At 69.3% G+C, this 55582-nt stretch carries 57 protein-coding genes and 3 tRNA genes (1 of these 60 cut by a window edge); 27 read left to right on the top strand and 33 right to left on the bottom strand.

The window, feature by feature from the left end; genetic code table 11:
* Both G406_RS0120005 and G406_RS0120000 read left to right on the top strand, forming a co-directional pair.
* Positions 1–110, top strand: partial view of a VOC family protein gene (locus G406_RS0120005; RefSeq protein ID WP_028935191.1) — the end only. The gene continues 310 nt to the left of window position 1, outside the view; only the last 110 of its 420 coding nucleotides appear in the window; its start codon lies beyond the left edge, outside the window; the stop codon is at positions 108–110.
* The gene (locus G406_RS0120000) at positions 107–2149 is read left to right on the top strand and encodes an NAD(+) synthase (RefSeq protein WP_028935190.1); all 2043 of its coding nucleotides are present in this window, start codon (positions 107–109) and stop codon (positions 2147–2149) included. The genes G406_RS0120005 and G406_RS0120000 overlap by 4 nt, the downstream gene beginning before the upstream one ends.
* Before the next feature lie 28 nt (positions 2150–2177).
* Here G406_RS0120000 and G406_RS0119995 read toward each other — a convergent pair whose 3' ends face one another.
* Positions 2178–2360, bottom strand: a complete 183-nt coding sequence (locus tag G406_RS0119995; protein ID WP_028935189.1) for a DUF1737 domain-containing protein — start codon at positions 2358–2360, stop codon at positions 2178–2180.
* Between the two features lie 68 nt (positions 2361–2428).
* A complete protein-coding gene (locus tag G406_RS0119990; RefSeq protein ID WP_028935188.1) occupies positions 2429–3217 on the bottom strand; it encodes a GNAT family N-acetyltransferase in 789 nt (262 codons plus the stop codon).
* Between the two features lie 203 nt (positions 3218–3420).
* Between G406_RS0119990 and G406_RS0119985 the strand changes: the two genes are divergently transcribed.
* The gene (locus G406_RS0119985) at positions 3421–3615 is read left to right on the top strand and encodes a CsbD family protein (protein ID WP_028935187.1); all 195 of its coding nucleotides are present in this window, start codon (positions 3421–3423) and stop codon (positions 3613–3615) included.
* Here the strand turns inward: G406_RS0119985 and G406_RS48250 are convergent.
* The 7 genes from G406_RS48250 to G406_RS0119950 all read right to left on the bottom strand — a co-directional run bounded on the left by G406_RS48250 (position 3605) and on the right by G406_RS0119950 (position 11426).
* Positions 3605–4591: a dihydrodipicolinate synthase family protein gene (locus G406_RS48250; RefSeq protein WP_037077493.1), complete on the bottom strand. Its 987-nt coding sequence runs from the start codon at positions 4589–4591 to the stop codon at positions 3605–3607. The genes G406_RS0119985 and G406_RS48250 overlap by 11 nt on opposite strands.
* A gap of 3 nt (positions 4592–4594) precedes the next feature.
* The gene (locus tag G406_RS0119975) at positions 4595–5716 is read right to left on the bottom strand and encodes an NAD-dependent epimerase/dehydratase family protein (protein ID WP_245607169.1); all 1122 of its coding nucleotides are present in this window, start codon (positions 5714–5716) and stop codon (positions 4595–4597) included.
* Positions 5717–5780: 64 nt separating this feature from the next.
* The gene (locus G406_RS0119970; protein ID WP_084216220.1) at positions 5781–6770 is read right to left on the bottom strand and encodes a cobalamin-independent methionine synthase II family protein; all 990 of its coding nucleotides are present in this window, start codon (positions 6768–6770) and stop codon (positions 5781–5783) included.
* Between the two features lie 11 nt (positions 6771–6781).
* Entirely contained in the window at positions 6782–8182 is a 1401-nt protein-coding gene (locus tag G406_RS0119965) for an MFS transporter (protein ID WP_028935184.1), read from the bottom strand.
* Between the two features lie 22 nt (positions 8183–8204).
* A complete protein-coding gene (locus G406_RS0119960) occupies positions 8205–9011 on the bottom strand; it encodes a sugar phosphate isomerase/epimerase family protein (RefSeq protein ID WP_037077491.1) in 807 nt (268 codons plus the stop codon).
* Between the two features lie 112 nt (positions 9012–9123).
* Positions 9124–10281 (bottom strand): dihydrodipicolinate synthase family protein, encoded by a 1158-nt coding sequence (locus G406_RS0119955; protein WP_028935182.1) that lies wholly within the window; start codon positions 10279–10281, stop codon positions 9124–9126.
* The gene (locus tag G406_RS0119950) at positions 10278–11426 is read right to left on the bottom strand and encodes a Gfo/Idh/MocA family protein (RefSeq protein ID WP_028935181.1); all 1149 of its coding nucleotides are present in this window, start codon (positions 11424–11426) and stop codon (positions 10278–10280) included. The genes G406_RS0119955 and G406_RS0119950 overlap by 4 nt, the downstream gene beginning before the upstream one ends.
* A 116-nt stretch (positions 11427–11542) precedes the next feature.
* Between G406_RS0119950 and G406_RS0119945 the strand changes: the two genes are divergently transcribed.
* The gene (locus G406_RS0119945) at positions 11543–12580 is read left to right on the top strand and encodes a LacI family DNA-binding transcriptional regulator (RefSeq protein ID WP_028935180.1); all 1038 of its coding nucleotides are present in this window, start codon (positions 11543–11545) and stop codon (positions 12578–12580) included.
* 44 nt (positions 12581–12624) lie between these two features.
* Here G406_RS0119945 and G406_RS0119940 read toward each other — a convergent pair whose 3' ends face one another.
* The 4 genes from G406_RS0119940 to G406_RS48245 form a co-directional block, all read right to left on the bottom strand.
* The gene (locus G406_RS0119940) at positions 12625–13473 is read right to left on the bottom strand and encodes an SMP-30/gluconolactonase/LRE family protein (RefSeq protein WP_084216219.1); all 849 of its coding nucleotides are present in this window, start codon (positions 13471–13473) and stop codon (positions 12625–12627) included.
* Between the two features lie 11 nt (positions 13474–13484).
* Positions 13485–14243, bottom strand: coding sequence for an SDR family NAD(P)-dependent oxidoreductase (locus G406_RS0119935; protein WP_028935178.1), 759 nt, complete (start codon positions 14241–14243; stop codon positions 13485–13487).
* 74 nt (positions 14244–14317) lie between these two features.
* Complete coding sequence (locus G406_RS0119930; RefSeq protein ID WP_028935177.1) at positions 14318–14833, bottom strand: mycothiol transferase; 516 nt, start codon at positions 14831–14833, stop codon at positions 14318–14320.
* A 31-nt stretch (positions 14834–14864) separates the two neighbouring features.
* On the bottom strand, positions 14865–15104 hold the full coding sequence (locus G406_RS48245) for an RGCVC family protein (RefSeq protein ID WP_156935004.1): 240 nt from the start codon (positions 15102–15104) through the stop codon (positions 14865–14867).
* A gap of 238 nt (positions 15105–15342) precedes the next feature.
* Between G406_RS48245 and G406_RS48240 the strand changes: the two genes are divergently transcribed.
* A complete protein-coding gene (locus G406_RS48240; protein ID WP_064742977.1) occupies positions 15343–15780 on the top strand; it encodes a DUF5994 family protein in 438 nt (145 codons plus the stop codon).
* A 32-nt stretch (positions 15781–15812) separates the two neighbouring features.
* Here the strand turns inward: G406_RS48240 and G406_RS0119915 are convergent, their stop codons facing one another.
* The 3 genes from G406_RS0119915 to G406_RS0119905 are packed head-to-tail and all read right to left on the bottom strand — an operon-like array spanning position 15813 to position 18244.
* The gene (locus G406_RS0119915) at positions 15813–16193 is read right to left on the bottom strand and encodes an acyl-CoA thioesterase (RefSeq protein ID WP_028935176.1); all 381 of its coding nucleotides are present in this window, start codon (positions 16191–16193) and stop codon (positions 15813–15815) included.
* Positions 16190–17059 carry a fumarylacetoacetate hydrolase family protein gene (locus G406_RS0119910; RefSeq protein ID WP_028935175.1) on the bottom strand — a complete coding sequence of 290 codons (870 nt, stop codon included), beginning with the start codon at positions 17057–17059 and terminating at the stop codon, positions 16190–16192. Before G406_RS0119910 ends, G406_RS0119915 begins: the two co-directional genes overlap by 4 nt.
* Before the next feature lie 60 nt (positions 17060–17119).
* On the bottom strand, positions 17120–18244 hold the full coding sequence (locus G406_RS0119905) for a cupin domain-containing protein (RefSeq protein ID WP_028935174.1): 1125 nt from the start codon (positions 18242–18244) through the stop codon (positions 17120–17122).
* 91 nt (positions 18245–18335) lie between these two features.
* Between G406_RS0119905 and G406_RS0119900 the strand changes: the two genes are divergently transcribed.
* The 3 genes from G406_RS0119900 to G406_RS48235 all read left to right on the top strand — a co-directional run bounded on the left by G406_RS0119900 (position 18336) and on the right by G406_RS48235 (position 23337).
* On the top strand, positions 18336–20552 hold the full coding sequence (locus tag G406_RS0119900; protein WP_028935173.1) for an oxidoreductase: 2217 nt from the start codon (positions 18336–18338) through the stop codon (positions 20550–20552).
* 77 nt (positions 20553–20629) lie between these two features.
* Positions 20630–21643, top strand: a complete 1014-nt coding sequence (locus tag G406_RS0119895; RefSeq protein WP_245607168.1) for a carbon-nitrogen hydrolase family protein — start codon at positions 20630–20632, stop codon at positions 21641–21643.
* 2 nt (positions 21644–21645) lie between these two features.
* Positions 21646–23337, top strand: coding sequence for an AMP-binding protein (locus tag G406_RS48235; protein ID WP_051342387.1), 1692 nt, complete (start codon positions 21646–21648; stop codon positions 23335–23337).
* Here G406_RS48235 and G406_RS0119885 read toward each other — a convergent pair.
* On the bottom strand, positions 23284–24111 hold the full coding sequence (locus G406_RS0119885) for a PaaX family transcriptional regulator (RefSeq protein WP_028935171.1): 828 nt from the start codon (positions 24109–24111) through the stop codon (positions 23284–23286). The two genes, G406_RS48235 and G406_RS0119885, sit on opposite strands and share 54 nt — an antisense overlap.
* 130 nt (positions 24112–24241) lie before the next feature.
* Between G406_RS0119885 and dinB the strand changes: the two genes are divergently transcribed.
* Positions 24242–25447, top strand: a complete 1206-nt coding sequence (dinB, locus tag G406_RS0119880; protein ID WP_028935170.1) for a DNA polymerase IV — start codon at positions 24242–24244, stop codon at positions 25445–25447.
* A gap of 165 nt (positions 25448–25612) precedes the next feature.
* Here dinB and G406_RS0119875 read toward each other — a convergent pair whose 3' ends face one another.
* Together G406_RS0119875 and G406_RS0119870 are read right to left on the bottom strand one after the other, a co-directional pair.
* Positions 25613–26593, bottom strand: coding sequence for a hypothetical protein (locus G406_RS0119875; RefSeq protein WP_028935169.1), 981 nt, complete (start codon positions 26591–26593; stop codon positions 25613–25615).
* A 63-nt stretch (positions 26594–26656) separates the two neighbouring features.
* A complete protein-coding gene (locus tag G406_RS0119870) occupies positions 26657–27244 on the bottom strand; it encodes a TetR/AcrR family transcriptional regulator (protein ID WP_028935168.1) in 588 nt (195 codons plus the stop codon).
* A gap of 116 nt (positions 27245–27360) precedes the next feature.
* Here G406_RS0119870 and asnB point away from each other — a divergent pair, with 116 nt between their 5' ends.
* The 3 genes from asnB to G406_RS57040 all read left to right on the top strand — a co-directional run bounded on the left by asnB (position 27361) and on the right by G406_RS57040 (position 31557).
* Entirely contained in the window at positions 27361–29178 is a 1818-nt protein-coding gene (gene asnB / locus G406_RS0119865; protein WP_028935167.1) for an asparagine synthase (glutamine-hydrolyzing), read from the top strand.
* A 141-nt stretch (positions 29179–29319) separates the two neighbouring features.
* Entirely contained in the window at positions 29320–30564 is a 1245-nt protein-coding gene (locus tag G406_RS54210; protein ID WP_051342386.1) for an HNH endonuclease signature motif containing protein, read from the top strand.
* Positions 30565–30828: 264 nt separating this feature from the next.
* Positions 30829–31557, top strand: a complete 729-nt coding sequence (locus tag G406_RS57040; RefSeq protein ID WP_156935003.1) for a hypothetical protein — start codon at positions 30829–30831, stop codon at positions 31555–31557.
* On the opposite strand, the gene G406_RS0119855 is transcribed toward G406_RS57040, so the two are convergent.
* Entirely contained in the window at positions 31552–32160 is a 609-nt protein-coding gene (locus G406_RS0119855) for a TetR/AcrR family transcriptional regulator (protein ID WP_028935166.1), read from the bottom strand. The two genes, G406_RS57040 and G406_RS0119855, sit on opposite strands and share 6 nt — an antisense overlap.
* A 55-nt stretch (positions 32161–32215) precedes the next feature.
* Here G406_RS0119855 and G406_RS0119850 point away from each other — a divergent pair, with 55 nt between their 5' ends.
* On the top strand, positions 32216–32878 hold the full coding sequence (locus G406_RS0119850) for a lysophospholipid acyltransferase family protein (RefSeq protein ID WP_028935165.1): 663 nt from the start codon (positions 32216–32218) through the stop codon (positions 32876–32878).
* 1 nt (position 32879) lies between these two features.
* Here the strand turns inward: G406_RS0119850 and ehuB are convergent, their stop codons facing one another.
* Entirely contained in the window at positions 32880–33761 is an 882-nt protein-coding gene (gene ehuB, locus G406_RS0119845; RefSeq protein ID WP_028935164.1) for an ectoine/hydroxyectoine ABC transporter substrate-binding protein EhuB, read from the bottom strand.
* Positions 33758–35038, bottom strand: coding sequence for a hypothetical protein (locus G406_RS0119840; protein WP_156935002.1), 1281 nt, complete (start codon positions 35036–35038; stop codon positions 33758–33760). Before G406_RS0119840 ends, ehuB begins: the two co-directional genes overlap by 4 nt.
* Positions 35039–35178: 140 nt before the next feature.
* Between G406_RS0119840 and G406_RS48225 the strand changes: the two genes are divergently transcribed.
* From G406_RS48225 to G406_RS0119820, 4 genes are all read left to right on the top strand, one after another.
* Positions 35179–37524, top strand: coding sequence for a serine/threonine-protein kinase (locus G406_RS48225; protein ID WP_051342385.1), 2346 nt, complete (start codon positions 35179–35181; stop codon positions 37522–37524).
* 3 nt (positions 37525–37527) lie between these two features.
* Positions 37528–38379, top strand: a complete 852-nt coding sequence (locus tag G406_RS48220; RefSeq protein WP_051342384.1) for a PP2C family protein-serine/threonine phosphatase — start codon at positions 37528–37530, stop codon at positions 38377–38379.
* A 44-nt stretch (positions 38380–38423) separates the two neighbouring features.
* Positions 38424–39698, top strand: coding sequence for an acyltransferase family protein (locus G406_RS0119825; protein WP_051342383.1), 1275 nt, complete (start codon positions 38424–38426; stop codon positions 39696–39698).
* Between the two features lie 115 nt (positions 39699–39813).
* On the top strand, positions 39814–40425 hold the full coding sequence (locus G406_RS0119820; RefSeq protein WP_028935161.1) for a TetR/AcrR family transcriptional regulator: 612 nt from the start codon (positions 39814–39816) through the stop codon (positions 40423–40425).
* Between the two features lie 390 nt (positions 40426–40815).
* Here G406_RS0119820 and G406_RS0119815 read toward each other — a convergent pair whose 3' ends face one another.
* The gene (locus G406_RS0119815) at positions 40816–41277 is read right to left on the bottom strand and encodes a DIP1984 family protein (protein ID WP_028935160.1); all 462 of its coding nucleotides are present in this window, start codon (positions 41275–41277) and stop codon (positions 40816–40818) included.
* 69 nt (positions 41278–41346) lie between these two features.
* Entirely contained in the window at positions 41347–41556 is a 210-nt protein-coding gene (locus G406_RS0119810) for a hypothetical protein (protein WP_028935159.1), read from the bottom strand.
* 104 nt (positions 41557–41660) lie between these two features.
* Here G406_RS0119810 and G406_RS57035 point away from each other — a divergent pair, with 104 nt between their 5' ends.
* The 4 genes from G406_RS57035 to G406_RS0119790 all read left to right on the top strand — a co-directional run bounded on the left by G406_RS57035 (position 41661) and on the right by G406_RS0119790 (position 44450).
* Positions 41661–41942: a hypothetical protein gene (locus G406_RS57035; protein ID WP_156935001.1), complete on the top strand. Its 282-nt coding sequence runs from the start codon at positions 41661–41663 to the stop codon at positions 41940–41942.
* A gap of 257 nt (positions 41943–42199) precedes the next feature.
* Positions 42200–43351: a glycosyltransferase gene (locus G406_RS0119800; RefSeq protein ID WP_028935157.1), complete on the top strand. Its 1152-nt coding sequence runs from the start codon at positions 42200–42202 to the stop codon at positions 43349–43351.
* Between the two features lie 97 nt (positions 43352–43448).
* Positions 43449–43748, top strand: coding sequence for a hypothetical protein (locus G406_RS0119795; RefSeq protein ID WP_028935156.1), 300 nt, complete (start codon positions 43449–43451; stop codon positions 43746–43748).
* A gap of 138 nt (positions 43749–43886) precedes the next feature.
* Positions 43887–44450, top strand: coding sequence for a ClpP family protease (locus tag G406_RS0119790; protein ID WP_028935155.1), 564 nt, complete (start codon positions 43887–43889; stop codon positions 44448–44450).
* Positions 44451–44539: 89 nt separating this feature from the next.
* Here the strand turns inward: G406_RS0119790 and G406_RS48215 are convergent, their stop codons facing one another.
* The gene (locus G406_RS48215) at positions 44540–45397 is read right to left on the bottom strand and encodes an SDR family NAD(P)-dependent oxidoreductase (protein WP_037077487.1); all 858 of its coding nucleotides are present in this window, start codon (positions 45395–45397) and stop codon (positions 44540–44542) included.
* A gap of 87 nt (positions 45398–45484) precedes the next feature.
* Between G406_RS48215 and G406_RS0119780 the strand changes: the two genes are divergently transcribed.
* The gene (locus G406_RS0119780) at positions 45485–46087 is read left to right on the top strand and encodes a TetR/AcrR family transcriptional regulator (RefSeq protein WP_028935154.1); all 603 of its coding nucleotides are present in this window, start codon (positions 45485–45487) and stop codon (positions 46085–46087) included.
* 9 nt (positions 46088–46096) lie between these two features.
* Here G406_RS0119780 and G406_RS0119775 read toward each other — a convergent pair.
* Both G406_RS0119775 and G406_RS0119770 read right to left on the bottom strand, forming a co-directional pair.
* A tRNA-Arg gene (locus G406_RS0119775) sits at positions 46097–46172 on the bottom strand.
* A 37-nt stretch (positions 46173–46209) separates the two neighbouring features.
* Positions 46210–46299, bottom strand: a tRNA-Ser gene (locus G406_RS0119770).
* Positions 46300–46478: 179 nt separating this feature from the next.
* Here G406_RS0119770 and G406_RS0119765 point away from each other — a divergent pair.
* From G406_RS0119765 to G406_RS54205, 3 genes are all read left to right on the top strand, one after another.
* Positions 46479–46682, top strand: coding sequence for a hypothetical protein (locus G406_RS0119765; protein ID WP_028935153.1), 204 nt, complete (start codon positions 46479–46481; stop codon positions 46680–46682).
* Positions 46683–46808: 126 nt separating this feature from the next.
* On the top strand, positions 46809–48047 hold the full coding sequence (locus tag G406_RS0119760; protein WP_028935152.1) for a DUF445 domain-containing protein: 1239 nt from the start codon (positions 46809–46811) through the stop codon (positions 48045–48047).
* Between the two features lie 37 nt (positions 48048–48084).
* Positions 48085–49284, top strand: coding sequence for an aminotransferase (locus G406_RS54205; RefSeq protein ID WP_051342390.1), 1200 nt, complete (start codon positions 48085–48087; stop codon positions 49282–49284).
* Here G406_RS54205 and G406_RS0119745 read toward each other — a convergent pair.
* The 3 genes from G406_RS0119745 to G406_RS0119735 all read right to left on the bottom strand — a co-directional run bounded on the left by G406_RS0119745 (position 49250) and on the right by G406_RS0119735 (position 52742).
* A tRNA-Arg gene (locus G406_RS0119745) sits at positions 49250–49322 on the bottom strand. The two genes, G406_RS54205 and G406_RS0119745, sit on opposite strands and share 35 nt — an antisense overlap.
* A 26-nt stretch (positions 49323–49348) precedes the next feature.
* Positions 49349–51316: an acetoacetate--CoA ligase gene (locus G406_RS0119740; protein ID WP_084216213.1), complete on the bottom strand. Its 1968-nt coding sequence runs from the start codon at positions 51314–51316 to the stop codon at positions 49349–49351.
* A gap of 712 nt (positions 51317–52028) precedes the next feature.
* Entirely contained in the window at positions 52029–52742 is a 714-nt protein-coding gene (locus tag G406_RS0119735) for a dienelactone hydrolase family protein (protein ID WP_028935148.1), read from the bottom strand.
* Between the two features lie 82 nt (positions 52743–52824).
* Here G406_RS0119735 and hisC point away from each other — a divergent pair, with 82 nt between their 5' ends.
* Positions 52825–53892 carry a histidinol-phosphate transaminase gene (gene hisC, locus G406_RS0119730; RefSeq protein WP_425414603.1) on the top strand — a complete coding sequence of 356 codons (1068 nt, stop codon included), beginning with the start codon at positions 52825–52827 and terminating at the stop codon, positions 53890–53892.
* A gap of 8 nt (positions 53893–53900) precedes the next feature.
* Here hisC and G406_RS0119725 read toward each other — a convergent pair whose 3' ends face one another.
* Together G406_RS0119725 and G406_RS0119720 are read right to left on the bottom strand one after the other, a co-directional pair.
* The gene (locus G406_RS0119725) at positions 53901–54167 is read right to left on the bottom strand and encodes a GlsB/YeaQ/YmgE family stress response membrane protein (RefSeq protein WP_028935146.1); all 267 of its coding nucleotides are present in this window, start codon (positions 54165–54167) and stop codon (positions 53901–53903) included.
* A 226-nt stretch (positions 54168–54393) separates the two neighbouring features.
* Positions 54394–54660 (bottom strand): GlsB/YeaQ/YmgE family stress response membrane protein, encoded by a 267-nt coding sequence (locus G406_RS0119720; protein WP_028935146.1) that lies wholly within the window; start codon positions 54658–54660, stop codon positions 54394–54396.
* Between the two features lie 112 nt (positions 54661–54772).
* Here G406_RS0119720 and G406_RS0119715 point away from each other — a divergent pair, with 112 nt between their 5' ends.
* Positions 54773–55210 (top strand): YdeI/OmpD-associated family protein, encoded by a 438-nt coding sequence (locus G406_RS0119715; RefSeq protein WP_028935145.1) that lies wholly within the window; start codon positions 54773–54775, stop codon positions 55208–55210.
* A gap of 18 nt (positions 55211–55228) precedes the next feature.
* Here the strand turns inward: G406_RS0119715 and G406_RS0119710 are convergent.
* Positions 55229–55582, bottom strand: a 354-nt coding sequence (locus G406_RS0119710) for an ABC transporter permease (RefSeq protein ID WP_028935144.1), incomplete at its 5' end; no start/stop codon positions are given.

Here is a 55582-nt window from a genome sequence, read left to right as displayed (position 1 = left end):
AGGAGCCGAGGGACGAACCGTACGGGACGGTCGTCGTGTTCACCGACGTCTCCGGCAACAAATGGGATCTGCTGGGGCGCCGACCTGGGACTGGGACACTGGGGACATGAGCTTTCGGTCCCTGTACGGGCACGGGTTCCTGCGGGTGGCGGCCGTCACCACCCGCACCGCGATCGGGAACCCCGCCGCCAACGCCGAGACAGTGATCAACTCGGCACGGGCCTGCCACGACGAGGGCATCGGGCTGGTCGTGTTCCCGGAGCTGACCCTGTGCGGCTACTCGATCGAGGACATCCTCCTGCAGGACACGCTGCTGGACGAGGTCGAGCATGCGTTGGCGGACGTCGTGGCGGCGTCGGCGCGGCTGTTGCCGGTGCTGGTCGTCGGGGCTCCGCTGCGCCACCGGCACCGGGTGTACAACACCGCCGTCGTCATCCATCGGGGCAGAATCCTGGGTGTCGCGCCGAAGTCGTACCTGCCGCTGTACCGGGAGTTCTACGAGCGCCGCCAGCTCGCGGCAGGCGACGATGTGCGGGGTTCGCTGCGGCTGGGCGACGCCGAAGTTCCGTTCGGGCCGGACCTGCTGTTCAGCGCCACCGACCTGCCCGGCTTCGTGCTGCACGTCGAGATCTGCGAGGACATGTGGGTGCCGATCCCGCCGAGCGCCGAGGCCGCGCTCGCCGGGGCGACCGTGCTGGCGAACCTGTCCGGCAGCCCGATCACCGTCGGCCGGGCCGAGGACCGCAAGCTGATGTGCCGTTCGGCGTCGTCGCGGTGCCTCGCCGCGTACGTGTACGCGGCGGCCGGCGAGGGCGAGTCGAGCACCGACCTGGCCTGGGACGGCCAGACGATGATCTACGAGAACGGCACGCTGCTCGCCGAGACCGAGCGGTTCCCCGCCGGTGAGCGGCACTCGGTCGCCGACGTCGACCTCGACCTGCTGCGTGCCGAACGGGCCCGCATGGGCACGTTCGACGACAACCGCCGCACACACGCGGCGCGCACCGACGGGTTCCGCCGGATCGACTTCGCCCTCGATCCACCGGAGGACGATCTCGGTCTGCTGCGCACGCTGGAACGGTTCCCGTTCGTGCCCGCCGACCCCGACCGGCTCGAACAGGACTGCTACGAGGCGTACAGCATCCAGGTCGCCGGCCTCGAACAGCGGCTACGGGCGATCGGCCAGCCCAAGATCGTCATCGGCATCTCCGGCGGCCTCGACTCGACGCACGCGCTGATCGTCGCGGCCCGCGCGATGGACCGCCAGGGCAGGCCGCGCAGCGACATCCTCGGGTTCACCCTGCCCGGTTTCGCCACCGGCGAGCACACCAAGGGCAACGCACACCGGCTCGCCGAAGCACTCGGCATCACGTTCGAAGAGATCGACATCAGCCCGACGGCGCGGCTCATGCTCACCGAGCTGGGCCATCCGTTCGCCGGCGGCGAGCCGGTCTACGACATCACCTTCGAGAACGTCCAGGCCGGTCTGCGCACCGACTACCTGTTCAGGGCCGCGAACCAGCGCGGCGGCATCGTGGCAGGCACCGGTGACCTGTCCGAGCTGGCCCTGGGCTGGTCGACCTACGGGGTCGGCGACCAGATGTCGCACTACAACGTCAACGGCGGCGTGCCGAAGACGCTCATCCAGCACCTGATCCGCTGGGTGATCTCGTCGAAGCAGTTCCCCGGCGAGGTGGGTGAGGTGCTGCAGTCGGTGCTGGACACCGAGATCACCCCGGAGCTCGTGCCGATCGGTGCGGACGGGGTCGCGCAGAGCAGTGAAGCGAAGGTCGGGCCGTACGCGCTGCAGGACTTCTCGCTGTTCCACGTGCTGCGCCACGGCTTCCGTCCGTCGAAGGTCGCGTTCCTCGCCTACCACGCCTGGCACGACGCCACGCTCGGCAACTGGCCGCCGGGCTTCCCGGTCGACGAGCGCCCCGAGTACTCACTCGCCGAGATCCGGCACTGGCTGGAGGTGTTCGTCCAGCGCTTCTACAGCTTCAGCCAGTTCAAGCGCTCGGCGCTGCCCAACGGGCCGAAGGTCTCCGCGGGCGGCTCGCTGTCTCCGCGCGGTGACTGGCGGGCGCCCTCGGACATGTCAGCGGCGGCCTGGCTCGCCGAGGTCCGCACCAACGTCCCGGAGAAGTAGCCGCCGGCCGAACACTGAACTGGACGGTCTAGTCCGCCGGCCAGAGGATGGCCTGCGCGACGATCACCGCGTCACCGTCGAAGGTCAGCGCCGGGCTGCCGTGCAGCTGGTAGCCCAGGTCAAGCGCGTCGCTGACCCGACGGCAGAACCGTTCGTCGTCGGGGCCGGTCAGCACCCGATAGCGCGGCAGTCCCTGTGGCGGCTCGCTCATTACCCCGTCCCTTCCGCTGTGACCCGGTTCGCCGGACCTCTGTACCCAGGGTTTGTACACCGCCAGGCTCAGGGAGCGACGGCGAACTCGGAGTACTCGCCGACCGACCGGAAACCGAGGCGCCGGTAGACCGGCTCGCCGTCGGCGGAGGCCTGCAGCACGACCGTGGTCGAGCCGTCGGCCCGAGCCGCGTGCATGAGCGCCAGCATGATCGCGGTGCTGTAGCCGCGGCGGCGGTGCGCGCGCAGCGTCGAGACGTTGTAGATGCCGACGACGCCAGCGTGATCGACCGCTTCGGCCGCGCACACCGGCGCGCCCAGGTGATAGCCGACCAGGAAACGACCCGGCGAGTCCGGCTTCAGCGCCAGGTCGGCGGTCAGCTCGAAGAAGCGCAGTACGCCGGGGGCGGGCGGGTCCCAGTTCGCGGCCTGGATGGCGGCGAACTCGGCGAACTGCTCCCGCGTCGCGACCTGCCGGATCTCGAAGTCGGGGACCGGCAACGGCACCGGCAGGGTGTCCAGCGGCGCCCACATCGCGACCTCGTGCTCCGACTCGGCCAGGCCCGCCGCGACCAGCCGGGTACGCAGGTAGCTCGGCCGCGACGCCGGACCGACCCACCAGGAGAACGTGCGTCCGGTCGCCCGCAGCTCTTCCAGGATCTGCTCGATCCGCGTGTCGACCGTCGCCTCGGTGAACCTTGCGGCCGCGACGATGTTGAACGTGTCGTCGTCGATCCCGCTGTCGTTGACCACCAGGTCCTCGCCGTCGGTGACCGTCGCGCCGGGTAACGCGGCGTGCAGGTAGCCCCCGTGCCTGGCGAGGTTGCGCTCCATCCGTTCCAGCAGGTCGCCGTCCATCCAGACAGTCGATCACATCAATCGACACAGGGGCACCGCGGTATTCACCCGACGAGGTTCTCCGCCTCGGTCCGTGAGCTCGACGCGGAAGACTGTGCCGACCATCACATCCCGTGCGGCGAAACTAATTCGTCGTAGCGGGCATCCAAGAGGCAGAGCCCGGAAGCGCCGGGCCTGCATCGCCAGTGGAGGAGTGCTCCGAGATGGGCATCGTCGACAAGGCAAAGAACAAGGCCGAAGAGCTCAAGGGCAAGGCCAAGGAGACCACCGGCCGGATCATCGGTGACGAGGAACTGCAGGCCGAAGGTCTCGTCGACCAGGGCAAGGCCGGAGTGAAGCAGGCAGGCGAGAGCGTGAAGGACGCCGCCAAGGACGTGACGCGGGCCTTCAAGAAGTAGTACGCAGGTTCGGGTAGGCGTGCCAGACCCGGTCGATATCGGCCAGCTGACCCGGGGACAGTTCCTCGGCCGGGTCCAGGCACCACCTGCCCGCGAGCACACCGTCGCGGCGCAACACCTCGTGGATGCCGGGGATGCAGCCGGCGAAACCGTTCGCGGCGTCGAACACCGCCGCGTTGGCGTCGGTGAGCTGCGCACCGACCCTCAGCAGCTCAGCCGGGACCGCCTCACCGGAGGTCACGACCTCGCGGATCCGCGCGTGCAGCCGCACGGCGGCCGCCGTCCACACCGCGAACTGCCCGAGTAGACCACCCACCATGCGCACGCCACCGTCGAACGGCGTCAGCAGGTCGGCGACGATGTTGTCGTCGTTGCCGGTGTAGAGCGCCACGTCCCCGGCGCGGCCGGAGTCAGCCACCGCGCGGACGACGTCGAGTGTGCGGTACCGGTCGAACGGCGCGATCTTGATGGCGCGCACCGAGTCCAGCTCCAGGAAGCGACGCCAGAACCGGTAGCCGAAGTGTCGGCCGCCGACCGCAGGCTGCAGATAGAAGCCGAAGATCGGCATGATCGCGCCGACCTCCGCGACACCGGTGAGGATCTCGTCCTCGGTCGCGTCGGCCCACGAGCTCGCCGCGACCAGCGCCAGGTCATAGCCCAGGTCAGCGGCTATCGTCGCTTCGCCGATCGACCGCTCGGTCGGACCAAGAACGCCGGCGACCCGCAGACCCGGGGAGTCCCCGAGCTCCTCGGCGGCCAGCTCCAGCACCGGACGGTAGAGACCGACAGCCGGATCGTGGATCGCGAACTGGGTGGTGTGTACCCCGACCGCGACACCGCCCGCGCCCGCGTCGAGGTAGTACCTGGTCAGAGCCCGTTGCCGCGCCTCGTCGAGACGGCGCTCGGCGGTGAGCGCGAGCGGGTGGGCGGGGATCACGACGCCGTCCCGCAGCGCGTTCGCCTTGCTGGTCAGCATCGTTCAGAACACCCCGCCGCGTTGCTCGAACTTCGTGGGTTTGCCGTGGCTCGGGCCGCCCGCCTCGATCCACCGGCAGGTCTTCTCGATCATCTCCCGCACCGACACCGTCGGGTAACCGAAACGGGCCATCGCCCGGGATGCGTTGGACAGCAGCGCGGTCGAGGCCTCCTGACCAGCGATGATCGGCTCCCGGCCCAGTCGTGCCGCGAACTCGGTCGCCAGCCAGCGCACCGACACGGTCTCCGGACCGGTCAGGTTCAGGACGTCCGGCGGTGATGTGCAGTGCCGCAGCGAGCGCAGCGTCATCGCGTTGACGTCGCCCTGCCACAGCACGTTGACGCTGCCCATCGTCACGTCGACCGGCTCCGAGGCCCAGACCGCGCGGGCGATGTCGTGCAGGACGCCGTAGCGCAGGTCGATCGCGTAGTTGAGCCGCAGGATCGACATCGGGGTCCCGGTGCTGATCGACACGTGCTGCAGCAGCCGTTCACGCCCGAGGCAGGACTGTGCGTACTCGCCGACCGGGCTCGGGGCAGTGTTCTCGTCCGCTCCGCCGGAGCCGACCGGGGTCAGCGGGTAGACGTTGCCGGTGGAGAAGGCGACGATGCGCGACCCGACGAAGCGCTGCGCGACCTGTGCGGCGAGGTAGGTGTTGACCGCCCAGGTCGCCCACGGGTCACCGTGGGTACCGAACTTGCGGCCGACCAGGTAGATGACGTTCTCCGCGTCCGGCAGGCCACGCAGCGCCCCGGGATCGGACAGGTCCGCCGCGATGGTCTCGACACCGGCGTCGTGGAAGGGCTCCGTCGCGCCGGGGTCGGCGAAGCGGGACACCGCGACGACCCTGCGCCGAGCGACCGCTCGGTCGATTCCGTCGGCTCGCTCGGCCCGCTCGGCACGGTCCAGAGCGAGACGTGCCATCGTGGCCAGGCTCAGGCCGAGTTTGCCACCGGCGCCGAGCAGCAGCACGTCGCCGGTGACCGCGGCCAGGTCCGCGACGACCGCGTCGGATGGCCACCACAGCCCCCGGTCGAGCGTGGCCAGCTCGTCGGCCACGGTCAGTTCGTCGGTCACGGTCAGTTCGTCGGCCACGGTCGCCGTGCACTCGCTGGCCGCGGCCACCTCACGTCCTCGTGAGTGTTCCGTATGGCCCTGGCCATACTCGTCACTCACGAGGCCGGAACGGTCAGCGGCCAAGGTAGCGGTCCCGTCCGGCTACGAGCGCCGCGATCTTGCCGTCCGCGATCGAGCGGGCCAGGATCCAGAAACCGCAGTCCGGGTGCACGTACTCGATGCGGCCGGGGTCACCGAGCCAGGCGGCCGCGCGCTCGATGCGGCCGGCCACGACGTCGGCGCTCTCGATCTGGGTGTCCTTCACGTCGATTACGCCGATGCCGAACCGCAGCGTGTCCAGCTCGGCCAGGATCTTCAGGTCGTCGGTGTCGTGCCTGGCCGCTTCGAGCACGACGTGGTCGGCACGCAGGGCGGCGAAGAACTCGAACAGCTCGTGCATCCGGCCGGTCTGCACCCGCTGGCCGTTGTAGTTGCCGAAGCACAGGTGCACGGCCGGGGTACCGGGCGCGGCATCGAGCACGATGTTGATCGCCTCGGCGGCCAGCGCGGCGTCCTCCGGGCGACCCGGCACGTTCGCCTCGTCGACCTGCAGTACGTCCGCGTCGATCTCCCGGACCTGGTCGGCGAACACCCGCGCGATCGCCAGCGCGAGCGACCGCAGGTCGCCGTAGTGCTCGTCGAGCAGCGTGCGGGCCAGCATGTACGGGCTCGTCACGGTGAACTTGACCGGGCCGGTGGCCACCGCGCGCGCCGCGCGGTAGGCGCCGACGAGGTCCAGCGTGCCCTCGTCCAGCTCGCCGGTGACCACCCCGGCGGGGCGTGCGCGGAACCCCAGGTGGGGCTGGGCGGCGAACCGCGCGACGTCCGAGCGGGTCACCGAGGCGCGCACCCCGCCGAGCGGACGCACGAAGTACTCGATCATGCCGTTGGTCTCGGGATGGTTGACGTCGAACCGGGACAGCTCGCCGTCGGTCAGCAGCTCGATGCCGGCCCGCTGCTGCAGCGCGAACACGACCGAGGTCGCGTCGGTCAACGCCTCCCTGGACGGCGCCGCACGCAGCCAGGACGGGATCGGATAGCTGCCGACCAGGGTGGTCTTCATGCTTTTCGACGTCACTGCGCCAGCTCCTCGAGTACTCGTTGTTTGGTCTCGATGCCCAGCCAGGCCATCACCACCAGGCCGACCAGCGCAACCACCCCGAACGCGGCGAACACGCTGCCCAGCCCGAGCCCGGCGCCCAGCAGCGCGCCGACCAGCATCGGGCCGATCGCGCTGGCCACCCGGTTCATGCTGCTGCCGGTCGCGGTCGCCCAGGCCCGCATGCGCGTCGGGTACAGCTCCGGGGTGTACAGGTACAGGCCCGCGGTGACCGGGCTGATACCAAGGCCCATCAGCAGACCGGCGACGAACAGCACCGGCCACGCGGTCGCGCCGAGCAGGATCGCCACGCAGCCGAACGCCCCGCCGAGCACCGCGAGCGCGAACCCGCCGACGAACCACGGCTTGCGCCCGATCCGGTCCACGGTCAGCGCGAACACGTAGATCTCGATCAGGTACAGCGCGCTGACGATCGCGGTCAGACCGAGCGCGTTGTTCGTGGCGAGGCCGCCGAGCCGCACGTACAGCGTGGGCAGCCAGGTGGAGAAGCCGTACAGGATGAAGTAGCCGCAGAACCAGGTCACCCAGGACAGCGCCGTGCGCCGCCGGTAGGTATCGCTGAACAGCTCGCCGAACCTGGTCGGTTTGACGTCGGCGGGCGCGCGGACCTCGGGTTCGGCGAGCACCACACCGCGCGTGGCCGCGTCCTGCTCCATCTCGTCCAGCAGCCGGCCGGCCTCGGCGAACCGGCCGCGCTCGGCCAGCCACCGGGGTGACTCGGGCAGCGTGCGGTAGGCGATCAGCGCCACGACCACCGGGATCGCGCCGAACACGAACAGCAGCCGCCAGCCCAGCTCGGGGCCGAACACACTGAAGAACAGCAGACCGATGAGCGGCGCCAGCAGGATGCCCCAGCTGAAGATGCTCTCGTAGATCATCACCGCCCGGCCCCGGCTGCGGCCTCGGACGAACTCGTTGAACAGAGCGCCCGCGATCGGCACCTCCGCGCCGAGCCCGATGCCCTGCAGCAGGCGCAGCACGAGCAGCGACTCGACGTTCCACGCGCACGCCGCGGCGAGGCTGAGCAGGCCGAACGTGCCGAGCGAGATGATGAACGCCAGCCGCCTGCCGAACCGCTCCGCCATCGCGCCCAGCACCAACGCGCCGACGAACTGGCCGATGTAGGCGACGCTGATCAGCAGGCCCGCGTAGCCGAAGTCGACCTGGAACGCGTTGATCACCACGGTCAGCACGGTGGCGATGACGAGTGAGTCGAATGCGTCGAAGAACGTGCCGACGCCGAGCAGCGAGGCCACCCGGAAATGCACCCTGCCGAACGGGATGCGTTCCAGGCGGGCGACGGTGTTGTCGGCCGCTGTCGTCGTGTCCTGCCTGGGCTCGTCTGCTGTGCTCATGACTGCCTATCCCGTCGTTGGGCTAGATCACGTGAGTTCGGTACCGCTCGATGATCGAATCCAGGGCCTCGTCGCCCGGCCGGTTCCACAGTTCGTCGTTGAAGATCTCGACCTCGGTCGGGCCGGTGTAGCCGGCCTTCTCGACGGCTTCCCGCAGCGCCCGCAGCGGAATGCAGCCATCGCCCATGAGGCCCCGGCCGGTGAGGACGCCCTCGGGCAGCGGCGTGACCCAGTCCGATACCTGGAAGGACACGATCCGCTCGCCCGCGCGGTCGATCGCGGCGTCGAGGGTGGGTTCCCACCACTGGTGGTAGGCGTCGACGACCACCCCGACCTGTGCGACCGGGTGCTCCTCCGCGATGTCCAGCGCCTGGTCGAGCGTGTTGATGACACACCGGTCCGAGCAGAACATCGGGTGCAGCGCCTCGATCGCGAGCCGCACACCGTGCTGTCCCGCGTAGGGCGCCAGGTCGGCGATCGCCTCGGCGACCTGCTCGCGGGCGCCGGTCAAATCCTTGCTGCCGGGCTGGATACCGCCGGAGACCAGGATCAAGACGTCCGTGCCCAGCGCGGCGGCCTCGTCGACCGCGCGGCGGTTGTCCTCGCGCCGGGCGGCCACGTCGGGGTCGGTGAAGAAGCCGCCCCGGCACAGCGAGGTGACCGTCATGCCTGCGTCGTGCACGATCGCGGCGGCACGCTCGAGCCCGTAGGTCTCGACGTCATCGCGCCACAGCCCGACGCCCTCGACCCCGCGCGCGACACAGGCCACGACCAGCTCCTCCAGCTCCCACTGCCGCACCGAAGCCCGGTTGACGCTCAGCCCGTTCATGCCCCGCCCCCCGACGACACGAATGTGGCTTTAGGGACGTTGAACGTCCCTAAAGCCACATTCGTGACAGTGGATGGGAGGTGAGGGCGCAGGGCGGGAGGGGTGAGTGGGGTCATTGGGGGATGCCTGCTGTGGTCAGGAGGAGGCGCATGCGTCTGGTTGCCTGGTCGGGGTCCGGGAGCAGGCCTGCCTCGTCGGCCAGGCGGAACAGGGTGCACAGGTGGGGTAGCGACCTGGCGGACTGCATTCCGGCGACCATCGTGAAGTGCGGCTGGTGGCCGGCCAGCCAGGCCAGGAACACGATCCCGGTCTTGTAGTGGAACGTCGGCGCCTCGAAGATCTTCCTGGCCAGCGGGACCGTCGGACGGAGTATGCGCTGGTAGGCGTCCTGGTCGCCGGTGTCCAGCGCGGCCAGAGCCGCCGAAGCGGATGGCGCGATCGGGTCGAAGACGCCCAGCAGCGCGTCGCTGTGACCGTGGTCGTCGCCGAGGATCAGCTCGGGGTAGTGGAAGTCGTCTCCGGTGTAACAGCGCACGCCCTCGGGCAGCCGGCGGCGCAGCGCGACCTCCCGCTCGGCGTCCAGCAGCGACACCTTCACCCCGTTGATCACCTCGGCGTGCTCGGTGACGATCGCCAGGAACGACTCGGTGGCGCGGTCGAGGTCGTCGCTGCCCCAGTAACCGGCCAGCGCCGGGTCGAACATCGGGCCCAGCCAGTGCAGCAGCACCGGCCCTCGGACCTGTTTCAACAGTGAGCCGTACACCGACGCGTAGTCGTCCGGGCCGATCGCGGTGGCCGCCAGCGCCCTGCTCGCCATGATCACCGGCGTCGCGCCGGCGTCCTCGATGACCGCGAGCTGTTCGGTGTACGCGCGCCCGATGACGTCGAGGCTGTGCTCACCGGGCAGCTGGTCGGTTCCCGCGCCACACACCAGCGCACCACCGACCGACGCCGCTTCCGCGCCGGAACGCCGGATCAGCTCGGCGGTCGCGGCCCAGTCCAGCCCCATGCCGCGCTGTGCGGTGTCCATCGCGTCGGCGACACCGAGCCCGTGGCGCCACAGGTGATGACGGAAGGCCAGCGTAGCGTCCCAGTCCAGCACCGCGGGCCGGCCCGGGGTGTTGTCCGCGCGCACGTCCGCCACGACGTGCGCCGCCGCGTACCCGACGCGCGACCGAGCCGCGTCCCGGTGCACCGTGACGTCCAGGGGCGTGCCGACCAGGCGGTACGGCGTCGACCGGCCCTCGGCGTCGAGCAGGGTCAGGGTCACAGCGACAGCTCCGGGACGTCGAGCCGGCGCGCCTCGGCGTCGGACCGCAGTCCCAGCTCGGCCAGCTGCACACCGCGCGCCGCGGCAAGGAAGTCGAACTGCCAGTCGGCACCGTCGACGACGTGGCGCAGGAACTGCTCCCACTGCACCTTGAAGCCGTTGTCGAACTCCTCGTTGTCCGGCACCTCGGCCCACTGCGCGCGGAAGTCCAGCGGGTTCGCCACATCGGGGTTCCACACCGGCTTCGGTGTCATCGACCGGTGCTGCACCCGGCAGCGCCGCAGGCCCGCGACGGCGCTGCCCTCGGTGCCGTCGACCTGGAACTCGACCAGCTCGTCGCGGAACACCCGGACCGCCCAGGACGAGTTGATCTGCGCGATCACCCCGCCGTCCAGCTCGAAGATGCCGTACGCCGCGTCGTCCGCGGTCGCCGCGTAGCGGGTGCCGGACTCGTCGACCCGCTCCGGAATGTGCGTCGCGGACAGTGCCTGGACGCTGCGCACCCGCCCGAACAGGTTGTGCAGGACGTACTCCCAGTGGCAGAACATGTCGAGCGTGACGCCGCCGCCGTCCTCGGTGCGGTAGTTCCAGGACGGGCGCTGCGCGGTCTGCCAGTCACCCTCGAACACCCAGTAGCCGAACTCGCCACGCACCGAGAGCACCCGGCCGAAGAAGCCACCGTCGAGCAGCCTGCGCAGCTTGCGCAGCCCGGGGAGGAAGAGCTTGTCCTGGACGACGCCGGTGCGCACGCCCGCGTCGCGGGCCGCGCGGGCCAGGTGCAGTGCCACGTCGAGCTGCTCCGCCAGGGGCTTCTCCGCGTAGACGTGCTTACCGGCCTCGATCGCCTGCGTGATGCACTTGTCGTGCAGCTGTGTGGTCTGCGCGTCGAAGTAGATCTCGACGTCCGGCTCGGCGAGCGCCTCGGTCAGGCTCGTGGTCCAGCGGGTGAGGCCGTGCCTGTCGGCGATCGTGCGCAGCTTGTCCTCGTTGCGTCCGACCAGGATCGGCTCGGGCCAGACGAGACCGTGTTCGGTGACCAGGCCGCCCTGCTCGCGGATCGCCAGTATCGAGCGGACCAGGTGCTGGTTGTAGCCCATCCGCCCGGTCACACCGTTCATCGCGATGCCGATGCTGCGTCGTTCCATCGATGGGGCCGTCCTCTGTGTCTCTGGTGCCGGGTAGGGGCTGTGCGGAAAGCCCTTTCCGGAAAGCGCTTTCCAGCACGCTAGACTGCGGCACCATCGGGGGTCAAGGGGGGAACATGGATACCGGAACCGGGCGGTACGTGACGCTCGCGCAGGTGGCGAGCGCCGCGAAGGTCTCGCTCGCCACCGCGTCCAGGGTGCTCAGCGGCGGGGAACGAGTGGTCCGGCCCGAACTTCGGGACCGGGTTCTCGACGCCGCGACCCGCCTGCAGTACGTCCCGAACGCGCACGCCCAGGCGCTCGCCGCCGGCGCCAGCAACACCGTCGGGCTGGTCATGCACGACGTCGGTGACCCGTACTTCTCCTCGATCACCCGGGGCGCGATGCAGGTCGCCGGTGAGCAGGGCACGCTCGTCGTACTCGGCAGCACGTTCCGCTCCCCGGAACGGGAGATCGAGTACGTCTCCACCCTGCGCGCCCAGCGCGCGCGGGCGATCCTGCTGGTCGGCAGCGGTTTCGACGACGCCGACTACCTGCGTGACATGGGCCGCGAGCTGGAGAACTACCAGGGCTCCGGCGGGCGCTACGCGTTCGTCAGCCACCACGACCTGCCCGGCGACGCCGTACTGCCGGACAACTCCGGTGGCGCGGCCGCGATCGCCAGAGCACTGGTCGAGCTCGGGCACCGGCGGATCGCGGTCGCCAGCGGGCCTCGGAACCTGAGCACGGTCGCGCACCGGGTCGGCGGTTTCCTCGATGCGCTCGCCGAGGCGGGCATCCCCCGGTCCGACGTCCAGGTCATCGAACGGGAGTTCAGCGAGGACGGCGGCTACGCGGCAGCGAACGACCTGGTCAAGGCAGGTATTCCGGCGACAGCGCTGTTCTGCGTCAGCGACATCATGGCGATCGGCGCGCTGCTCGCGTTGCGTGAGCACGACGTGGCGATCCCGGACCACCTGTCACTCATCGGCTTCGACGACATCCCGATCGTGCGTCATCTGACACCCGCGCTGTCCACCGTCGCGCTGGACCTCGAACGGATGGGCCGCGAGGCGATGAGCCTGGTCCTACATCCCGAAGCGCCCGCGACCCCCCGCAGGATTCACCTCCCCGCCCGCCTCGTCCTGCGCGCAAGCACCGCCGCTCCCCGCTGACCCCTGCCCCAGACCCCCTGGAAGAGCGAGCCGGGGGTGAGTTGTCAGCGGAATGTGGATGCTGGTGGGGCCGTTGCCGGAGCGGGCATGTGCAGGACCGCGCCGTCCAGATCCGTCGGGTCGGACAGGCCGGTTCGGGCCGTGGTCACGATCAGGCGGTCGCCGGCCAGACAGACGCTGGTCGGCTGGGCGGCCGGCACCGGGACGACCCGCTCCAGGTCGCCGTCGGGGGTGTACCGGTGCAGCTCACCGGCACCCCAGATCGCCGACCACAGGCACCCTTCGTCGTCGACCGTCATCCCGTCCGGGCTGCCGACCGGCACCGTCGCGAACGTGGAGCGCGGACCGAGCGCGGCGCTGTCCGGGTCCACCGGATACCGGTAGATCACGCCGTGCGCGCTGTCCGCGAGGTACATCGTGGCGCCGTCGGCGGTGAACGCCGGCCCGTTCGGGACGGTCAGACCGGTCAGGACCTGGGCCACCGAGCGGTTCCGATCGACCCGGTACAGCGCGCCCGCACCGGGCACCGCCCCGTAGGCCATCGACCCGGCCCAGAACCGGCCGTGCGGATCCGCGACGCCGTCGTTCATCCGCATCGCCGGATGCTCACCCTGCTCCGGGCGGGCCAGCCAGGTCACCTCGGTTCCGTCGAGCAGCGCGATGCCGGGGCCGGCCGCGGCGATCCAGCCGTCACCGCGAGGTGCCACCGCGCCCAGCGGGCCGTTGAGCTCCAGCAGCACCGAGGGCTGCTCGTCGAGCGATTCGGGCAACAGCAACAGCCTGCCGCTCAGGATGTCGACCATGATCGTCCGGCCGTCGTCGAGCCTGCGCAGGCCTTCGCCGAGCTCGAACCGCTCGCCGGGCAGCGCGGTCCACATCGTCTGGTCCCGCATGTTCTCCTTCTTCAGTACGACGTCTTGTACGTGCTCCAGCCACCATCCACGATGAGCGCGGTCCCGGTCACGAAGGACGCGTCGTCGCTGGCCAGGAACGCGATCGCGGCCGCGATCTCCTCCGGCTGACCGAGCCGCCCGAGCACCGTCTGTGCCGCGCTCGACGCCTGCTCCTCGCTGCTCACGCCATCCCACGCGGCGGTCAGGACCGGCCCGGGCAGCACCGAGTTGACCCGCAGGCCGGCGGAACCGTACTCGGTGGCGAGCTGGCGGGCCAGCCCGGTCAGCCCCGCCTTCGCCGACGCGTACGCCGAACGCCCCGGCAGCCCGACCAGCGCGTGCACCGAGGAGGTCAGCACGACGGCTCCGCCCGGCCGGCGCAGATCGGCGAGGCACGCCCGCACCCCGAGCCAGGAACCGGTGAGGTTGACCGTGAGCTGGCGCTGCCAGGATTCGAGCGTCATCTCGTCCGCGGGTAGCACCTCGGTCATGAATGCATTGCTGACCAGCACGTTCACCGGCCCGAGCTCGGCCCGGCAGCGCGCCACCGCGTCGGTCCACGCCGTCTCGGAGCCGACGTCGCAATGCACCGCCAGCGCACGTCCGCCGGTGGCGGTGATCTCCTCGGCGACCGCTCGCGCCGCGTCGAGCGCGACGTCCAGCAGCGCGACCGCCGCGCCCTCGGCCGCCAACCGGCGGGCCGTGGCCGCACCGATTCCGCGCGCCGCGCCGGTCACGATGGCGACGCGACCGTCGAACCTGCCGCCCACCGACGGTCCTCCCTCGCTGTCCGGCCCTGCGAAATCTAGCGACTCGCCCGCGGAATCTAGCGACTCGCGGTTCGTCAGGTGGGGCGGCGCAGGAGGATTCCCTTGATGAACGAGGCCTGGCCCGCGTGCTGGGCGTCGTCGTCGATGACGCTGATCAGCCGGACGCCCAGGGTGACCGGCGGGTCCCAGTTGGTGTCGACCACCCGGTCCAGGTCGGTGTCGGTCAGGCCGCCGACGAACCCGAGGGTCTGCTCGTGCACGGCGTCGTAGTAGTCGAGCAGCAGCTGAGCCGAGTCGACCCGCACCTTGGCGACGTCGGCACTGCTGTGCCCGTACCCGATCGCCGAGACCGGGAACGGCAACCCGAACCGCTCCGCCCAGCCCTTCGCCGTCCACACCTGGTCGAAACCGGCGACCCCGGCCACGTGATCGTCCTGCACCCTGGTCAGGTGCCATACCAGCCAGGCGATCGAGTTCGCCTCGTCCTCCAGCCGGACGGACAGCTGCTCCGGCGTCAGGCCGTCCACCGCGTCGTGGACCACTTCCTGGACGCGGCTGAGCCCGTCGGCGAGTACCTCCGCAGTGTTCATACCCCGACGGTACCCAGAGGGGCCGACAGTTCTACTTGCCGCTGAACCTGCCCCGCCCGTACATCGGCGCCCCGGTGCGCCCCGGTGCCGCCGCCGCCTTCGGCGCAGCCTCCTGACCTCGGCAGACACAACCCCGCTCGGTCCCGCGCGCGACGGTCGCCGCGCAGTACCGGGTCGCGGTCACATCGTGGGCGGCCTCGTCGTGGCCACAGGCTTCGCAGGCATCGGACTGGTCTGAACCAGACGATCGTTCGTGGAACTCGGTCGTCATGCTTATCGACCCTGACTCCGCCGACGAGCCGTCGGCGAGAAAATCGAACTCCTGGCGCGGCACGTCGGAGACATGCTGATCGACCAGGACAGACCCCAGTCTACCCGGCCACCACCGGTGCCGCGGCGGCGTAAGGTCGGTGATACTGAGGGTATTTCGCGTGCTGGTGGTCAAACCGGCGCCGTCCTCAGGTTTCCCACAAGTCGGCCGCTCGGCGGCCGGGGACGGGGGCACCGGCATGACGTCGGCCCCGAACACCAGCACCCAGTCCACCAGTTCGCTGCTCGAGCTCAAACCCGATGTGGTGGCCGGAGCACGCTCGACCGGATACGTGGACGGCGCCTGGCGCCCCGCGTCCCGCGATCTCGCCGCCGAGGTCCCCGCGCTGCTCGCGGAGCTGCCCGGTGAGCTCGGGACGGTCGAACGGATCAGTTACCACCTGGCCACCTGGGGCCTCACCGTGCGCGCGCTTCGGACACCGGGCGGTCTCGTTCACCTCGCCGGGTACCGCACTCAACATCCGGACACGGTGGACGTGGTCGGGAACAGTCATCGGGTCACCCTGCTGGTCGTGCCGCCCGAGACCGACGACACCACCGCGCGCCGAGTCATGGCGGCCGCGTCCGACCCGGACAACATCGCCCGGCCCGCCGACCTACTGGCAACCGAGCACTGACGCAGCACAGCCACAACCCGCGACGGGATTTGTCAGGGGGCGAGGGCGGCTCGGACCTCTGGAGACCAGGGCACCGCGCGTGGCGAGTCGGGCGCAGCCATGGCGATCACCATGTTCCCGGCAGCGGCCACCGCCGCGCCGCCGCGCACCTCGAACTCGTAGCGGATCGACTTCTCCCCGACCTTCGCTACCGCCAGCTCGATCTCGATGTCCTGGCCGAACCACAGCCGGTCGCGGTAGTCGACCTCGTAGTGCACCCGGGGGATCCGGCCGAACAGGTCGGACACACCGCGGCTGCGCAGCAGCTCCGCCTCGGCCGCTTCCACCCAGCGCAGCACCGCGCCGTGATGATGGTGCCCGGCCGCGTCGGTGTCGTGCCATTCGACCTTGCGGTGCACGATGATGCTGGTCACCGGGCATCCACTCGGCTGTCGACGACAGGGTTGCGCAGGGTGCCGATGCCCTCGATGGTCGCCTCGACGACGTCACCCGGCTTCAGGAACCGGGGCGGGTTCTGTGCCGCGCCGACCCCCTGCGGCGAACCGGTCGCGATGACGTCGCCCGGCTCGAGGGTCATGCCGGAGGTGATGTCCGCGATCAGCTGGGCGACCGGGAACAGCATGTGCTTGCTGTTGCCCTTCTGCATCACCTCACCGTTGACCTTGAGCCCCAGGTCCAGGGTCTGCGGATCGGGCAGCTCGTCCGCGGTACGGATCGCCGGGCCGAACGGCGCGTAGCTGTCCTGGCCCTTCGAGAAGAACCACTGCCCGGATCGCCGCTGGTCACGGGCGCTGATGTCGTTGACGATGCTGTAGCCGAACACGTGGTCCAGCGCGTCGTCGACACTCACCCGCCGCGCGGTACGACCGATCACGACCGCCAGCTCGCACTCCCAGTCGAGCTGGGAGGTCAGGTCACCGTCGTGCTGGATCGGCTCGTCCGGCCCGACCACGGCGGTGGCCGGCTTGGAGAACAGGACCGGACGCGTCGGCAGGTCCTTCGCGGTGTCCAGGGTGCGGCTGGATTCCTCGACATGCTCCACATAGTTCAGGCCGACACCGACAATTTTGCCGGGCCGCAACGGGGCGTGCAGCCGAACTGTGTCCAGCGGCAGGACCGGAGCATCGGCGAACCGGACAGCGATCTTCTCGAGCAGAGCCGCCCCGGCGACGACGACGTCGCTCAGCGTGCCGTAGCCCTCGCCGAGATCGACGACACCTCCGTCCCGCAAGATGCCCGGCCGAGCGGTCCGGTCGTCGGAGAAGGTCACAAGCAACATCGAGAGCTCCTTACGCAGGTCACATGCCGTGAGTGAGTTGGGTTGCCAGGGCAGCCCAACTCACTCACGGGTGGCGACGGGCTGGTGGCCGTTGTTGTCGGTGTAGGCCTCTTCGCGCCAGAAGCCGAGCGCACGCATCACCGGGAAGTCGTTGAACGAGAACAGGCAGGCGTCGTCGGAGCGGCTGGCGTTGGCGTGCTCGTGCCAGGCCCAGGACGGGACGCAGAAGATGTCGCCCTCGGACCAGTCGATGCGCTGACCCGCGACGATGGATGTGCCGCTGCCCTTGGCGGCCGTGTAGATCTTCGAGCCGACCTGCCGGTGCGCGAGCGTCGACTCACCCGCGCGGAGCAGCTGCATGTGCGCGCTCATCGTCGGCATGACGGATCCGCCGGTCAGCGGGTTGCTGTACTCCATGATGATGCCGTCGTACGGTGACCCGTCGGTGGCCTTCGCGGCATTCAGCAGCGCCTCGTAGGTGGGCTCCCACGGGTAGGCGAGCAGCGGCGAGTGGCTCTTGCCCCAGGTGTCGCCGAAGGGGCGCAGCTGACCGGCGCCGTAGGTCAGCAGCGAGGAGTTCACCACGCCGACCTGCTTCTGGTAGACGTCGGGGTGGACCTCGTAGAACGGCGCGTCCAGGGCGTTGACCAGCGGAATGTCGAGGCCGTCCTGCCAGATGACCGGCCCGTCGACACCTTCGATGCCCTCGTTGCCGTGTTCGTGCCAGGTCCAGTTCGGGGTGATCGCGAAGTCCCGGGGACCGACCTTGAGCTTCTGGCCGTCGACGATCGTCCACGCTCCGGTGCCTTCGAGGACGAACCGCAGCGCGGCGGCCTGGTGGCGGTGCGCGGTCATCGACTCGCCGGGCCCCATGACCTGCAGCCCGGTGTAGAGCAGCCCCACGGTCGCGGCGATGTCGCGGCGCTCCGGGTTGTACAGCGCCACAACCCTCCGGCCCGCGTCGTCTCCGCTGACCAGGTTCAGCGCTTCGAGCACGAGCGGGCGCAGCTCGGCGAAGCTCCACTTGACCGGCTTGGACTGCGGCTGCGGGTACCAGGGCTCGATCTTGTTGGCGATCGTCCACAGTGCGCCGGCCTCGAGCTTCGCCAGCTTCTCGTAGTACGCCTCGAGCTCGGCGGTGTCGGTGACCCGAGCCCGGCCGAGCATGTCGTCCCGGTTGGCCATGACCTCTCCTCACGCATATAGCGTCTTTCTGACGTTCGTAAACTGTACTACAGTAGCGGCCACGTGACGACGGAAACCGAAGGAGCATTTGATGCGGATCGCCGTGGTGGGTGGCGGACCCGGCGGGCTGTACTTCGCCGCGCTGGCCAAGCAGCTCGACCCGGGCCGTGAGGTCGTGGTCTGGGAGCGCAACGCGGCCGACGACACCTTCGGCTTCGGCGTGGTGTTCTCCGACGAGACGCTCGGCGGCATCGAGGCCGCGGACCCGGTTCTGTTCGCCGAGGTGGCCCGCAACTTCGCGCGCTGGTCGGACATCGACGTCGTGCACCGGGGCCAGACCGTCACCTCCGGTGGGCACGGCTTCGCCGCGATCAACCGCAAGGTCCTCCTGCAGCTGCTGCAACGCCGCTGCACCGAGGTCGGGGTCGACGTCCACTACTCGACGACGGCACCGGACATCGAGGTCCTGGAATCCGAGTTCGACCTGGTCGTGGCGGCGGACGGCGCCAACTCGGCCATCCGTGCCCGCTACGCCGACGACTTCCGGCCCTCGCTCGACGCCCGGGGTGCGCGCTACATGTGGCTGGGTACCGACAAGGTCTTCGACGCCTTCACGTTCCTGATCGCGGACACCGAGCACGGCCCGATGCAGGTGCACGCCTACCCGTTCAGTACCTCGCGCAGCACGTTCATCGTCGAGGTCAACGAGCAGACCTGGCGGGCCACGGGTCTCGACGCGGCCGAGGGCGCGAACCTGCCGCCCGGGGTCAGCGACCAGACCGGCATCGACCGGATCGCCGACATCTTCGCCGCCGACCTGGGCGGCGCGCGGCTCATCGCGAACAACTCGAAGTGGGTCCGGTTCACCGTGGTCCGCAACGAGACCTGGCACCGGAACAACGTCGTGCTGCTCGGCGACGCCGCGCACACCGCGCACTTCTCCATCGGCTCCGGCACGAAGCTGGCCATGGAGGACGCGCTGTCACTCGCCGCATGCCTGAACGAGAACCCGCAGGTCAGCGCCGCACTAGAGGCGTATCAGGCGGAGCGCGAGCCGGTCGTGGCCAGCACCCAGCGCGCCGCGCAGGCCAGCCTGGAGTGGTTCGAGGACATTGCGCACGTCGTCGGCCAGGACACGCAGCAGTTCGCGTTCAACCTGCTCACCCGCAGCCGCCGGGTCACCCACGACAACCTGCGGCTGCGGGATCGTGCGTACGTCGACGGCGTGAGCAGCTGGTTCGGCGAGCAGCACGGCAGTACCGCGCCGCCGCTGTTCCAGCCGTTCGCGCTCGGGAAGGCGCAGCTGCGCAACCGGATCGTCACCGCCCCGATCAGCACCGACACCGCGCGGGACGGCATCCCCGGCGACGAGGAAGCGCTGTGGCTGGCGAGTACGGCACTGGGTGGCTCGGGGTTGGTGCTGGCCGGCATGACCTCGGTGAGCGCCGACGGCCGCCCGTCCGAGGGCTGCGCCGGGCTGTACACCGAGAGCCAGACCGAGGCCTGGCGCGCGATCGTCGACCGGGTGCACCGGGTGTCGGACGCGCTGATCGGAGTGCAGCTCACCCATGCCGGTGCGAAATCCATCGGGAGTGAGCCGGACCCTCGGCTGGTGCGGCAGCGGTTCGCCGAGGCGGCGACACGCGCCGATGCGGCCGGCTTCGACGTACTGGAGCTGCAGGCAGGTCACGGCCACCTGCTGTCCGGTCTGCTGTCCCCGCTCACCAACCCCCACGGCGGTGACCTGCACGCCCGGCTGCGCTTCCCCCTCGACGTGCTCGACGCGGTCCGCGAGCAGTGGCCCGCCGACAAACCGATCCTGGTGCGCATCTCCGCCGTCGACTGGGCGCCCGGCGGTACGACGATCGCCGACGCCGTCCGTATCGCCGGTGAGCTGGCCGAACACGGCGCGGACGCGATCGACGTGTCCAGCGGCGAGGTGGTCGCGCACGAACGTCCCGCGTACGGGCGCAGCTTCCAGACCCCGTTCGCCGAACGCATCCGGCACGACACCGGCATCCCGACGATCGCGGTCGGCGGCATCTCCGGCCAGGACGACGCGACCTCGATCGTCCTCGCCGGGCGCGCGGACCTGGTGGCGATCGGCCGCGCCGCCCTGCACGACCCGGCCTGGGCACTGCACGCAGCGGCCGAGCTCGGCTACCGGGGCCCGGGCGCCGAATGGCCCGCCCACTACCGCGCGGGCGCCACCCCGCCCCCGGTCCGCAAGTCCGACCACGAGCGTCCCCGCCTGACGCTGCGCCGCACCCCCGACATCCACCGCCGCTGGCACCCCCACAACCCGTGAGTGGCGAGTGGTCCCCTGGGACCACTCGCCACTCACGGCCTCTGACCTGCGCTTTCGCTACTTCGAGGTGAGGACCGATGACCATGTTGGAGCTGCCCCGGTTCACCGCTGCCGCCGTGCAGGACAGCCCAGTGTTCCTCGACGCCTCGGCCACCGTCGACAAGGCCGTCCGGTTGATCGAAGAGGCCGCCGGCAACGGGGCATCGCTCGTGGCGTTCCCCGAAGTGTTCGTGCCGGGCTATCCGTACTGGAACTGGACGATGAACCCGGTACAGGGCTCACCGTGGTTCGAGAAGCTGTACCGGGCGGCGATCGACATCCCCGGCCCCGAGGTCGTCGAGCTGTGCGCCGCGGCCCGACGGCACAAGGTCACGGTGGTCATCGGGGTCAACGAACGCGGCAGGCACAGCTTCGGCGTCCTGTACAACACGGTGCTCACCATCTCCTCGAGCGGTGAGCTGCTCGGCCTGCACCGCAAGCTCGTCCCGACCTGGGCGGAGAAGCTCACCTGGACGAACGGCGACGGCAGCTCACTGCGCGTGCACGACACCGAGCTGGGCCGCATCGGGGCGCTGGCCTGCGGCGAGAACACCAACACCCTCGCCAGGTTCGCACTGCTGGCCCAGGGCGAGCAGGTACACGTCGCCAACTACATCGCGCTGCCCGTCGCCCCGGCCGACTACGACATGGCCGAGGCGATCTCCATCCGCACGGCGGCGCACGCGTTCGAGGGCAAGCTGTTCTCCGTCGTGTCCTGCTCGACGATCTCACCGGAGATGATCGAGGAGATCGCCTGCGACGACCAGGCCGTCCGTGACCAGCTGGAACGCAAACGCAACGCGCTGTCCGGCATCTTCGGTCCGGACGGACGTCCGGTGTCCGAGCCGCTGGTCGACACGGTCGGCATCGTGTACGGCGAGATCGACCTCGCACGCTGCATACAGCCGAAACAGATGCACGACATCATCGGCCACTACAACCGGTTCGACGTCTTCCAGCTGCACCTGAACGCGACCCCGCAGCAACCGTTGGTGGTCACCGGCAGACCCGAGGGACCCGAGGTTCCACACATCGAGCTGCCGGAGGCCTGACCGTGTCCCTCTCGCCGAGCGCCCACGTCGACACGTTCTGCCGGGACAACCTGCCGCCACCCGCACAGTGGCCGGAGCTGGTCTTCGACCTGCCCGAGCTGCACTACCCGGACCGGCTCAATGCGGCGACCAGGCTGCTGGACGACACGGTCGCCCGGTTCGGCGCCGACCGTCCCTGCCTGCTGTCCCCGACCGAGCACTGGACCTACGGCGAGCTTCTGACCAGGGCCAACCAGATCGCCGCGGTGCTGGTCGCCCAGGGTGTGGTGCCGGGCAACCGGGTCCTGCTGCGCGGACCGAACAACCCGTGGCTGGTCGCCTGCTGGTTCGGCGTACTGAAGGCAGGCGCGGTCGCGGTCACCACGATGCCGATGCTGCGCGCCCACGAGCTGGCCAAGATCGTCGAGAGCTGCGGCCCGACACTGGCACTCGTCGACGATCGCTTCACCGACGAGCTGGCCACCCTCGGCCTCCCGATGCTCACCTACCGCACCAACCTCGTGAGTGTTGAGTGTGGCTATAGCCATACTCAACACTCACGAGGTGAGCTGGGAGTCTTGGCGCGCGCGATGCCGGGGACGTTCGACGACATCGAGACCGCGGCCGACGACGTGGCACTGCTCGCCTTCACCTCGGGAACGACCGGACGCCCGAAGGCCACCATGCACTTCCACCGGGACCTGCTGGCGATCGCCGACACGTTCTCCCGGCACGTCCTGCGGCCCGAGAAGGACGACGTATTCGCCGGCAGCCCACCGCTGGCATTCACCTTCGGTCTCGGCGGCCTGCTGGTGTTCCCGATGCACGCCGGAGCCGCGACCTTGCTGCTGGAGAAGGCCAGCCCAATCGAGTTGATCGAGCGCGCGACCGAGCACGGCGTCACGGTGTTGTTCACCGCGCCGACCGCGTACCGGGCGATCCTCGCCTCCGGACACGCGACGAAGCTGCGCGGTCTGCGGCGTGCCGTGTCGGCCGGCGAGTCGCTGCCCGAGCCGGTCGCGCGGGAGTTCCACCAGGTCACCGGCCGATGGCTGATCGACGGGATCGGCGGGACCGAGATGCTGCACGTGTTCATCGCGGCCGCGGACGACGACGTCCGGCCCGGCGCGACCGGCAAGGTCGTCCCCGGCTATCGGGCCGCCGTGCTGGACGTCGACGGCCGCCCGGTGCCGGACGGCGTCCCCGGGCTGCTCGCGGTGCGCGGCCCGACCGGTTGCCGCTACCTGCACGACGCGAGGCAGGGCAGCTACGTGCGCGACGGCTGGAACCTCACCGGCGACACGTTCATCCGGGACGGCGACGGCTACTTCATCTACCAGGCACGCAGCGACGACATGATCGTCTCGTCCGGCTACAACATCGCCGGTCCCGAGGTCGAGGAGGTGCTGCTGCGCCATCCGGACGTCGTCGACTGCGCGGTGGTCGCCGCCCCCGACGAGGCGCGCGGCTCGATCGTGGCCGCGTACGTGGTGCTGCGCGCCGGTGCGGCGGCCGACTCCGCGACGGCCACCGAGCTGCAGACATTCGTCAAAGGGGTGGCCGCGCCGTACAAGTACCCGCGACGCGTGGAGTTCCTCGACGCGCTGCCGCGCAACGCGAGCGGCAAGCTCCAGCGCTATCTGCTCAGGGAACGCGCCGGGTCACAGGTGGCGCAGAGCGTGCTCGGCGGCGGGGCACGCAAGGCGCTCGCGTAGCGCGCCGAACAGTGCCTCGGCCTCGGCGCCGTTCCAGTCCGCCGGCAGCAGCTCCAGGGGCAGGCCAGGGTCGGCGTAGGGGAGCTGGCGCCACTCGGTCAGCATCTGCACGTAGTCGGCGAACGCCTTGGCCGGGTCGTTCGCGTCGCCGCTCCAGCGCTGCTGAACCGGCTGGTAGCGCTGCAGGAACGTGTCGTAGAGCTGCCGCAGCGACTCCAGATCCCACCAACGCGCAACGTTGCCTCTCGGATCGCCGGGCGCCACGTGCCTACCTTGGAACACCTCGGCGTACTCGGCGACACCCAGCCGCGCGAGCACCTCGTTCGCCTCGGCCTCCAGGTGCGCGGGCGCAACCCAGACCCCCGGCGCGACGGTGCCGAACCCGAGCCTGGTCAGCGCGGACCGCAGCTGGTGGCGTTTGTCCCGCTCCGACTCGGGCACCGAGAACACCACCAGCAGCCACCCGTCGGCGACGCTCGCCCTCCGTCGCCCGAAGATCCGCACGTCACCGTCGGCGAGGATCTCCTCCGCGACCGGGGACAGCGTGTAGCCCGCGGCACCGTCGACCTTGGTGGGCACGAGCAGCCCACGCCGCTTCAGCCGGGAGATCGACGACCGGACGGCCTGCCCGTCGACACCCAGATCGGCCATCAACCGCACCACGGACGCGATCGACAACCAGCCGTCCCGCTGCCGCGCGTACAGCCCGTACAGGCTCACGATCAGCTGCCGAGGCTGCAGCCCGCCGTATTCCGCATCCCCACCGACAGTCACCGCAACACGATAACCGCACGCCACCCACCGCTCCGCCATGGCACGAATGTGGCTTTAGGGACGTTGAACGTCCCTAAAGCCACATTCGTGCCGCTGGTGGGGTGGAATTGTCGGTCGATGATGCGAACATATGTTCGTGTCTGGTGAGGCGTCCTTGTTGCATGCTGACCTTGATTCCTTCTACGCGTCCGTCGAGCAGCGGGATGATCCTCGGCTTCAGGGGCGGCCGGTGATCGTCGGGGGCGGGGTGGTCCTCGCCGCCAGTTACGAGGCCAAGGCGTTCGGAGTACGGACCGCGATGGGTGGGCATGTTGCGCGGCGATTGTGCCCCGGGGCGATCGTGGTGCCGCCTCGCATGTCGGCGTACTCAGCGGCGAGCAAGGCCGTGTTCGAGGTGTTCGGCGACACGACACCACTGGTCGAGGGGCTGTCAATCGACGAGGCGTTTCTCGACGTCAGCGGGCTGCGGCGGATTTCCGGCACGCCGGTGGAGATCGCCGCGAACCTTCGGCGCGCGGTGGCCGAGCGGGTCGGGCTGCCCATCACGGTGGGGGTGGCGCGGACGAAGTTCCTGGCCAAGGTCGCCAGCCGGGTCGCCAAGCCCGACGGGTTGCTGCTCGTGGAGCCGGAGCGGGAGCTGCAGTTCCTGCATCCGCTCGGTGTCGAGCTGCTCTGGGGCGTCGGTGCGGTGACCACGGAGAAGCTGCACAACTGGGGGATCAGGACCGTCGGACAGGTCGCCGCGCTGGGCGAACCGGCGCTCGTCTCACTCCTGGGCAAGGGCGCCGGCCGGCACCTACACGCGCTGGCCCACAACGAGGACCCTCGGCGAGTCCAGGTGGGCCGTCGTCGCGGGTCGATCGGATCGCAGTGCGCGCTCGGCAGGCGGCGACGGTCCTCGGACGAGGTCGCGACGATCCTCGCTGGTCTCGTCGACCGGGTCACCCGCCGGATGCGTTCCGCCGGCCGGGTCGGGCGCACGGTCGTGCTGCGGTTCCGGTTCGACGACTACTCCCGGGTGACCAGGTCACACACACTGTCGCATCCGACCGCGAGCACCGAGCCGCTCCTCGCCGCCGCGCGAGCCCTGCTGTCCGCCGCGCGACCGCTCATCGACGAACGCGGCCTCACCCTGATCGGTGTGTCGGTGGGCAACCTGGATGACGAGTCGAGTGTCCAGCTCCTGCTCCCGTTCGACGCGGACGACCCGGCTCACGCCGGGGCACTCGACAGTGCGCTCGACACGGTTCGGAGCCGTTTCGGCTCGGCAGCCGTCACCCGCGGTGCGCTGATCGGCCACGATCAGGGGCTCCAGGTTCCTCTACTGCCTGACTAGCAACCGTCCACCGCTCACAGGCAGCCTGTGGACAACATGCAAGAGTCTGACCAGCACCTTTGCCTATCGCGGGGCAAACCAATCACAGGCTGTCCACAGCCGCAGAGCGCACTCACTCGCTAGAGCTACGCGTTGCTCCGTGTGTCGTTCGGGGTTGACCCAGGGTCATTCGGGCTTCGCGGCGCCCGCACCCGGGACAGACTCGGCGGCCGCCTGCTCCTCGACGGGCTCGTCCTCGGAGGACTTCGACTCGGCGGCCTCGGCGTCGGTCAGCCGGTCCCCGGCGGTCTTCTCCCCGGCCGCCTTCTCCCCAGCGGTCTTCTCCCCGGCGAGCTTCTCCCCGGGGACCTTCTCGGCAGCGGGCTTCTCTCCGGCGGCCTTCTCCCCGGCGGCCTTCTCCCCAGCAGGCTTCTCCCCGGCAGGCTTTTCGGTCAGCGTCGAGCGCGCCTCGGCGTCCTGCCACCACGGTTCGTCGCTGGTGAAGTCGAACAGCACGACCCGGCCGTCCCCTCCGGGCACCGCGCTGAACCAGCGGCGTGGTTCGCCGGGGAAGTGCGCGGCCTGGAACGCGTGCCGGCGCGCGATGTCCGCCGTCCCGCCTTCGCTCAGCCCCGGATGCTGCACCAGGACCCACAGCGCGCCCGACCCGGCCAGTGCACCGCGGCCGACCTCGCCGAAGAACTCACTGCGCAGCCGCCAGTGCCCCGGCGAACCGAGCAGCACGTCGAACTGGGTGAGCGACCCGGCGGCCGGCGCCGGCCAGAACGCGGTGGCCGCGCCGTCGTCCGACACCGGCTCTTCCCAGCCCTTGCTGGCCAAGCTGGTCGTCGGCACCACGATGGTCAGCGCCCGCCACCAGCCACCGTCGGTGTCCTCCGGCTCCGACCAGGTCGAGATCAGCCGGTCGTCGGCCGGTCCGAGCTGCTCCTTGACCCAGGACTGGGTGTACTCGAGCCGCCAGGTCCCGCGCCGCACGCTGAGCGTCATGATCCGCGCGCGGTCCCGCCCGAGGTGGAGCACGCCGTCGGAACGCCCGGCCTCGACGGTCCAGGTGTGCGATCGGGGTCCCTCCGGAGTACCGACCGCAAACCTGATCGGGCGACCCGGTTGGACGACCTGTGACGGCGGCTGCCCCGTGCTCTGCATAGTCGACAAGGTTGGCACAGTCGTGTGTCCGAACGGGTGAGGCGCACGGTCACCCGGGCGGAGTCACATCCTGGGTGCGTTCGCCGGTAGTCCGCGCAGCAGGGTGTTGAGCAGCAGCCAGAACCGGCGCTCTGCCTCCCGGATATCCCGGGGCGCCCCGGCACCGGCTCCCGGGGCGTGCGCGGCGAGCCAGCCGAGGACGCTGGTCCCGAACACGTCCCAGGTGTCCGTCGCTGCCTGCTGTTCGAGACCGGCCGCGACCAGGGTCGCGACGACCCGTGCCTGTAGCTGCTCGCGCGCGGACGAGCCCTGTCGGCGCGCGAAGATCCGGCCGGTGAAGCCGGGGACGGCCAGCAGCTGGTGGAACATGCCCCAGGCGAGCTCGGCCAGCCAGGCGCGCCAGTCACCGTCCACCGGCTCTTCGGACGGCATGATGCGTGCGACGAGCACGTCACCGATCAGGGTGATCAGTTCGTCGCGGTTGTCGACCCAGTAGTAGAGAGCCTGGGTGGAGACGTCGAGGCGTGCGGCCACGGCCGGCATCGTCAGCGCGTCGAGGTCGATCTCGAGCGCCGCCGCCACGATCTGCTCGCGGCTCAACCTCGGTGGCCGCCCCGGTCGCCGGGTCGGCCGCCACTCCGTGTGTGGCATCTCGTGACCTTAATGTCACTTGTTGCCTTGTCACGTATCGATCAATTTCTTAAACGTTTCAAAAAATACTGTTAACCTCAACCGAGTGACACTACATCGGGTGAGGGTGAGGCGTCATGTGTGGCATCGCCGGCTGGGTCGACTTCCGGCGCGATCTGCGAGCCGAGGGCCCGACGGTATCGGCCATGGCCACGACCATGGCCAGTCGAGGACCGGACGCTGACGGAGTCTGGCTCGACACGCACGTCGGGTTCGGCCACCGACGACTCTCCATCATCGACCTGACCGGCGGGCGTCAGCCGATGACCGCCGAGGACCGCGGCCGGGCCCTGGCGACCATCACCTACAGCGGGGAGATCTACAACTACCGCGAGCTGCGCGTGGAACTGGCCGGTCTCGGCCATCGGTTCCGCACCGACAGCGACACCGAGGTCCTGCTGCGCGGCTACCTGCAGTGGGGCGCCGACGTCGTCCACAAACTGAACGGCATGTTCGCGTTCGGCATCTGGGACAGCCGCACCGAGGAACTGCTGCTGATCAGGGACCGGCTCGGCATCAAGCCGCTGTACTACTACCCGACGGCCGACGGCCTGCTGTTCGGCTCGGAGCAGAAGGCGATCCTGGCGCACCCCGAGGTCTCCCCCGTCGTCGACCCGGACGGCCTGCGCGAGATGCTGGCCAGCGTCAAGAACCCCGAGCACGCGCTGTTCCGAGGTATGTACGAGCTGCGTCCCGGCCATCTGCTGCGGGCCAACCGGGGTTCGTCGCGCATCGAGCGCTACTGGTCGCTGCAGGCCGACGATCATCCCGACGACCTGGCGACCACGATCCACACCGTCCGGGACCTGCTCGCCGACATCGTGGATCGGCACCTGGTCGCGGACGTCCCGGTGTGCACCCTGCTGTCCGGCGGCCTCGACTCCAGCATCGTCACCGCACTGGCCGCCCGCTCGCTGGCCGCCTCCGGCACCGGCCCGATCCGGTCCTTCGCGGTCGACTTCGAGGGCGGTTTCACCGGCGGCGCCCAGACCGGCATGCACGGCTCGCCGGACGCCCCGTTCGCCGACGAGCTGGCCAGACACATCGGCGCCGACCACACCCGCCTACTGCTCAACTCGGCCGAGCTCGGCGAGGACTGGGTCCGGGCGCTGGTGCCGCACGCCCTGGACTCACCCGGCGGCGCCGCGTTCGGCGACGGCTTCGCCTCGCTGTACCTGCTGTTCCACGCCGTCCGCCAACGCTCGACGGTGGCGCTGTCCGGCGAGGCCGCCGACGAGCTGTTCGCCGGCTACCCCTGGTTCCACGCCCCGCAGCTGCGCGACGCGGACACGTTCCCGTGGATCGCCGCCCAGTTCGACCTGATGCCCGCGCTGTCCGGCCTGCTCGACCCCGGCCTGATCGCAGACCTGGACATCGACACCTACCGCGCGGACAGCTACGCCTCGGCGCTCGCCGAAGTTCCGACCCTGCCCGGGGAGAGCCCCCTGGAGCGACGCATCCGAGAGCTGACCTACCTGAACATCACCCGCTTCGTCCCGATCCTGCTCGACCGCAAGGACCGCATGAGCATGGCCACCGGCCTGGAGGTCCGCGTTCCGTTCTGCGACCACCGCCTCGTGGAGTACGCCTTCAACGTGCCGTGGGCGATGAAGTCCTTCGACGGCCGGGAGAAGAGCGTCCTGCGGGCCGCCACGCAGGACTTGCTTCCGTCGTCGATCGCCCAGCGGAAGAAGAGCTCGTACCCGACGACCAACGACGCCGGTTACGACTCAGCGTTGCGGGAGGAGTTCGTTCGCCGTTCTTCGGACTCACGCATCGCACCACTGCTGCGGTCCGACATTCAGCTGTCCGACGGATGGCCCACCCGCGGCGGTCTGGAGTTCCTCCTGCAACTGGACACCTGGCTGAAGACACACTCGCTCGTCTTCCCTTAGGAAAATTTGTTGTATTAACAATCTCTAAGCAGAGACAACAGCCAGTTAGCAGGCTCGCAGCCTGCGCCTTTCGGCTCGCTTTTTCGCTCGAACCCCGGATTTTGCTGCAAAACTGTCAGACCCCCCTGAGACCATAGGGTCATGACCGAAACCGCGCTCCACACCGACACCCCAAACGGGATGTCGACGTTGCACGCATGCGCAGGTCAAGAACTCATCGACCGACTGCAATACGAACGCCACCACATCCAACGCCGATCCCGCTACAACGAGCTGTACCTCATCTCCCGCCTCGACGCCGAAGGAGAGTTCGCCGAACGCGGAGTAGTCGCCAAAGCCGCCGTGGCCGACATTCTGCAGATCAAACCGGCCGAGGCATACAAGGTGACCCGGCTGGCCAGGAACGTGTTTCCCACCGTGACGCTGACCGGTGAAACCCTGGCACCGAAACTCCCATGTACCGCTGCCGCGTTGGCCGACTACACGATCGACCCCGCCCACGGCCTCGTCATCGACATCGTGTTGAACAGCCGCGCCGCCGGACGGTTAGACCCCAGTGCCTGGTCCAGCGTCGAGCAGACATTCTCCGAATGGGCACACACACTCTCCCCGCACCAGCTCGCGGTCGAAGCGCACTGGCTGATCAGCCACCTCGACCAAGACGGACCCGAACCCGGCGAAGACGGCTGCGACGAGCTGCTCAACGAACTGTGGCTCACCCCGAACCCCGACGGCGGCGGCTGGATCAGAGGCACCCTCGACGCCGGCTCCTTCGAAGAAATCAAACGGGCTGTCCTGGCCACACTGTTGCCGGAGGAAGACGAGCGCAAGACCCTGCCCGAGCGGCAAGCCGACGCACTCGCCGAAATCTGCTCCCACTCCCTCGACGAAGGCCGCCTGCCAGCTGAGGGTGGAGTGAGGCCACACGTCACGGTCATCATGACCGAACACGACCTACAGCAGAAAGCACGCGGCGCGCAGCTGGAGTTCGGCGGCAAAGCACCCGCCTCCTACCTGCGCGCCATGCTCTGCGACTGCGGCATCACCCCCGTTGTGCTCGGCGGCAAAAGCCTCCCCATCGACGTCGGATACGAGTCCCGCACCGCACCCACCGGCCTGCGCAAAGCACTCTCCGTGCGAGACCGAGGCTGCGCCCACCCCGGCTGCGCCCGGCCACCGCACTGGTGCCAGGTCCACCACGTCATCGAGTGGAGCGCCGGCGGCCCGACCGACCTCGACAACTGCATGCTGCTGTGCAAACAACACCACCGCATGATCCACACCAGCGGATGGACAGTCACAATCCGAGACGGATGGCCCGAATTCATCCCACCCAAATGGCTCGACCCCACCCAGACAGCGAGACGAAGACCCACGTACCGATGATCCGTACAGCCACGGTCACTGGCCCCACCGGGCGAGAATGAATTGCATGCGCAACAAAGCTATGCATGCGCACGTGACTGAGATAACGTTGAGCCAGAAACGCTCTGCGACTGGGATAAGAGTGGAACTTAGTTGTCTCCCGCAAGCGCCGGACCCGATGGAATATCTAGAGGGCTGCGCACCCTCCTGCTGTCTCCAATCATCATTGTACTCATCTCTTCAACCCGTTTACTGCTGATAGCAAACTACGACACCACGAGTGCCATGAGCATCGCCTCAACCGGCGGTGTCACCGGAACCTTGATCGGGACGATACTTCCCCTTCTACCACCCTACTTACCTGTACTTTTTGTCCTATCGGCACTATGGCGCAAGTGGGGACTGGCGCTCATCTCCGCGATAGCGACCGCGCTAATATCGCCTGCGTTCGCGACACTCCAGTCCGGACTACACGCCGCTGCGGACGAAGTAGTCGGTATCGCCAGACTGATCCAAGAAAAAGACTACGTTTCCATCGTGACCCAGTTTCCAGTTCCGTCCGCATGCGGGGTGCTGGGGATACTGCTCACACCTCTTTGGGCTCACTCAGCCGCGACAAAGCATGCCAATTTCTTCCTCTTTCGTTTCATGGTGCATCTGCCTTGGGGGCTCATCGTCGGCGCAGTTGCAGTAGCCTCAACCAGCTTCATTCAACACACATATCGCGTTCCGTTCGACTTCAGTCAAGCATCTGAGATGCTTCGCAGGCCGTGGGTCCCCGTGGAAGAGGTTCATTTACGGTCCAGCGGGTCACGTGTCGGCTACACGATCGGCACCAAGGACGGATGGTTCGTGATGCTGCTCGAACACGATCGATCGGTTGAGTACATCCTGTCGACCGATGTCGCTACTCGCAAAGTGTGCACGCCGCGAAGCTCCCAACCACAGTTGCCTCTGCTGCCGCTCCAAGGTGCGGTTCCGCACACTTCTCGAGCATGTACCGCCAACTCATAGATCCGCGCGGGTGAGCAGGCGGTTGACCGCGCGCCGGGCGCGGGCTCCCGCCCTACGGTCACGCGTCATCCGCAGCGCGTGGTTAGCCGCGAACATGACTCCGCCCAGTTCGAAGACCAGCTGGTCGACATCCGTGCCACCGGGCAGGTCACCGGCGTCCACGGCCAGCAGTGCCTGCCGCCGCAGGTCGTTCTGCCACACCGACGACAGAGCGGCGAGCACGTCGCGAACCGGGCCCTCACGATCGTCGAACTCCGGAGCCGTGGCCATGAAGAAGCAGCCGCCGGGGAACACGTCCCGCTCCAGGTACGAGATCCATGCTTCACACAGCGCGGCCAGGTGCGGCATGCCGGGTGTCGCATCTCGGGCACGGGAGACGACCTCGCGGGAGAACACCGCGGCGGCCTCGTCGATCACCGCGAGCTGCAGTGCCTCCTTGCTCCCGAACCGGCCGAGCACCCCGGACTTGCTCATCCCCAGATCCGAGGCGAGCCGACCGATCGTCAAACCTTCCAACCCCTCGACCGACGCGATGCGCATGCCCCGGGCGAGCAACGCGGCACGTGTCTCCCGGGCTTGCAGCACTGAACTCCGCGGACTCACCGCGCCACTATAAAACGAAGATAGAGTCCGAACGATCGGACGCTAAAATCCACGCGTGCTCTACCGAACAGCCAGGTTGCTCCTGGCCCCCGTCATCCGGCTGGTGCTCGCCCGAAGCGTCGAGGGCACGGGCAACGTTCCCCGGAGCGGTCGGGTGATCATCGCCAGCAACCACTGCTCGTTCATCGACAGCGTGATCATCGCGCTGCTGAGCCCGCGGCCGGTGCACTTCCTGGCCAAGGCCGAGTACTTCCGCGCACGCGGCGTCACCGGGCTGCTGATGCGCTGGGTTCTCGCCGCGGTCGGGTCGGTCCCGGTCGAACGCGGCACCCACCATGCCGCACGGGCAGCTCTGGATGCGGGGCACCGCATCCTCACCGAGGAGCGTGCGTTCGGCATCTACCCGGAGGGCAGCCGGTCCCGCGACGGTCGGCTGTATCGCGGGCGGACCGGCGTCGCGTGGCTGGCGTTGACCGCCGACGCGCCGGTGGTCCCGGTGGCGCTCAGTGGAACCGATCGGCTGCAGCCGATCGGCAGGCGGTTGCCCCGGTTCCATCGGGTCACGGTGCGGTTCGGTCCGCCGGTCGACCTCGGCGACGTTCCACCCGGCCTGCGCCCGGCGCCGCACCGCCGCGCGGTGACCGATCGGGTCATGCTGGCCATCGAAGAGCTCTCCGGCCAGGAACGCGCCCCCGGGTACAACCCGACGCGGGTCTAGCTCACGGGTCGCACAGGGTCTCGGTGTCCAGGTCCGGTGCCGGCACGTTGTCCTTACCGAAGCCGAACGGCTCCGCGATGCGCAGCCACTCGCCGGACCGGTGCAGCGCTGTCAGCTCGGTGTTCATCGCGTCAAGCAGATCGTCGTCGCCCCGGCGGAACGCGAAACCACCTGCGGGCACGATCGGCGTTCCGTTCACCGTCGGGAAGAACCCCGGCGTCACCTCCACCGGCACACCGGGGTTGATGGTCACGATCCTGGCCAGCGAGATGTTGGTGAGCGCCGCGCAGTCGACGCGGCCGCCCAGCACCGCGTCGAGCATCGCCTGCTGGTCGGCGAAACGGTGGATCAGGTTGTCCGGCACACCGCCTGCCCGGGCGTAACGGGCTTCCACCGCGCCGCCGAGCACCGCGATCCGGATGTTGCGACCACGGAGGTGCTCGAAGTCGGTCAGCCCCTTCGGGTTGCCCGAGGGGACCAGGAACGCGGTCGGCGCGGTGAAGTCGGGTGCCGAGAACGCCAGTGCCTCGCAGCGTTCCGCCGTGATGGACATACCGGCAGCGACCAGGTCGAACTGTCTGGCCAGGGTGAGACCGGCGATGAGCTCGCCGAAGTCGACGGTCACCGCCTGGATGCGGCGGACACCGAGCTTGGACAGCACCACCCTCGCCACCTCGACGGCTTCGCCGGTCGCCCTGCCGGTCGGATCGGTGTAGCCGTACGGCGCCTCGCCCGCGATGCCGACGGTGATGATGCCCGCCGCACGTGCCCTGGCCAGCGCGCTCTCGTCCTCGCCGTAGTAGCCGGGTGCCGAGCATCCCGCGACCCCGAAGGCCGCACCCAGCAGGGCTCCGCGTTTCAGCAGCTCGCGCCGGGAGATCATCGGTACTCCCACGCTCGGCGGCCGACCCCGAACGCCGCCGCCACCGCCGCGAGCAGCGCCAGCAGCGCCGGTCCGTCGGTGATGCCGGACAGTGCCGTCTCCGCGCGCCGGACGTCGATCGCCAGCGCGGTCTGCTCGATGCCGAGCGCGTCGGCGAGCGTGGCGTTGAGCCGGTCGAACGCCGGGCCGGAGCCCTGCGGATCGGCACCGATGGCCGAGTCCTTCGCGCCCTGGAGGTTTCCGCTGTCGACCAGTGCGCGCAGCTGACGGTGCGCGTTCTGCCAGTCGATCGCCGCGACCTCGACCGCGGCCAGCGCGGGCGCATCGTCCCCGGTCTTGGCGACGGCGGTGCTCAGCAGACCGTTCGGCCCGAGCAGCCGGGTCATCGCGGCGCGGTACTCCTGGTCGGAGCCGCCCTGGTCGATGAGCCCGAGCGTCTCGGATGCCCTGGCCTGCAGCGTCACCACCCGCGCGTTGTCCAGCGCGGCGGCGACCTCGTTGTGCTCCCGCGCCGAGGCCAGCCGGATGTCCGCGACGAGCGACGCGACGAGCCACCACAGCAGACCGATCGCCACCAGGGCAGCCGCCACCAGCAGGCCCGGGGACAGCACCCGGTTGGTCCGTCTGCGTTCGGCCCGCGCGACGTACCCGATGCCGAGCAACGTCCCGACCATCACCACGAGCACCCATACCGGGACCGCGCTCGCCGCCCGGTAGTTCGCGGCCAACGCCGCGGCCTGGGCATGCCGCAGCCGGTCGGCCGCCGGAAGGATCGTGGTCCGCAGCAGTGCGGACGCGCTGGCGAGCGCATGCGGACCGCCGGAGCCCCGCCCCGATTCCACCAGCGCCGTGTACCGGGGCAGCTGCGCGGCGATGCGCACGATCTCGGCGGCGTCCCGCCCGCCGGGCGGCAGCAGACCCGCTGCGTGCACCAGCCGCTGCGACGCCCTCGCGATGTGATCGTCGTAGCGGGCCCGCATCGCGGCCGAGCTGCCCGAGGTCGTGCTCGCCACCGTGCCGCTGGACGCCGTCGCGTCGGCTTCGTTGAGCGATCGGTAGAGCTGCGCGGTGTCGGTGTCCAGCGCCGCGAGACGGGCACCGCCCACTCCCACGGCGTCCTGCTTGGTCCACCCGACGAGAGTGCTGACCAACGCGGTCGCGAAGCAGGCGAGGACCAGCAGCACCGCGGTGCGCCACAGCCGGTTGGGCGTCTCATGGCTGGTGACGGCGGTACGCAGGCGAGCGGTCCGCAGCCTCACCGGCACCGTCGCTACCACGCCCACTCCTCTCACAGTGGTTCCTGAGTTCACAGTGGTTCCTGAGTCCCTCACCGTAGGCGCTAAGTTGCGGAAATCCGCTCGCATTGGCGAGTATTTCCGCGTCAGGTGGTGCGAACAGCACACGGGACGGGGTGAGGATGGCCGATCGGAGCGGCGCCGATCCACCGGGAACCGAGCTGGCCGGGCCAGCCGACTCCGGAACGGTCGCGGCGACCGCACGCGCCGACTCCGGCACCGTCGCGGGCGCACCGGTCGACGACGAGCGCACCGGGCTGGCCGGCGGCCAGGACTACAGCGGCCAGGACTACAGCGATTCGCACGACGGCGGTTCGGACGACGGTGGTTCGCGCGAAAAGGGTTCCGTCGGCGGGTCCGGGAGCAGCCGAACCGGCAGCCGTCCCTCGCGCCGAGGCACCCGCTCGACCAGCAGCGGATCCGGTCGCTCGCGGCTGGGCGGCGGCCTGGTCGACGTGCCGGCGATCCCCCGGCTCGACCCGAGCGCCGCGTTGCTCACCGATCCGACGGTCGCGGAGAACAAGCGTTTCTGCAGCCGCTGCGGCAAGGCCGTCGGACGACGACAGGGCGACACACCGGGCCCGGCCGAAGGCACCTGCCCGCACTGCGGCAGTGCGTACTCGTTCCGGCCGAAGCTGTCGCCGGGTGACCTTGTCGAGGGCCAGTACGACGTGCTGGGGTGCCTCGCGCACGGCGGCCTCGGCTGGATCTATCTGGCGCGTGACCGCAGGGTGCGCGGGCGTGCCGTGGTCCTCAAGGGCCTGCTGGACTCCGGTGACCGGCTGGCGATGAAGGCCGCGCTGGCCGAGCTGCGCTTCCTCGCCGAGGTCAACCATCCGAACATCGTCACGATCCACAATTTCGCTGAGCACCCCGACGAGGACGGCGAACCGGTCGGCTACATCGTCATGGAGTACGTCGGCGGGGTCTCGCTCAAGCAGCTGGTCGAGCAGCTGCAGCCGGAGGAGAAACAACGCGGCAGGCGGTCGGGCGACGACTGGCTGGATCCGCTGCCGGTGGCGCAGGCGATCGCGTACGTGGTGGAGATGCTGCCCGCGCTGGGCCACCTGCACGCCCAGGGGCTGGTGTACTGCGACTTCAAGCCGGACAACGTGATCCAGTACGACCGTCAGCTCAAGCTCATCGACCTCGGCGCGGTGATCCGCGCGGACGACATGGACAGCGCGGTGTACGGCACGCTCGGCTACCAGGCGCCCGAGGTCGGCACCGAGGGCCCGTCGGCGGCCTCGGATATCCACACCGTGGGGCGGACGCTCGCGGTACTCGCCCTCGGTCTGCCGCCGGCGATCAAGGGCAAGCCCACGCAGCTGCCGGAGCCGACCGAACACCCCGTCCTGGCCAGGCACGAATCGCTGCACCGGGTGTTGAGCAGGGCGACCGACCCGGATCCGCTGCGCCGGTTCGCGTCGACCGACGAGATGGCCGAGCAGCTCACCGGCGTGCTGCGCGAGGTGCTGGCCGTCGAGACGGGGCGGCCGAGGCCGGGTGTCTCGACGGTGTTCGGCCTGCCGCGTGGTGTGTTCGCCGCCGGGTTGTCCGCACCGCCCGACCCCGCCCGGGTGGCGACGGCGCTCGCGGTGCCCCAGGTCGACGTCAACGACCCGGCCGCCGGGCTGCTGGCCACCACGACGACCACCGAGCCGGACGAGGTCGCCCAGCTCATCGCGGCGGCCGAGAAGCCCAGTCTCGAGCTGCGGCTGCGACTGGTCCGCGCTCATCTGGAGGCGGGGCAGCCGGACCGGGCCGTCGATCGTCTCGACGCGTTGGCGAACGCGGACACCGCCGACTGGCGACTGGACTGGTACCGGGGCATCGCGGCGCTGCTCGCCGAGGACACCGGGACCGCGATACGCCGGTTCGACGTCGTGTACTGCACGCTGCCGGGCGAGGCGACACCGAAGCTGGCCCTCGCGGCGTCCGCGGAGGCCGCGGGTGTCGACGAGGTCGCTCAGCGCTACTACGCGGTACTGGCCCGCACCGACCCGAGCCTGGTGGACGCCGCGTTCGGACTGGCCAGGGTGGCACTGCGGGCCGGGCTGCACACCGAGGCGATCGCCGCGTTGGACGGTGTGCCGAACAGCTCCAGCGAGCACATCACCGCGCAGCTGGCCGCCGCGCGCATCCATCTGAGGGACAGCCAGGAGAGCCCAGCGGGGCCGGACGAGCTGTATCTCGCCGAGGCACGCGTGCGCGCGCTGCCGCTCGACCCGGCGACCGAACACGACATCAAGGCGGACGTGCTGGCGTCGGCGATCCGCCTGGTCCGCGACGGCCGTTCCGCGCCGGACAGCCGAGGAGCACTCTGGGACTGCGCGTGGCGCGAGCGCGACCTGCGGTTCGGTCTGGAACGCTGTCTGCGTGCCTCGGCACGGCTGACCGACGATCGATCGACGCGGATCGCCCTGGTCGACCGGGCGAACGCGGCACGTCCCCGAACCTGGTGGTAGCGAATGTGCAGTGACAAGCGTGCCGGATCGACGGGCCTGACCGGCGATCACGCCGAGTTCGACCTCGGTGTGATCGCCGGGGTCACCGATCGGGGGCACCTGCACGCGCACAACGAGGACGCGATCGCGCTGGGCACCCGCGACAGGGTCTCGGCCGCCGTGGTGTGTGACGGCGTGTCCAGCACCCGTAACCCCGAGCGCGCCTCGCTCGCCGCGACGGACGCAGCACTCGGCGTCCTGCTCGCCGCGACCGAAACGGCCCCGGAGCAGCGGGTGCGGGACGCGATCGCGGCCGCCACCGATGCGGTGCACGCACTGGCACCGCCGGGCAGCAACGACGACCCGTCCTGCACGATCGTCGCCGCGCTGGTCTCCGAGACCGAGTCCGGGCGTCCGACGATCGCGGTGGCCTGGATCGGGGACAGCCGCGCGTACTGGCTGGCCGGCCCGGACGCGGCGGAGCCCGCGCGGCGGCTGACCGAGGACCATTCGTGGGCGTCGGAGGTCGTGGCGGCTGGCCTACTCGACGAGGAGGCCGCGCAGGCCCATCCCCGGGCGCACATCATCACGAGGTGGCTGGGACCGCGCGACGACCACAAGCCCGGTGTGACGATCCTGTCCCCGGCCGGCCCCGGTGCACTGCTGCTGTGCAGCGACGGCCTGTGGAACTACTACCCGGAGGCCACCGATCTCGCCGACCTCGCCAGCCCGGTGCTCGGCGCGGAACCGGGCTCCCCAGAGGCGAACGCCGCACCGAACACCGCGGCGCTGCGTACCGCCAGCGCCATGACGACGCTGGCTCTCGACGCGGGCGGACGGGACAACATCACGGTCGCGGTGCTGCCGGTTCCGTAGTTCCACGGATGTTCGCGGCGGCGCCTGCCGCGAGAGTCAAGGGCATGACGAACACGCCCGCTCTGAGCGCCGCCGATCTCACCGCGGCCACCCCCGTCGACCGGGACCGGTACGCCGACCTGCTGCGGCTGTTCTCCATCGGCATGGTCGCGCTGGGGCACTGGGTGGTCGCGCTGATCACCGTCCACGGCTCCGGCGACACGATCACCTCGATGCCACTGATGCTGACCACCTGGGTGTGGCAGGTGATGGCGCTGTTCTTCTTCGTCGGTGGGTTCGCCCACGCTCGCGCGCTGCGGCACCGGCCGCCGCTGGGCGAGTTCATCCGGGCGCGCATGACGCGTCTGCTGCCGCCGGCGATGGTGATGCTCGCGGTCTGGGGTGTGCTCGCCGCGGCACTCACCGCGTCCGGGCTGACCGGCGGTGACCTGGCCACCGGTCTGCACAAGATCACCGTGCCGCTGTGGTTCCTCGGGGTGTACCTGATGATCGTGCTGGCCGCGCCGAGCATGATGCGGCTGCACCTGCGGTTCGGGCTCTGGCGGGTGGTCGGGGCGCTGGCGGGCGGGACGGCACTGGTCGACGTGGTCGCGGCGGCGCTCCCACCGGTCGGATACCTGAACCTGCTGTTCGTGTGGCTGGCCGTGCACCAGCTGGGTTACGGATACGCGGACGGGACGTTGGCGCGTGGTGGTCGTCGGCTGGCGGCGGCGCTCGCCGCCGGCGGGCTCGGCGCGACGGTCCTGCTGGTGTTCGGACCGCGCCTGTTCGGTACGTCGTGGTACCCGGTGCTGATGGTCGGGCTGCCCGGCAACGAGGTATCGAACGCGACCCCGCCCACCTGTGCCCTGCTCGCGCAGAGCCTGTTCCTGGTCGGCACCGCACTGCTGCTGCGTCGCGCCGGCACAGCGCTGGTGAGCAGGCCGAAGGTGTGGTTCGCCGTGGCATCCGGCAACACGGTCATCATGACGATCTTCTGCTGGCACCTGAGCGCCTGCTACCTGGTGGAGGCCACACTGCTGGCGACCGGCGGCACGCTGCCCACCTCACTGTGGCTGGCGGTGCCCGGCTACGCGATCGCCTGCTCGCTGGTGTGTGCCGTGCTCGTGCTGGGATTCCGCCGGTTCGAGCGTTCCGCACCGGCCACCCGGCTGGATGCCGGTCGCGGGGTGGCGGGTGTGCTGGCGGCCGCGGTCGGCCTGTACCTGATCTCCGCGACCGGCCTCGACGGTCTCCCCGGCTGGCCCGCCGCAACGGCGCTGGCACTGGTCGCCCTCGGGGTGTTCCTCCTGCGTGGACGCCGCGAGCCGGCCCGGTGACTTGCCCCGGGTGTCGCCGACGGCCGGGGCCGTCGCCGACGCTGGTGTTTGGTAGAGTCCGCGTTGTTCTCTACTAAGGACTGGCCCGGTCCTATCTACCGGAAGAGCTGAGCCGATGCCGACCGACACCAGTCCCGGCGTCGTGGATCACCGCAAGGGACCACGCCGCCGGGGCGACACGCTCAACTCGGCGATCTTCGAGGCGACTCTCGACGAGCTGTGCGAGGTCGGGTACCGGGAACTCACCATGCAGGGCATCGCCCGGCGGGCCAAGGCCAGCCGGGGCTCGCTGTACCGACGCTGGTCCAGCCACGCCGAGCTGGTCGTCGACGCACTCACCGACGGGCGGCCCGAACCGGTCCACCCGGACACCGGCAGCGTCCGAGACGACATCCTCGATTACCTGTCCGACGCCGCCGACAAGCTCAACGGGCCGTTCGGTGAGGCGATCCGCGGTCTGATGGCCGAGATGATGCGTGACGAAGAACTGATGGCGATCGTCCGCACCAGATTCTTCGAACCGTCCACGGAGTACATGCTGGAGGCGCTACGTCGCGGGGTCATCCGAGGCGAGGTGCGCCCCACCGCGCTGACACCGCTCGTCGCCGGAACCGGCCCGCACCTGCTCCGCATGAACTTCATGATTCACGGGACCGCCGACCAAGAGTTCATCACCCAGGTCGTGGACGACATACTCATGCCGCTGATCAGCGGCCCGCAACACTGATCGACCCAGAAACGCGGGAAACCCCGTTCCCACCCTCACTCGACGAGATCGACACATGGTGGTGCGCCGTGCGCGGTAGTGCGCTGACTTGTGCACTGTGCTGGGCCTGCGCTGTAACTCGGGGAATCGAACCCCGGTGCTGCCCGCCGCACACCAGTCGTGCCGGATTTGACCCGCCGGCTGTCGGGTTGTGTGCCCGCTTCTCGTCCAGCTACCTGCTCCCGCGCTTCTAGTGTCCCGAGTCGGAAGTTCGCGCACTGATTCCGGCGCCCAGATGCCGCCTGGCGGCGGCGCCGTCGTTGCAAGTACCCCGGTACGAGCTGCCTCCGGCGCCTTGCCAGACGACATCTGGATCACCGGACTCAGCACACGAACTTGCGACTCAGGACACTAGTCCAGTAGCTCGACACTCCAGTTGGCCTGCTGAATCCGGGCGTCGAGCTCACGAATCTCCCTCGCCACGCCGTCCGCCCTGGCGCGAAGCTCACCGACCGGCAGCGCGGACAGCTGACGAAGCTCGGACCGCAGCTGGCGGTACCCGCCGTGCCCGGCGGCGGCGTCGGCCGCCGAGACCAGCAGCGCGTGCCTCATCCGGAGTACGTCGCGCCGCGCCAGTGCGTCCGTCATGGTGCCATCGGAACCGAGATCGGTGGCCGAGTTCGTTCGGTTGACCCTGCGGATGAGGGATTCCAGCTCATCGAGCGTGGCGTCGGCCTCAGCCAGCAGCGCGACCGCGTCCTCGGCAGGCTCGGCACCCTCCTGGTAGGTCGCGCTTCCGGTGACCCTGGAACGCAGCTGGTCGATCCGACGTCGTGAGTCGGCCCGTAGTGCGAGCGCCTCGGCGAGTTTCATCGTGGCGCACCCCCTTGTCGTCGTCGCGCCGATCATGCCTCGATGGCAGGGGCGCGAGCGACCGGGTTTCTAGCGGGGCGCGGAGTTCGGGGTCACGGGGGCGCTCACCGTCGGCTTCACGCTGGGCCCCGGTGGCACGAGGTTGACGGTCGTGCGGGTGGCCGGGCTCGACGTGGACTCGGCCGGTGCCTTGACGTCGGTCGAGGTCTCGTTGCAGCCGGTCAGGCACGCGCACAGCAGCACGCCGGCCATGACCGCATGGCTTCTACCGATGTTCATGACCCTGCATGGTGCGCCGTCCGGGCCGATCATGCAGCGCCGGACATGAGTGTGCCCGGTGACCACCCCCCTGGTCACCGGGCACGAGAACCTCAGCAGAGGTTGTGGATCAGAGGCCGCCGAGCAGGCCGCCCGAGGAGGAGCTGCTGTCGCCGCTGTCCTCGTGGTCGCTGTCGTTGCTGTCGCTGTCGTTGCTGTCCGAGTCGTTGCTGTCGGAGTCGGCGCTGTCGCTGTCCGAGTCACTGTCCGAGTCGGCGCTCGACGAGTCGTCCGAGTCGCTGTCCGAGTCGGCGCTGGAGCTGTCCGAGTCGGTGTCAGCGGCCTTGTGGGCGCCGGGCTTGGCCGAGCTGTGGCCGGCGGCGCTGGTGGTGTCGGCGTACGCGTAGCCGGCGACACCCAGCGTGGCGAGCGCGGCGGCGGAAACTGCGATGATGACCTTCTTGAGCACGGGTACTTCCCCTTCGATTGGTGCTTCTTCGCCGCCCCCCGAGGCGGCCTGCTTCGTTACCTCAACGAGATGGAAGCGGGAAGCGTGACGACTGAACACGAACGTGTGCAGATATAACCGCGGATTTCTCAGTGTCCACAGGCCGGGACGCAAATCCGTACTCAGGGAAACCGCGTTCCTCGATACGCTCCGCCGATGCGAGTGCTCTGTGCCGCGCTGCCCAGCCCCGGCCACGCATACCCGCTGCTCCCGCTCGCGGTCGCAGCCGTTCATGCAGGTCACAAGGTCAACTTCGTCACGGACGAGTCCTTCCTGTCGACCGTGCGCGGCGCCGGACTGACCGCAACTCCCGCCGGGATGAGCATTCCGGCGGCCTTCGAAGCGGCAAGGCGCGGCGGGGTGTGGCGCCCGGGAACGCTCTCCCGGGAAGAACTGGCGCAGGTTGTCGGGACTGTGTTTGGCGACACACTCGTCCGGGCGATCGTCGCTGACCTCGTTCCGCTGCTGGAAACCGACCGGCCGGATCTGGTGATCTACGGGATGGGCGCGACCGGAGCCGCGATGGCCGCGCAGCTGGCCGAGGTCCCCGCTGTGTGCCACACCTTCGGCCGCTACAGCACCGACCCACCGTTCGACTCGATCTACCGGACCCTCACCGCGACCGCCGCGCAGCTGGGCGTCCGGAACGCGGAGCTGCCCTCGTTCGGCGACCCGGTGATCGACATCTGTCCGGACTCGGCACAGAACGCCGGGTTCGTCACTGCCGTGCGCCGGACCGCGCTGCGTCCCGTCGGCTGGAGCCCACCCGGTTCGAGCCTGCCGGACGGGGTGGCGACGTCCGACCGGGGCAGACCGCTCGTCTACCTGACCCTGGGTACCGCGATGGGCACCGTCGAGGTGTTGCGTGAGGCGATCGCCGGACTCGCGCCGCTGGACGTCGACGTGCTGGTCGCGACCGGGCCCTCGATCACCGCCGACGACCTGGGCGTCGTTCCCGGCAACGTCCGGGTCGAACAGTGGGTTGCGCAGTCCCGACTGCTGGAACACGTGGACCTGGTGGTGCATCACGGTGGGAGCGGCACGACGCTCGGCGCGTTCGGCGCCGGTGTGCCGCAGCTGATGCTTCCGCAGGGCGCGGACCAGTTCAGCAACACCGAGCTGGTCGCCGCGCTCGGGGTCGGGGCCGGGCTCCTGGACGAGCACGCGCACGCCTCGGCGATCAGCACGCTGGCCCGGCATCTGCTCGCCGATCCCGCCGTTGCGGCGGCCGCCGGCCGGCTCGCCGCCGAGGTCGCCAGGATGGCGTCACCCGCTGAGGTGGCCGCGCTGCTTCCGACGTTCATCTGAGGCCGGAGCGTTATGCCGAACAGGTGCCTCAGTACACCCGAACAGTTCTAACATGCAAGTACTGAAGGCATGCACGAACCGTTAGGCGAGACCGCTCATGACCAACCCCCGCACCGACACCCGCACCGACACCGACACCGACACCGATTACGCCCACCTCGGACGCTGGGTCAGCCAGGTTCCCCGCAACTGCGCCCACCCCACGACCCCGCACCCGCTCATCGAACGTCGGATGACCAGCGGGTGGGCCGAGTGCAGCTGCGGCGGCCACCGGACGGTGCGCTGCCTGTACTACGACGACGACCACTTCTGCGGCGCCGTGCACTACCTGCCCGCGCTCACCGCGGCGTGTTCGCTGGCCGGCATTCCGACTCAGCGCCAGGCGCTGACCGGCTGATTCGCCACTGGTCGTTTCGCTTGCGGCGAACCGGGCAAGCCCTGAGCGAACGACGCCTCATCTGCAGGTCAGAGCCCCATAACGTCGGTATCGACCAGCACCGGCGAGCAGAGGCAGGCAGCGATGAGAGTTCCCACCATGACCGCTACGGGCGGCGGCCAGTACCAGTCGGAGTCGGTCTACGACCAGCTGCTGCGCGACCGCATCGTGTTCCTCGGCTCCGAGGTGAACGAGGAGGTGGCCAACCGGATCACCGCGCAGCTGTTGCTGCTGGCGGCCGACTCGCCGTCGAAGGACATCACGCTCTACATCAACTCACCCGGCGGCTCGGTGCCCGCCGGAATGGCCATCTACGACACGATGCAGCTGATCAAGCCGGACGTCTCGACGTGGGGCATGGGGTTCGTGGCGTCGATGGGTCAGTTCCTGCTGTCCTCGGGCGCGCCCGGTAAGCGCTATCTGCTGCCGAACACCCGGATCGTGATGCACCAGCCGTCCGCCGGAATCCGGGGCGCGGCGACCGACATCGCCATCCCGGCCGAGGTGTTCGGCAAGATGAAGCGCAGGATCGCCGAGATCACCTCGAGCCAAACCGGCCAGACGGTCGAGCAGATCACGACCGATGCCGACCGCGACCGTTGGTTCGACGCGGACGAGGCCCTGGCCTACGGCTTCGTGGACCACATCGTCGGCGCCGCATAGCCCAGGAGCGCACCTCGCAGAGCTTCGTGTCGCGTCGCAGATGCTGCAGTGTCTGCGACGCGACATGAACATCTGCGAACTCGCCGGGGTCAGGCCACCGGCGCCTGGTCCCGGCGGTTGAGGCCGATGCTGTCGCGGATCAGGCGGTCGCGCAGCGGGACCGGGAGGCGAGCCAGCACGGGGAGCAGGAAGCGAGCCTCCCGGCCCACCCGGTAGCGAGCCTTCGGGCGCCGGGCGGTCAGTGCGTGGACCACCGCGTCCACCGCGAGGCCGACCGGCGCCGGCTTCTGTCTCGACATCGCCTCCATCGCGCGCGCCAGGTCCGGGGCGTACAGGGCGTGTTCGGTCGGCGAGCCGGTGAAACCGTCCCGCTGGATCACCCCAGCCGACTTGACGAACAGCTGCGTGCTCAGCGCCCCGGGCTCGACATAGCTAACCGTGACACCGTGCGGGGCGACCTCCATCCGCAGGGCGTCATTCGCCGAGTCCAGCGCTGCCTTCGACGCGGACAGCGCACCGAGCATCGGCAGGGTGACGCTCCCGGCCGCGCCACCGATGTTGACGATCCGTCCTCCGGCGCACCGCAGCAGCGGCAGGAAGGCCTGGGCGACGGCGATCTGGCCGATCACGTTGACCTCGAACTGCTGACGCAGCCGCGCCACCGGGATCAGCTCGAGCGGGCCGTCGACACTCAGCCCGGCATTGTTGACCAGCGCGGTGAGCCCGTCCTCGCCGACGGCGGACTCGATGATGCGCCGCGCGGAGTCGACCGACGCGAGGTCGGTGATATCCAGCTCGACCGGCACACCGGTCAGGCCCGCCGCGCAACTTCCCGGGCGAATACCGGCGTAGACCCGCCAGCCCAGATCCGTGAGCCGCGAGACCAGCTCACGCCCCACTCCACCGGCAGCGCCGGTGACCAGCACGGTTCCCGATTCGTTCCGCATGACGCTCTCCCCGGTGACCCATATCGAGACTATTAGTCTCGTCAAGCGTTGCCGAGAACCAAAGTCTTGTCAACTAGGCTGTCGGACATGAACGCCGAACCCGCGGGCGTGCGCAGGCCGCACACCGGTCGCCGCCGCAACGAGGCGGCGCGCCGCTCGATCCTCGACGCGGCGGCTGAGCTGCTCGCCGATCCAGCCGTTACGACGATCACGATCGACGAGATCGCCAAGGCGGCCGGTGTGGGCAGGCAGACGATCTACCGCTGGTGGCCGTCGAAGGGGGCGGTGCTGTTCGAGGCGATGGTGGAGCGCGCCGAACAGATGGCGCCGGTCCGCGCATCGGGAAGCCGGCTGGAGGAGATCGAGGGGTTCCTCGCCGCGACGTTCGCGAGTGCGGGTGAGGCGCGCGCGGCTTCGGTACTGCGCGCGGGCGTCGCCGAGGCGCTGCGTGATCCGGAGGCGACGTCGGTGATGAAGGAGTTCACCGCGCACCGGCGGGCGATCCTGGTTCGGCTGCTGACCGACGCGAGGGATGCGGGCGAGCTGCCGGAGCACTGCGCCGTCGACCTGATCGCGGACCAGGCGTACGGCCTGCTGTGGTACCGAATCCTGATCCGGGACGCGCCTCTGTCCGCCGAGATCGGACGTGAGCTGGCCAACGCGCTGATCAGCCAGGCGAAGATGAGCTGAGAGACGTTCTGGCGCGCTCGGCAGGATTCGAACCTGCAACCTCTTGATCCGTAGTCAAGTGCTCTATCCGTTGAGCTACGAGCGCATGTTCATTTATAAGCCAGCACTTGCTGGATGTAGCGCGGAGGCTCCGGGATTTGAACCCGGGATGGGGGGTGACCCCAAACCGCATTAGCAGTGCGGCGCCATAGACCAGACTAGGCGAAGCCTCCCGAAGCCGTTCGGCCTCCGTGGGGACTAGGTTACACAGCCCCTCAGCTCGGCTTCAAAGCGGTATCCCCTAGTGGTGAACGCCCAGCTCAGCCCTGCTCACTCCCACCTTTCCGGGAGTAGGCCGATCCGGCGGGCCGCACGCTCGATCCGGAACAGCTCAGCCACCGGGGGTGCGGTCATGATCGTTCTCGCTGCCAAGGCCCAGACCGACGCCGCCGGAGGTCTGCTGACCTACGCGCTGCTGTTCGGCATCGGCTACGTGATCCTGTCGTTCTTCTTCCGCCGCATCGGCGGAAAGGGGGGCGGCTCGGACAAGGCCAGCGTCGGAGCCTGGTGGCTGCTCGCCGCTCTCTGCGTCGGAGTCCTGATGACCACCAGGTGATGTCGCGAGATTTGCCGCAACAAACGGCCATCCGGCGCCGCCAATCCCGCCACGGGATCTCCGTTCGATACAGACTAGGTCGGTCGCGGCACATGTGGCGACGCTCACAGGCGAACGGGGCGATCGGTGACGTTGGCGGATTTGGGCCATGACCTGGCCACGAACTGGCTCACCTACATCTCGATGCCGATCCTGGCGTCCGCGATCGGCTACTTCACGAAGCTGGTCGCCATCGAGATGATGTTCAAGCCGATCGAGTTCGCCGGCAAGCCGCCACTGCTCGGCTGGCAGGGGATCATCCCGCGCAACGCCGGCCGGATGGCCACGATCGCGATGGATCTGCTGCTCGGCAGGCTCATCGACCCCAAGGAGATCCTCGGCCGGATGGACTCCGACCGGCTCGTGCGGGAGCTGCGCGAGCCGCTCAACGTGGCGATCAACCGCATCGGGTCCGACCTGATGACCGAGTACTACCCGGACATCTGGGAGATGCTGCCGAACCCGGTACAGCGGGTGGTGCTGGCCCAGATTCGGGCCCAGACACCGAAGGTCGTCTCGGAGATCATGGAGGACTTCCGGCGGGACATGGACTCCTACCTTGATGTCCGCGACATGGCGATCACCAACCTGACCACCGACAAGGCCGTGCTCAACCGGCTGGTCCGTGAGGTGTCCCGCCCGGAGATGCGGTTCATCGCGCGCAGCGGGCTGTACTTCGGGCTCGGCATCGGCGTGCTGCAGGCGATCACTTGGGCACTCACCCACCAGCCGCTGATCATGCCGATCTTCGGCGCGCTGGTGGGCCTGAGCACCGACTGGATCGCCCTGAAGATGATCTTCTATCCGCGTGAGCCCCGGAGCTTCTGCGGCGTCCGCTGGCAGGGCATGTTCCAGAAGCGCCGCAAGGAGGTCGCCGCTGACTACGGCAAGCTCATCGCCGAGGACGTGCTCACCGTGTCGAAGATCATGGAGGCGCTGCTGACCGGCCCGAAATCCGACCGGCTGCTCACCATGGTGCAGCGCAACGTGGGTGACGTACTGGACCGGCAGGTCGGGCTGGCCAAGCCATGGGTGGTGCTGACCGTCGGCTCCGACCGGTTCCGCAAGCTCAAGCGGGACGTGGCGGCCCGCGCGGTCGAGGCGGCCGCCGAGACGATGAAGCCCGCGATGGACTACGCCACCGACGCACTCGCGGTGGAACGCACGATCGTCGATGCCATGCTGGAGCTGACCCCGCTGGAGTTCGAGAAGGTGCTGCGCCCGGCGTTCCAGCAGGACGAGTGGAAGCTCATCCTGGTCGGCGGCATCCTCGGTGGCATCGTCGGTGAGCTCCAGGTGCACCTGGTGCTCGCGTTGACGTCATAGTCTCGGTGGAGCAGACGCGGCCGACAAGGAGCACCGAGTGCGATTCAACCCGTTGACGGTTCAGGTGGCCGACTCGCCGATCGGTCTGGCACAGGGCCTGACCGCGCACCGGGCCAAGCGGCGTGACCTGCTGGACCTCGCACAGGCCGCGCCGCCGTACCCGCCGGCACCCGAGGTCGTCGAGCACGTCATGGCGACCGCTCGGGACCCGCGCGGCGGTGAGTACGTGGTGGACGTCGCGGGGTTGCCCCGGCTGCGCGAGGTGTTCGCCGCCGAGCTGTCCACCGACTACCGAGGCCACGTCGGCGCCGAGCACGTGTTCGTGACCGCCGGCTGCAACCAGGCCTTCTGCCTGGTCATGTCGGCGCTCGCGGCGCAGGGCGACCAGGTGCTCCTGACGCTGCCCTACTACTTCAACCACGACATGTGGCTGCGAATGACCGGCATCGAGCCGGTCTACTTGGAGCCGGGGCCCGACCAGATCCCCACCCCCGAAGCGGCCGAGGCGCTGATCACCCCTCGGACCAGGGCGCTCGTCGTGGTCACGCCGGGCAACCCGAGCGGCGCGGTCGTCCCGCCGGACCGGATCGCCGCGCTCGCCGAGGTCGCGGCCAGGCACGGCATCGCGCTGATCCTGGACGAGACGTACCGCTCGTTCCGGGACACCGACGAGCCGGCACACGCGCTGTTCGCCGACCCCGGGTGGACCGACACCGTCATCAGCCTGCACAGCTTCTCGAAGGACCTGGCCATCCCCGGCTACCGGGTGGGCGCCGTGGTCGCGTCACCGGAGCTTGGCCGCCAGCTGGCCAAACTGCTCGACTGCGTCGCCATCTGCGCTCCCCGCATCGGCCAGGAGGCCGCGTGGGCCGGGCTGACCAGGGCCACCACGTGGCGGCGGGAGCGGGCCGAGGACATCGCCGACCGGCGGCGGCGCTTCAGCGCACTGATGGCCGAGAAGCCGGGCGGGTTCGAGCTGCTGTCCGTCGGCGGCATGTTCGGCTGGCTGCGACACCCGTTCGTCGGGCCGTCCACCGAGGACGTCGTGCGTGAGCTGGTGATCTCCTACGACACGCTGGTCATCCCCGGCACCGCGTTCCTGCCTGATGACCAGGGGACGTTCCGGATCAGCCTCAGCAACATCGACGTGACGGGGCTCACCGACTTCGCGCGCAGACTCACCGCGCTGGGGGAAGAGAGAGCGCGCTCGGCAGGATTCGAACCTGCAACCTCTTGATCCGTAGTCAAGTGCTCTATCCGTTGAGCTACGAGCGCAGTACCACCAGATTAGACGACCCCGTTCAGCTCGCTGACACGAGGGCGATGAACGGGTCCAGCGCGGCCGGGTTCGCCAGCGCTCCCCTGCTGACCGCTTTCTCGACCGCGAAACCGGACAGGATCTTCTTGACCGGCACCTCGCACTTCTTGCCGTTGAGCGTCCTGGGCACCTCGTCGATGAGGATGAACCGGTCCGGCACGTGCCGGGGTGACAGCTCCTTGCGCAGCGCGGACCGCAAGGACGGCTCGATGGCCGACAGCTCGGCGCCGGGCGCGAGCACCAGGAAACACAGCAGCTCACCGCCGTCGGAGGCGAGCTGGGTGGTGTCGATCACCAGCGAGTCGGCGACCTCGTCGAAGCCCTCGACGACCGCGTAGAAGTCGGCGGTGCCCATCCGGACGCCACCCCGGTTGAGCGTCGAGTCGCTGCGCCCGTAGATGATCGACGAACCGCGTGCGGTGATCTTGATCCAGTCGCCGTGGCGCCAGATGCCCGGGTACTCGTCGAAGTAGGCCTCGCGCAGTCTGTCGCCGTCCGGGTCGTTCCAGAAGTACACCGGCATCGACGGCATGGGTTCGGTCACGACCAGCTCACCGACCTGCTCGACGAGCTCCTTGCCGTCCTCGTCGTAGGCCTTGACCGCCGCACCGAGCGCCGGGCAGGAGATCTCACCGAGCCACACCGGGACGGTGGGCGCGCCGCCGACGAACGCCGCGCACAGGTCGGTGCCGCCCGAGCAGCTGACGATCTGGATGCTCTCGTCGACCGCGTCGGCGATCCACCGGAAACCCTCAGAGGACAGCGGTGAGCCGGTCGAGCCGAGCGCGCGGATCGAGCTGAGGTCGTAGTCGTCGCGCGGGCGCAGGCCCTTCTTCAGGCACGCCTGGATCCAGCCCGCCGACGTGCCGAACACGCTGACCCGGTGCCGCTGCGCCATCGCCCACAGCCCGTTGAGGTCGGGGTAGGCGGGGCTGCCGTCGTAGAGCACGACGGTGCCGCCGACGAGCAGACCGGAGATGACCAGGTTCCACATCATCCAGCCGGTCGTGGTGAACCAGAACAGCCGGTCACCGGGGCCGATGTCGAAGTGCAGCCGGATCGCCTTGATGTGTTCGAGCACGATGCCGCCGTGCCCGTGGACGATGCCCTTCGGCAGGCCGGTCGTACCGGAGGAGTACAGCACCCACAGCGGATGGTCGAACGGAACCGGCTCGAAGGCCAGCTCGCCCTTCTCGGCGGTGAAGTCGTCCCAGCTGATCGTGCCGTCGAGGGCCGCATCGGTGTCGACGTACGGGACGAGCACGGTCTGCCGGACGGTGGGCAGCTGGCCGCGCAGCGCGTCGACGGTCGGGCGGATGTCGTAGCTCTTGCCGCCGTAGGTGTAGCCGTCGACGGCGACCAGCACGGTCGGTTCGATCTGCGCGAAGCGGTCGTGCACGGCACGACTGCCGAAGTCCGGCGAGCAGGACGACCAGATCGCGCCGAGGCTCGCGGTGGCCAGGAACGCGACGAGCGTCTGCACGCAGTTCGGCGCGAGCGCGACCACCCGGTCGCCCTTGCCGACACCCGCGGCCTGAAGGCCGGCTCGGGCGCGCGCCACCTGCTCGCGCATGTCGCCGTAGGTGACCTCGCGTTCCAGGCCGTCCTCGCGGACGAAGATCACCGCGATGTCGTCCTCGGCACCGCCGTCGCTGGGGTTGAGCGCGTGCTCGGCGTAGTTGAGCGTGCCGCCGGGGAACCATTGCGCGCCGGGCATCTGCCGGGACGCCAGCACCTCGGTGGGCTGGTCGTGCCAGCGGACGCCGCTGTACTCGGCCAGCGCGCCCCAGAAACCGGGGACGTCGGTGATCGACCAGTTGTGCAGCTCTTGGTAGTCGGCGGCCGTCACGTTCCGGTGCTCACCCACCCACCGGGTGAAGTCCGCAAGCGCGCTCGCGTCGGCGCGTTCGGGATCGGGTGACCAGAGCAGTTCGACATCTTCGTCCGGCATGCGCTCTAGCATGCCGTCTCTCTGGCTGTTTCGCCTGGGGTTACGAGGTACGGGGTGTCCCCGCTGGCCATCCAGTGTCTACGGGGTGTCCCCGCTGGCCATCCAGTGTCTACGGGGTGTCCCCGCTGGCCATCCAGTGTCTACGGGGTGTCCCCGCTGGCCATCCAGTGTCTTGGCGTGGGTGGGTGGTATCAACCCCCGGCTTCGCCGGCCTCGCGCTGGTTCCTGGTTACGCGGGTTCGGGGGCGAGGTTTCAGGGTTGACACCACCCACCCACGCCAAGTGCGGGCCAGGATCGCGGGGACGGGGGCAGTCTGCGCGCCCACAGGGTCACGGCTGCGCCGCGCCCCGCCGGCCGCAGCGCGCCCCGGGAGGGGTGGTGGCGGGTGACTTCGCAGAGCTTCGTGTCGTGTCGCAGATGTTGGAACATCTGCGACGCAACACGTGGGTCTGCGAGGTGGACCAGAACCTCTGCGAAGTGTGCCCCGCTCCGCCCGCTCCGCGAGTCTCCCCGAAGGGGGTTCAGTGCGAAGCACTGCAAAAACGCAACAGGCGAAGCAGAACGCGACCAGACAAGCGCGCGTCAAGCGAGGGCAGCGAAGCCGGAGCGAAGCGACCGGCGAAGCCGCCCAAGTTTCCGGTTGCGGGCCCCCGGAGCGAAGCGGAGCGGGGTCCCAACCGGAAACTTACGACGCGCGGGGGCCCGCCGGAACTACCGCAAGTGCGCGTCGAACCAGTTCAGGGTGCGCTGCCAGGCGTCCGCCGCTGTGTCGGGGTCCTTGTCGAAGCGGTGGTCGACCTCGGGGTAGAGGTGGATGTCGCTGGCGTTCTCGGCGCTAGCCATCGCGGCGCGCAGCTTCTGCACGTCCTCCTGCGAGGGGTCCGTCGAGCGTTCGCCGAACAGGCCCAGCCAGGGGCAGGTCAGCTCGGGAGCTGCTTCCAGGGGAGAGGGCAGGTCGTCGGAGAGCGGTTCGGTGATGTGGTTGCCGGCGACGGTGATCGCGGCACCGAGGGTGCGCTGCGCGGCGATCACCAGCGCGACCGAGCCGCCGAGGTCGAAGCCGACGATGCCCATGCGGTCCGCGCTGATGTCGCGGTCGGCGAGCCAGCCGAAGGCGGTGTCGGTGTCGGCCATGACGCTGGCGCCGGTGAGGCGGTTGACCTGGTCGCGGACCTGCTGCTCGGTGTCCTCGGTGCCGTCGGAGGGCAGTTCGTCGGCGTCGTCGCGGTGGTACAGGTGCGGCGCGACGATCAGGTAGCCCTCCATGGCGAGGCTGTGCACCAGCCACCGCACCGAGTCCGTGACGCCCCGGGACTCGTGCAGCACCACGATCCCACCGCGAACCGCGCTGTCCGGTTCGGCAACGGTCAGACGCAACTGACTGCCGTCGTCGAGCGGCACGGTTTCGGTGCGGAGGTCGGTCATGGGTTCACCCTTCCATGTGTCCCTCGGTGAGGGCCAACGCTGGTGGTCCCGCACCGCCCGACGGCGACTACGCTGAGTGGCTATGAGCCTGCCCATGAACGCCGCTATCCGGGCCGATCTTGATGCCATTCCGGCCTACGCGGCGGGCCGTACCGTCCCGGGTTCCCTGAAGCTGGCCAGCAACGAGATTTCGCTGCCGCCTCCCGCCGCGGTGCTTGCCGCGATCGCCGAGGCGGCTACCGCCGGCAACCGGTACCCCGATCCGGCGGTGATCGGACTCACCGAGAAGTTGGCGCGCCGGCACGGTGTGACGCCGGACCGGGTGGCGGTGGGCTGCGGCTCGGTGCTGCTGTGCGAGCAGCTGGTGCAGATCGTCTGCGGCTCGGCCGACGACGAGGTGATGTTCGCGTGGCGTTCGTTCGAGGCGTACCCGATCGTGACCAGGGTGGGCAACGCCCAGGTGGTGCAGGTTCCGTTGGACGACGAACACCGCCACGACCTCAAAGCGATGGCAGCCGCGATCACGCCGCGCACCCGGCTGATCTTCCTGTGCAGCCCGAACAACCCGACCGGGACGGCGCTGCGGCGTGACGAGCTGGTCGCGTTCCTCGACGAGGTGCCGCGCGACGTGCTCGTCGTGCTGGACGAGGCGTACTTCGAGTTCGTCACCGACCCGGACGTGCCGGACGGCATGACGCTGCTGGAGGGCCGGCCGAACCTGGTGGTGCTGCGCACCTTCTCCAAGGCGTACCGGTTGGCGGGGCTGCGGGTGGGCTACGCGGTGGGTGCGCCGCCGGTGATCGAGGCGCTGCGCAAGGTGTACCCGGCGTTCAGCGTCAACGCGCTGGCTCAGGCGGCCGCGTCGGCGGCGCTGGACTGCGAGGCGGAGCTGCTGGCGACGTGCGCGGAGGTGGCGGCGGAACGGGTGCGGGTGCGGTCCGCGTTGACCGAGCTCGGCTTCCCGGGGCCGCAGACGCAGGCCAACTTCGTCTGGTTGCCGCTGGGTGAGCGGACGCTCGAGTTCGCGGCGCACTGTGAGCGGGAGAAGGTCATCGTGCGTCCGTTCGCCGGCGACGGTGTACGAGTCACCGTCGCCGGCGAGGACGAGAACAACGTCTTCCTGGCTGCCGCCGGGAAGTTCGCGCTGTAGGGAGCCGACTACGCCCTGGCGCGCCGACCGGCGATGAGGCGCCAGATGCCGAGCAGGATCAACGATCCGACCAGCCCGAGCAGCCAGGTCCGCAGGTCGAAGAACCCGCCCAGTCCGCCACCGAAAATCGCCTTGCCGATGAAGCCGCCGAGGATCGCGCCCACGATGCCGATCAGGATTGTCACGATAATGCCGCCCGGGTCTTTACCCGGCATGATCAACTTGGCCAACGCGCCGACCACCAAGCCGACCACAATCCACCCGATGATGCCCATTTGACAAACCTCCTCGTCGGACGAGCCGCCTGCCACAGCTCGCTCAGCGTGATAGCTATCACATGATCAGCTGAGACGCAGTAGCCGGGACCGAATTACAGGACAAAGAGTTATCGCCCGTTCGTGTGGCCGTCATCATGAATGGCAGAACACAGACAAGGACCCCGGTTCTCCGATGAACCGGGGTCCTGTGGTGTAGCGGGGCGTCAGGTCGTGCGGGCTACGGTCAAGCTCTGGCCCGGCGACCTGCGATGAGGCGCCAGATGCCGAGCAGGATCAGCGATCCGACCAGGCCGAGCAGCCACGTGCGTAGGTCGAAGAACCCACCGAGACCGCCACCGAAAATGGCCTTGCCGATAAAACCACCGAGGATCGCGCCCACGATGCCGATCAGAATCGTGACAATGATGCCGCCCGGGTCTTTACCCGGCATGATCAACTTGGCCAGCGCGCCCACTACCAAGCCGACCACGATCCATCCGATGATGCCCACGTCCCCAACCTCCAGGTCTCGTCCGAACCGCCCATTCGGGTCGATGGCAGACGATTACCCGCGCCCGGTGATCACAAACCAGCCGTCACCAATATGTGACATGCTCACCCACATGCGCTTTCGCGGCCGCGTCGAGCTCGGAGGTAAGACCGCCACCGGGATCACGGTCCCCGAGGAGGTCGTGACCGGCCTCGGATCCGGTCGACGTCCGGCGGTCCGGATCACCGTCGGCGGTCACACCTACCGCACCACGGTCGCGCCGATGGGTGGGGCGTTCTTCGTTCCGCTGAACGCGGCGAACCGCGCCGAGGCGGGTGTCGCCGCCGGCGACGAGGTCGACGTCGACATCGAGCTGGACACCGAGCCCCGCACCGTCACCGTGCCGGACGACCTGGCCGAGGCGCTCGCCTCCGAGGGGGCCCGCGAGGCCTTCGACGCCCTCTCGTACACGAAACGACGCGAGCGGGTCACCTCGATCTCCGAAGCGAAGACCGAAGCGACCCGCTCGCGTCGCATCAGGAAAATCGTTGCTGAGCTGACCGCCGGTTAGTCGGCTGTCAGTTGGCTGTCAGTTGGCGATGGGGGCGTTCGGCGACAGACCCCAGAACAGCTGGGTACCGAGCACGCCGACGACGTGGATCAGCACCATGTTGAGCATCATGGACTTCGCGGTATTTCGACCCACACCGACCGAACCACCCCGGGCAGTGAAGCCGTAATAACAACCGACGAAGGTGATGACCGTACCCATCGACATGATCTTTATCTGGGAGTACAAGAAGTCAGCCGGGTTCTGGTACAGCCAGAAGATGTACAGATAACCACCAGGCGACACACCACCCAGGTTGACCACCGTGATCAGGTACGCGGTCACGTACATGACACCCAGACCCACCGTGTACAGGAACGGCATGGCGATCCA

The organism is Actinospineispora spinosispora DSM 44797, assembly GCF_000429025.1.
Lineage (GTDB): Bacteria > Actinomycetota > Actinomycetes > Mycobacteriales > Pseudonocardiaceae > Pseudonocardia > Pseudonocardia spinosispora.
The sequence above is the reverse complement of the archived record's forward strand: the minus strand, read 5'-3'. Positions and strand labels throughout refer to the sequence as shown.

Excerpts from the sequence above, each read along its gene's own strand:
- G406_RS0120000 (WP_028935190.1), top strand. The coding sequence starts at position 107 with ATGAGCTTTCGGTCCCTGTACGGGCACGGGTTCCTGCGGGTGGCGGCC.
- G406_RS0119995 (WP_028935189.1), bottom strand. The coding sequence starts at position 2,360 with ATGAGCGAGCCGCCACAGGGACTGCCGCGCTATCGGGTGCTGACCGGC.
- G406_RS0119990 (WP_028935188.1), bottom strand. The coding sequence starts at position 3,217 with ATGGACGGCGACCTGCTGGAACGGATGGAGCGCAACCTCGCCAGGCAC.
- G406_RS0119985 (WP_028935187.1), top strand. The coding sequence starts at position 3,421 with ATGGGCATCGTCGACAAGGCAAAGAACAAGGCCGAAGAGCTCAAGGGC.
- G406_RS48250 (WP_037077493.1), bottom strand. The coding sequence starts at position 4,591 with ATGCTGACCAGCAAGGCGAACGCGCTGCGGGACGGCGTCGTGATCCCC.
- G406_RS0119970 (WP_084216220.1), bottom strand. The coding sequence starts at position 6,770 with ATGAAGACCACCCTGGTCGGCAGCTATCCGATCCCGTCCTGGCTGCGT.
- G406_RS0119965 (WP_028935184.1), bottom strand. The coding sequence starts at position 8,182 with ATGAGCACAGCAGACGAGCCCAGGCAGGACACGACGACAGCGGCCGAC.
- G406_RS0119960 (WP_037077491.1), bottom strand. The coding sequence starts at position 9,011 with ATGAACGGGCTGAGCGTCAACCGGGCTTCGGTGCGGCAGTGGGAGCTG.
- G406_RS0119950 (WP_028935181.1), bottom strand. The coding sequence starts at position 11,426 with ATGGAACGACGCAGCATCGGCATCGCGATGAACGGTGTGACCGGGCGG.
- G406_RS0119945 (WP_028935180.1), top strand. The coding sequence starts at position 11,543 with ATGGATACCGGAACCGGGCGGTACGTGACGCTCGCGCAGGTGGCGAGC.
- G406_RS0119940 (WP_084216219.1), bottom strand. The coding sequence starts at position 13,473 with ATGCGGGACCAGACGATGTGGACCGCGCTGCCCGGCGAGCGGTTCGAG.
- G406_RS0119930 (WP_028935177.1), bottom strand. The coding sequence starts at position 14,833 with ATGAACACTGCGGAGGTACTCGCCGACGGGCTCAGCCGCGTCCAGGAA.
- G406_RS48245 (WP_156935004.1), bottom strand. The coding sequence starts at position 15,104 with ATGACGACCGAGTTCCACGAACGATCGTCTGGTTCAGACCAGTCCGAT.
- G406_RS48240 (WP_064742977.1), top strand. The coding sequence starts at position 15,343 with ATGACGTCGGCCCCGAACACCAGCACCCAGTCCACCAGTTCGCTGCTC.
- G406_RS0119910 (WP_028935175.1), bottom strand. The coding sequence starts at position 17,059 with ATGTTGCTTGTGACCTTCTCCGACGACCGGACCGCTCGGCCGGGCATC.
- G406_RS0119905 (WP_028935174.1), bottom strand. The coding sequence starts at position 18,244 with ATGGCCAACCGGGACGACATGCTCGGCCGGGCTCGGGTCACCGACACC.
- G406_RS0119900 (WP_028935173.1), top strand. The coding sequence starts at position 18,336 with ATGCGGATCGCCGTGGTGGGTGGCGGACCCGGCGGGCTGTACTTCGCC.
- G406_RS0119895 (WP_245607168.1), top strand. The coding sequence starts at position 20,630 with ATGACCATGTTGGAGCTGCCCCGGTTCACCGCTGCCGCCGTGCAGGAC.
- dinB (WP_028935170.1), top strand. The coding sequence starts at position 24,242 with ATGTTCGTGTCTGGTGAGGCGTCCTTGTTGCATGCTGACCTTGATTCC.
- G406_RS0119875 (WP_028935169.1), bottom strand. The coding sequence starts at position 26,593 with ATGCAGAGCACGGGGCAGCCGCCGTCACAGGTCGTCCAACCGGGTCGC.
- G406_RS0119870 (WP_028935168.1), bottom strand. The coding sequence starts at position 27,244 with ATGCCACACACGGAGTGGCGGCCGACCCGGCGACCGGGGCGGCCACCG.
- asnB (WP_028935167.1), top strand. The coding sequence starts at position 27,361 with ATGTGTGGCATCGCCGGCTGGGTCGACTTCCGGCGCGATCTGCGAGCC.
- G406_RS54210 (WP_051342386.1), top strand. The coding sequence starts at position 29,320 with ATGACCGAAACCGCGCTCCACACCGACACCCCAAACGGGATGTCGACG.
- G406_RS57040 (WP_156935003.1), top strand. The coding sequence starts at position 30,829 with ATGAGCATCGCCTCAACCGGCGGTGTCACCGGAACCTTGATCGGGACG.
- ehuB (WP_028935164.1), bottom strand. The coding sequence starts at position 33,761 with ATGATCTCCCGGCGCGAGCTGCTGAAACGCGGAGCCCTGCTGGGTGCG.
- G406_RS48225 (WP_051342385.1), top strand. The coding sequence starts at position 35,179 with ATGGCCGATCGGAGCGGCGCCGATCCACCGGGAACCGAGCTGGCCGGG.
- G406_RS48220 (WP_051342384.1), top strand. The coding sequence starts at position 37,528 with ATGTGCAGTGACAAGCGTGCCGGATCGACGGGCCTGACCGGCGATCAC.
- G406_RS0119825 (WP_051342383.1), top strand. The coding sequence starts at position 38,424 with ATGACGAACACGCCCGCTCTGAGCGCCGCCGATCTCACCGCGGCCACC.
- G406_RS0119820 (WP_028935161.1), top strand. The coding sequence starts at position 39,814 with ATGCCGACCGACACCAGTCCCGGCGTCGTGGATCACCGCAAGGGACCA.
- G406_RS0119815 (WP_028935160.1), bottom strand. The coding sequence starts at position 41,277 with ATGAAACTCGCCGAGGCGCTCGCACTACGGGCCGACTCACGACGTCGG.
- G406_RS0119810 (WP_028935159.1), bottom strand. The coding sequence starts at position 41,556 with ATGAACATCGGTAGAAGCCATGCGGTCATGGCCGGCGTGCTGCTGTGC.
- G406_RS0119800 (WP_028935157.1), top strand. The coding sequence starts at position 42,200 with ATGCGAGTGCTCTGTGCCGCGCTGCCCAGCCCCGGCCACGCATACCCG.
- G406_RS0119795 (WP_028935156.1), top strand. The coding sequence starts at position 43,449 with ATGACCAACCCCCGCACCGACACCCGCACCGACACCGACACCGACACC.
- G406_RS0119790 (WP_028935155.1), top strand. The coding sequence starts at position 43,887 with ATGACCGCTACGGGCGGCGGCCAGTACCAGTCGGAGTCGGTCTACGAC.
- G406_RS48215 (WP_037077487.1), bottom strand. The coding sequence starts at position 45,397 with ATGCGGAACGAATCGGGAACCGTGCTGGTCACCGGCGCTGCCGGTGGA.
- G406_RS0119780 (WP_028935154.1), top strand. The coding sequence starts at position 45,485 with ATGAACGCCGAACCCGCGGGCGTGCGCAGGCCGCACACCGGTCGCCGC.
- G406_RS0119765 (WP_028935153.1), top strand. The coding sequence starts at position 46,479 with ATGATCGTTCTCGCTGCCAAGGCCCAGACCGACGCCGCCGGAGGTCTG.
- G406_RS0119740 (WP_084216213.1), bottom strand. The coding sequence starts at position 51,316 with ATGCCGGACGAAGATGTCGAACTGCTCTGGTCACCCGATCCCGAACGC.
- G406_RS0119735 (WP_028935148.1), bottom strand. The coding sequence starts at position 52,742 with ATGACCGACCTCCGCACCGAAACCGTGCCGCTCGACGACGGCAGTCAG.
- hisC (WP_425414603.1), top strand. The coding sequence starts at position 52,825 with ATGAGCCTGCCCATGAACGCCGCTATCCGGGCCGATCTTGATGCCATT.
- G406_RS0119725 (WP_028935146.1), bottom strand. The coding sequence starts at position 54,167 with ATGGGCATCATCGGGTGGATTGTGGTCGGCTTGGTGGTCGGCGCGTTG.
- G406_RS0119715 (WP_028935145.1), top strand. The coding sequence starts at position 54,773 with ATGCGCTTTCGCGGCCGCGTCGAGCTCGGAGGTAAGACCGCCACCGGG.